Origin of the sequence: Oscillibacter valericigenes, assembly GCF_016902445.1 — a bacterium.
Lineage (GTDB): Bacteria > Bacillota > Clostridia > Oscillospirales > Oscillospiraceae > Oscillibacter > Oscillibacter avistercoris.
The window spans coordinates 1-50,622 of sequence record NZ_JACSNX010000021.1; the positions used below are offsets into that span (position 1 = coordinate 1).

At 63.5% G+C, this 50,622-nt stretch carries 53 protein-coding genes; 24 read left to right on the forward strand and 29 right to left on the reverse strand.

Going from position 1 to position 50,622, the window contains the following annotated elements; genetic code table 11:
- A partial coding sequence (locus tag H9X91_RS11260) for a carbon starvation CstA family protein (protein ID WP_204805142.1) occupies positions 1-1,388 on the forward strand: 1,388 nt, incomplete at its 5' end.
- A gap of 379 nt (positions 1,389-1,767) precedes the next feature.
- Here H9X91_RS11260 and H9X91_RS11265 read toward each other — a convergent pair.
- From H9X91_RS11265 to H9X91_RS11310, 10 genes are read right to left on the reverse strand one after another with little or no spacing between them, the layout of a single operon-like run.
- Complete coding sequence (locus H9X91_RS11265) at positions 1,768-3,711, reverse strand: complex I subunit 5 family protein (protein WP_204805144.1); 1,944 nt, start codon at positions 3,709-3,711, stop codon at positions 1,768-1,770.
- 9 nt (positions 3,712-3,720) lie between these two features.
- Positions 3,721-5,211: a complex I subunit 5 family protein gene (locus H9X91_RS11270; protein WP_295690047.1), complete on the reverse strand. Its 1,491-nt coding sequence runs from the start codon at positions 5,209-5,211 to the stop codon at positions 3,721-3,723.
- Between the two features lie 33 nt (positions 5,212-5,244).
- Positions 5,245-6,693, reverse strand: coding sequence for a complex I subunit 5 family protein (locus H9X91_RS11275; protein ID WP_243414528.1), 1,449 nt, complete (start codon positions 6,691-6,693; stop codon positions 5,245-5,247).
- A 30-nt stretch (positions 6,694-6,723) separates the two neighbouring features.
- Positions 6,724-8,238, reverse strand: a complete 1,515-nt coding sequence (locus tag H9X91_RS11280) for a complex I subunit 5 family protein (protein WP_204805146.1) — start codon at positions 8,236-8,238, stop codon at positions 6,724-6,726.
- The gene (locus H9X91_RS11285) at positions 8,238-8,609 is read right to left on the reverse strand and encodes a sodium:proton antiporter (protein WP_204805148.1); all 372 of its coding nucleotides are present in this window, start codon (positions 8,607-8,609) and stop codon (positions 8,238-8,240) included. The genes H9X91_RS11280 and H9X91_RS11285 overlap by 1 nt, the downstream gene beginning before the upstream one ends.
- A 15-nt stretch (positions 8,610-8,624) precedes the next feature.
- The gene (gene mbhE / locus H9X91_RS11290) at positions 8,625-9,524 is read right to left on the reverse strand and encodes a hydrogen gas-evolving membrane-bound hydrogenase subunit E (protein ID WP_204805150.1); all 900 of its coding nucleotides are present in this window, start codon (positions 9,522-9,524) and stop codon (positions 8,625-8,627) included.
- On the reverse strand, positions 9,517-9,768 hold the full coding sequence (locus H9X91_RS11295) for a hydrogenase subunit MbhD domain-containing protein (protein ID WP_204805152.1): 252 nt from the start codon (positions 9,766-9,768) through the stop codon (positions 9,517-9,519). The genes mbhE and H9X91_RS11295 overlap by 8 nt, the downstream gene beginning before the upstream one ends.
- On the reverse strand, positions 9,765-10,088 hold the full coding sequence (mnhG, locus tag H9X91_RS11300) for a monovalent cation/H(+) antiporter subunit G (RefSeq protein ID WP_204805154.1): 324 nt from the start codon (positions 10,086-10,088) through the stop codon (positions 9,765-9,767). The genes H9X91_RS11295 and mnhG overlap by 4 nt, the downstream gene beginning before the upstream one ends.
- Positions 10,081-10,395, reverse strand: coding sequence for an MrpF/PhaF family protein (locus H9X91_RS11305; RefSeq protein WP_204805156.1), 315 nt, complete (start codon positions 10,393-10,395; stop codon positions 10,081-10,083). Before H9X91_RS11305 ends, mnhG begins: the two co-directional genes overlap by 8 nt.
- Positions 10,383-10,856 (reverse strand): Na+/H+ antiporter subunit E, encoded by a 474-nt coding sequence (locus H9X91_RS11310; protein WP_204805157.1) that lies wholly within the window; start codon positions 10,854-10,856, stop codon positions 10,383-10,385. The genes H9X91_RS11305 and H9X91_RS11310 overlap by 13 nt, the downstream gene beginning before the upstream one ends.
- Before the next feature lie 387 nt (positions 10,857-11,243).
- Here H9X91_RS11310 and H9X91_RS11315 point away from each other — a divergent pair, with 387 nt between their 5' ends.
- From H9X91_RS11315 to H9X91_RS11325, 3 genes are all read left to right on the forward strand, one after another.
- Positions 11,244-12,521, forward strand: a complete 1,278-nt coding sequence (locus H9X91_RS11315) for a LysM peptidoglycan-binding domain-containing protein (protein WP_204805158.1) — start codon at positions 11,244-11,246, stop codon at positions 12,519-12,521.
- A 107-nt stretch (positions 12,522-12,628) separates the two neighbouring features.
- Entirely contained in the window at positions 12,629-13,387 is a 759-nt protein-coding gene (locus H9X91_RS11320) for a carboxymuconolactone decarboxylase family protein (RefSeq protein WP_204805159.1), read from the forward strand.
- A gap of 13 nt (positions 13,388-13,400) precedes the next feature.
- Complete coding sequence (locus H9X91_RS11325; protein ID WP_204805160.1) at positions 13,401-13,802, forward strand: MerR family transcriptional regulator; 402 nt, start codon at positions 13,401-13,403, stop codon at positions 13,800-13,802.
- 75 nt (positions 13,803-13,877) lie between these two features.
- Here the strand turns inward: H9X91_RS11325 and H9X91_RS11330 are convergent, their stop codons facing one another.
- Together H9X91_RS11330 and H9X91_RS11335 are read right to left on the reverse strand one after the other, a co-directional pair.
- Positions 13,878-14,525 (reverse strand): potassium channel family protein, encoded by a 648-nt coding sequence (locus tag H9X91_RS11330; protein ID WP_204805161.1) that lies wholly within the window; start codon positions 14,523-14,525, stop codon positions 13,878-13,880.
- A gap of 45 nt (positions 14,526-14,570) precedes the next feature.
- Positions 14,571-15,896, reverse strand: coding sequence for a TrkH family potassium uptake protein (locus H9X91_RS11335; RefSeq protein WP_243414531.1), 1,326 nt, complete (start codon positions 15,894-15,896; stop codon positions 14,571-14,573).
- A gap of 302 nt (positions 15,897-16,198) precedes the next feature.
- On the opposite strand from H9X91_RS11335, the gene H9X91_RS11340 reads away from it, so the two are divergent.
- The gene (locus H9X91_RS11340) at positions 16,199-16,711 is read left to right on the forward strand and encodes a ferritin (RefSeq protein ID WP_204805163.1); all 513 of its coding nucleotides are present in this window, start codon (positions 16,199-16,201) and stop codon (positions 16,709-16,711) included.
- 90 nt (positions 16,712-16,801) lie between these two features.
- Here the strand turns inward: H9X91_RS11340 and iolG are convergent, their stop codons facing one another.
- Entirely contained in the window at positions 16,802-17,824 is a 1,023-nt protein-coding gene (gene iolG / locus H9X91_RS11345) for an inositol 2-dehydrogenase (RefSeq protein WP_204805165.1), read from the reverse strand.
- Positions 17,825-17,867: 43 nt separating this feature from the next.
- Entirely contained in the window at positions 17,868-18,653 is a 786-nt protein-coding gene (locus H9X91_RS11350) for a hydroxypyruvate isomerase family protein (protein ID WP_204805167.1), read from the reverse strand.
- Between the two features lie 234 nt (positions 18,654-18,887).
- Here H9X91_RS11350 and H9X91_RS11355 point away from each other — a divergent pair, with 234 nt between their 5' ends.
- Entirely contained in the window at positions 18,888-19,925 is a 1,038-nt protein-coding gene (locus H9X91_RS11355) for a substrate-binding domain-containing protein (RefSeq protein WP_204805168.1), read from the forward strand.
- An 81-nt stretch (positions 19,926-20,006) separates the two neighbouring features.
- On the opposite strand, the gene H9X91_RS11360 is transcribed toward H9X91_RS11355, so the two are convergent.
- From H9X91_RS11360 to murI, 11 genes are all read right to left on the reverse strand, one after another.
- Positions 20,007-21,056, reverse strand: a complete 1,050-nt coding sequence (locus H9X91_RS11360) for a TPM domain-containing protein (RefSeq protein ID WP_204805169.1) — start codon at positions 21,054-21,056, stop codon at positions 20,007-20,009.
- 429 nt (positions 21,057-21,485) lie between these two features.
- The gene (locus H9X91_RS11365) at positions 21,486-22,667 is read right to left on the reverse strand and encodes a toxic anion resistance protein (protein WP_204805170.1); all 1,182 of its coding nucleotides are present in this window, start codon (positions 22,665-22,667) and stop codon (positions 21,486-21,488) included.
- 27 nt (positions 22,668-22,694) lie between these two features.
- Positions 22,695-22,967, reverse strand: a complete 273-nt coding sequence (locus tag H9X91_RS11370; protein WP_204805171.1) for a hypothetical protein — start codon at positions 22,965-22,967, stop codon at positions 22,695-22,697.
- Positions 22,968-22,979: 12 nt separating this feature from the next.
- Positions 22,980-23,696 carry a 5-bromo-4-chloroindolyl phosphate hydrolysis family protein gene (locus H9X91_RS11375; protein ID WP_204805172.1) on the reverse strand — a complete coding sequence of 239 codons (717 nt, stop codon included), beginning with the start codon at positions 23,694-23,696 and terminating at the stop codon, positions 22,980-22,982.
- A gap of 134 nt (positions 23,697-23,830) precedes the next feature.
- Positions 23,831-24,367, reverse strand: a complete 537-nt coding sequence (locus H9X91_RS11380) for a DUF6512 family protein (RefSeq protein ID WP_204805174.1) — start codon at positions 24,365-24,367, stop codon at positions 23,831-23,833.
- A 71-nt stretch (positions 24,368-24,438) separates the two neighbouring features.
- Positions 24,439-25,641, reverse strand: coding sequence for a hypothetical protein (locus H9X91_RS11385; protein ID WP_204805176.1), 1,203 nt, complete (start codon positions 25,639-25,641; stop codon positions 24,439-24,441).
- Between the two features lie 185 nt (positions 25,642-25,826).
- Positions 25,827-26,162 (reverse strand): branched-chain amino acid transporter permease, encoded by a 336-nt coding sequence (locus H9X91_RS11390; protein ID WP_204805178.1) that lies wholly within the window; start codon positions 26,160-26,162, stop codon positions 25,827-25,829.
- Positions 26,159-26,881 carry an AzlC family ABC transporter permease gene (locus H9X91_RS11395; RefSeq protein ID WP_204805180.1) on the reverse strand — a complete coding sequence of 241 codons (723 nt, stop codon included), beginning with the start codon at positions 26,879-26,881 and terminating at the stop codon, positions 26,159-26,161. Before H9X91_RS11395 ends, H9X91_RS11390 begins: the two co-directional genes overlap by 4 nt.
- Positions 26,882-26,952: 71 nt before the next feature.
- Positions 26,953-28,695 (reverse strand): arginine--tRNA ligase, encoded by a 1,743-nt coding sequence (argS, locus tag H9X91_RS11400; RefSeq protein ID WP_204805182.1) that lies wholly within the window; start codon positions 28,693-28,695, stop codon positions 26,953-26,955.
- A 122-nt stretch (positions 28,696-28,817) separates the two neighbouring features.
- Positions 28,818-29,267 (reverse strand): YwiB family protein, encoded by a 450-nt coding sequence (locus tag H9X91_RS11405; RefSeq protein ID WP_325193856.1) that lies wholly within the window; start codon positions 29,265-29,267, stop codon positions 28,818-28,820.
- A complete protein-coding gene (gene murI / locus H9X91_RS11410) occupies positions 29,254-30,069 on the reverse strand; it encodes a glutamate racemase (protein WP_204805184.1) in 816 nt (271 codons plus the stop codon). The genes H9X91_RS11405 and murI overlap by 14 nt, the downstream gene beginning before the upstream one ends.
- Before the next feature lie 200 nt (positions 30,070-30,269).
- Between murI and H9X91_RS11415 the strand changes: the two genes are divergently transcribed.
- Together H9X91_RS11415 and H9X91_RS11420 are read left to right on the forward strand one after the other, a co-directional pair.
- Complete coding sequence (locus H9X91_RS11415) at positions 30,270-30,680, forward strand: hypothetical protein (protein ID WP_204805186.1); 411 nt, start codon at positions 30,270-30,272, stop codon at positions 30,678-30,680.
- Positions 30,681-30,761: 81 nt separating this feature from the next.
- Entirely contained in the window at positions 30,762-31,883 is a 1,122-nt protein-coding gene (locus H9X91_RS11420; RefSeq protein WP_204805188.1) for a DUF362 domain-containing protein, read from the forward strand.
- 61 nt (positions 31,884-31,944) lie between these two features.
- On the opposite strand, the gene H9X91_RS11425 is transcribed toward H9X91_RS11420, so the two are convergent.
- A complete protein-coding gene (locus H9X91_RS11425; RefSeq protein ID WP_204805189.1) occupies positions 31,945-32,817 on the reverse strand; it encodes a DUF4358 domain-containing protein in 873 nt (290 codons plus the stop codon).
- Positions 32,818-33,097: 280 nt separating this feature from the next.
- Between H9X91_RS11425 and brnQ the strand changes: the two genes are divergently transcribed.
- From brnQ to H9X91_RS11445, 4 genes are all read left to right on the forward strand, one after another.
- Positions 33,098-34,393 carry a branched-chain amino acid transport system II carrier protein gene (brnQ, locus tag H9X91_RS11430; protein ID WP_204805190.1) on the forward strand — a complete coding sequence of 432 codons (1,296 nt, stop codon included), beginning with the start codon at positions 33,098-33,100 and terminating at the stop codon, positions 34,391-34,393.
- A 34-nt stretch (positions 34,394-34,427) separates the two neighbouring features.
- Positions 34,428-34,823, forward strand: coding sequence for a VOC family protein (locus H9X91_RS11435; RefSeq protein ID WP_204805191.1), 396 nt, complete (start codon positions 34,428-34,430; stop codon positions 34,821-34,823).
- Between the two features lie 185 nt (positions 34,824-35,008).
- Positions 35,009-35,569, forward strand: coding sequence for an RNA polymerase sigma factor (locus H9X91_RS11440; RefSeq protein WP_204805192.1), 561 nt, complete (start codon positions 35,009-35,011; stop codon positions 35,567-35,569).
- Positions 35,566-36,165 carry a hypothetical protein gene (locus H9X91_RS11445; protein WP_204805193.1) on the forward strand — a complete coding sequence of 200 codons (600 nt, stop codon included), beginning with the start codon at positions 35,566-35,568 and terminating at the stop codon, positions 36,163-36,165. The genes H9X91_RS11440 and H9X91_RS11445 overlap by 4 nt, the downstream gene beginning before the upstream one ends.
- Before the next feature lie 103 nt (positions 36,166-36,268).
- Here the strand turns inward: H9X91_RS11445 and H9X91_RS11450 are convergent, their stop codons facing one another.
- Together H9X91_RS11450 and trkA are read right to left on the reverse strand one after the other, a co-directional pair.
- Positions 36,269-37,741, reverse strand: a complete 1,473-nt coding sequence (locus H9X91_RS11450; protein ID WP_204805195.1) for a TrkH family potassium uptake protein — start codon at positions 37,739-37,741, stop codon at positions 36,269-36,271.
- A 15-nt stretch (positions 37,742-37,756) separates the two neighbouring features.
- The gene (gene trkA / locus H9X91_RS11455) at positions 37,757-39,124 is read right to left on the reverse strand and encodes a Trk system potassium transporter TrkA (RefSeq protein WP_204805196.1); all 1,368 of its coding nucleotides are present in this window, start codon (positions 39,122-39,124) and stop codon (positions 37,757-37,759) included.
- A gap of 304 nt (positions 39,125-39,428) precedes the next feature.
- Here trkA and acpP point away from each other — a divergent pair, with 304 nt between their 5' ends.
- From acpP to H9X91_RS11515, 12 genes are all read left to right on the forward strand, one after another.
- On the forward strand, positions 39,429-39,659 hold the full coding sequence (acpP, locus tag H9X91_RS11460; RefSeq protein ID WP_021751426.1) for an acyl carrier protein: 231 nt from the start codon (positions 39,429-39,431) through the stop codon (positions 39,657-39,659).
- Between the two features lie 65 nt (positions 39,660-39,724).
- The gene (locus tag H9X91_RS11465; protein WP_204805197.1) at positions 39,725-40,150 is read left to right on the forward strand and encodes an acetyl-CoA carboxylase biotin carboxyl carrier protein; all 426 of its coding nucleotides are present in this window, start codon (positions 39,725-39,727) and stop codon (positions 40,148-40,150) included.
- Positions 40,144-41,535: an acetyl-CoA carboxylase biotin carboxylase subunit gene (gene accC / locus H9X91_RS11470; RefSeq protein WP_204805198.1), complete on the forward strand. Its 1,392-nt coding sequence runs from the start codon at positions 40,144-40,146 to the stop codon at positions 41,533-41,535. The genes H9X91_RS11465 and accC overlap by 7 nt, the downstream gene beginning before the upstream one ends.
- A 5-nt stretch (positions 41,536-41,540) precedes the next feature.
- Entirely contained in the window at positions 41,541-42,395 is an 855-nt protein-coding gene (gene accD / locus H9X91_RS11475) for an acetyl-CoA carboxylase, carboxyltransferase subunit beta (RefSeq protein ID WP_204805213.1), read from the forward strand.
- Positions 42,392-43,210: an acetyl-CoA carboxylase carboxyltransferase subunit alpha gene (locus H9X91_RS11480; RefSeq protein ID WP_204805199.1), complete on the forward strand. Its 819-nt coding sequence runs from the start codon at positions 42,392-42,394 to the stop codon at positions 43,208-43,210. Before accD ends, H9X91_RS11480 begins: the two co-directional genes overlap by 4 nt.
- Positions 43,207-44,154 (forward strand): beta-ketoacyl-ACP synthase III, encoded by a 948-nt coding sequence (locus tag H9X91_RS11485; RefSeq protein ID WP_204805200.1) that lies wholly within the window; start codon positions 43,207-43,209, stop codon positions 44,152-44,154. Before H9X91_RS11480 ends, H9X91_RS11485 begins: the two co-directional genes overlap by 4 nt.
- Before the next feature lie 92 nt (positions 44,155-44,246).
- Entirely contained in the window at positions 44,247-45,194 is a 948-nt protein-coding gene (locus H9X91_RS11490) for a DUF561 domain-containing protein (protein ID WP_204805201.1), read from the forward strand.
- Positions 45,191-46,135 (forward strand): ACP S-malonyltransferase, encoded by a 945-nt coding sequence (fabD, locus tag H9X91_RS11495; protein ID WP_204805203.1) that lies wholly within the window; start codon positions 45,191-45,193, stop codon positions 46,133-46,135. Before H9X91_RS11490 ends, fabD begins: the two co-directional genes overlap by 4 nt.
- The gene (fabG, locus tag H9X91_RS11500) at positions 46,135-46,878 is read left to right on the forward strand and encodes a 3-oxoacyl-[acyl-carrier-protein] reductase (RefSeq protein ID WP_204805205.1); all 744 of its coding nucleotides are present in this window, start codon (positions 46,135-46,137) and stop codon (positions 46,876-46,878) included. The genes fabD and fabG overlap by 1 nt, the downstream gene beginning before the upstream one ends.
- Before the next feature lie 297 nt (positions 46,879-47,175).
- On the forward strand, positions 47,176-48,417 hold the full coding sequence (gene fabF, locus H9X91_RS11505; protein WP_204805206.1) for a beta-ketoacyl-ACP synthase II: 1,242 nt from the start codon (positions 47,176-47,178) through the stop codon (positions 48,415-48,417).
- A 3-nt stretch (positions 48,418-48,420) separates the two neighbouring features.
- Positions 48,421-48,858, forward strand: a complete 438-nt coding sequence (fabZ, locus tag H9X91_RS11510; RefSeq protein ID WP_204805207.1) for a 3-hydroxyacyl-ACP dehydratase FabZ — start codon at positions 48,421-48,423, stop codon at positions 48,856-48,858.
- A gap of 55 nt (positions 48,859-48,913) precedes the next feature.
- A complete protein-coding gene (locus H9X91_RS11515) occupies positions 48,914-49,369 on the forward strand; it encodes a MarR family winged helix-turn-helix transcriptional regulator (RefSeq protein WP_204805208.1) in 456 nt (151 codons plus the stop codon).
- Positions 49,370-49,407: 38 nt separating this feature from the next.
- Here the strand turns inward: H9X91_RS11515 and gluQRS are convergent, their stop codons facing one another.
- Complete coding sequence (gene gluQRS / locus H9X91_RS11520) at positions 49,408-50,355, reverse strand: tRNA glutamyl-Q(34) synthetase GluQRS (protein WP_204805209.1); 948 nt, start codon at positions 50,353-50,355, stop codon at positions 49,408-49,410.
- Positions 50,356-50,622 lie beyond the last annotated feature (267 nt).

The following is a 50,622-nucleotide window of genomic DNA, read 5'->3' on the forward strand; positions in this document are numbered from 1 at the left end:
CGGACGACCGTGAGACCCCGGCCTACTCCAAGCAGGACGGTGTGGACTATGTGCCCATGCGCTGCTGGAAGAACAGCCTGATCAACCTGCTGAACATCGCAGGCACCGGTCCCATCCTCGGACCTATCCAGGGCATCCTGTTCGGGCCCATCGCGTTCATCACCATCCCCATCGGCAACGTCATCGGCGGCGCCATGCACGACTATTTCTCCGGCATGATCTGCCTGCGTGACGGCGGCACCCAGATGCCCACCATGATCCGCAAGTACTCCAACAAGGGCGTCTTCACCATCTACAACATCTTCCTGTGCGTGCTGCTGCTGCTGGTGGGCGCCGTGTTCGTCTACACCCCCGGCGACATTGCCGCCACGCAGGTCTTCGGCTTCGACGGCCTGCCCACCTCCGTGTCCACCTGGGTCATCTACGGTGTCATCTTCGTCTATTACCTGATCGCCACCGTGTTCCCCATCGATGCCATCATCGGCCGGATTTATCCCGTCTTCGGCGCCATCCTGCTGTTCTCCGCCGTCGGCGTGTTCATCGGCATCTTTGTCAAGGGCTATCCCCTGCTGAACGTGTGGGATTCCTGGACCAGCCAGTATTTTGACTATGGTGCTTATTTTGCTGAGGGCCACTTCCTCCCTGTGTTCTTCGTGACCGTGGCCTGCGGCATTCTGTCCGGCTTCCACTCCACCCAGACCGCCATCATCACCCGTACCATGAAGAGCGAGCGGCAGGGCCGCACCACCTTCTATTGGATGATGATCCTGGAGGGCTTCATCGCCATGGTTTGGGCTGCCGGCGCCATGGGCGTCTACAACCTGGGCCTGCAGGAGGCCAATGCCTCTCTGGCCACCGCCACCATCGGCGTGGTCTGCAAGGACATCCTGGGCCCTGTGGGCGGCATCATCGCTCTGCTGGGCGTCATTATCCTGCCCGTCACCTCCGGCGATACCGCTCTGCGTGCCCTGCGCCTGACCGTTTCTGAGTCCTTCCACATGGATCAGTCCAACAACGGCAAGCGCCTCTCCCTGGCTGTGCCCATCTTCGTGCTGGTGGCTGCCATCATCGTGTGGGCCAAGTTCAACAGCGACGGCTTCAACACCCTGTGGCGCTACTTCGCCTGGTCCAACCAGACGCTGTCCCTGTTTGCCTTCCTGGCCATCTCCGTGTGGATGTTTGAGAACAAGAAGGCCAAGTTTGTCTGGGTGCCGCTGATCCCCGGTGCCTTCTACACCTTCATCTGCGTCACCTACATCGCCAATGCTCAGATCGGTTTCCACATTCCCTGGACGCCCGCTTACATCATCGGTGTCTGCGCCGCCGTCGCTTATGTGGCCATCATCTGCTGGTATGGCAGCAAGCGCGCTTCCCGCCTGAAGGCATAAGCCTTCCGATACGGATCCAAAAAAGACGTCCCGCAGATGCGGGACGTCTTTTTCTCTGCGGACCGGCCGCGGCCAGTGCAAGGGTATTCCCCCGGATCTTTCCCAAGGCGGGTTCGGAGCGATCACCGGGGACCATTCCTCCGCTCCAGTCTCCGGGGCCGGTATGACCGCAAGCTGTGCGGGTGCTGTCCTTTGTGTGACGGAGCGCAGACGCCCGGCCCAAGTCTTCGGCGGGGCGCCGGAGCCCTGCCGTGGGGCCGGTCTTGAGCACCTTCTCAGCACACGGGAAGCAGCCTCCCCATTTCCCGGAAATGCTGCGGGACCCCCGGAAGGCGTTGCCTTTCCGGGGATCCCGGTTTTGTTTTGCGCCGCCGGATCCCTACAGCAGCAGGTACAGCAGCAGGACGATCAGTCCGCCGCCCGCCAGCATCAGGTCAAAGGAGAAGGTCTCCTCCGTCAGGAAGTGCCGGGGCTTGCGGCCGTATGTGCCGAAATTCTCATCGTGCTTGGGTACAAAGATGCCGGGTGCCTTGGTAAAGAGGATCTTCTCCCCCAGCAGCACCAGCCAGTCGCCCACCGATGCCGCCACCCGGGCACACAGTGCTCCCACAAACGTGAGCGCCGAAAGCACCGGCCGATAGACCAGGTTTTCCAGATCCAGCCGCCGGGGCCACCGGTCCAGATAGACCACACCCTCCGGCTCCTGCCGCATCAGCAGGCCCCGCACCACCAGCAGATAGACTGCCGCACCGATCCCCAGGGAGATCAGTGCCCCCTGCAGATTCACCGCCGTGAAGTAGTGGACGCTGTGTCCGGCGTCCGCCCGCAGGAACTGCGCCGCCCATTGGGCGAGCGGCTCCATGGACATCCCCGGCGTCAGGCCCAGGAACAGCAGCAGCGCAGCGCCCGCAGACAGTGCCACCAGCGTCCCCGGGGCCAGATAGCCCCTGACCGGCAGCCGCTGGCCGATGGCCCGGTTGGACAGGAAGATGGCCACGAACAGCTTTGTCATATAAGCAGCCGTCAGTCCGCCGGAGAAGAGGAACAGCCACTCCACTGCCGTGAACCAGCCGGTGGACATCCCGGCGTGCTCCAGCACACGCACATACTCTACGATGCTCTCATGCAGCAGCGTCTTACTGACATATCCGGAAAAGCCCGGCACACCGGCAATGGAGGCCGCCCCGATAAAGAACAGGACCTTCAGCACCGGTTTGTTCCGGCCCCAGCCCCGGATGTCATTGAGATTCAGGGAATGCGTGCCGAGATACACCACGCCGGCCGAAACGAACAGCACCAGCTTGATCAGGCTGTGATTCAGCATGTGCAGCACCGTGCCCCAGGCCGCCAGGGCATTCTCCCCGGTCAGGAATCCCTGCATGGCAACCCCCACCAGAATGAAGCCGATCTGAGACATGGAGGAGCAGGCCAGCGTCCGCTTCAGGTCAATGGAAAACAGGGCCAGCACTGCTCCCAGCACCATCGTCACCACGCCCAGGGCCAGCACCACCGTGTTCCAGGGAAGGTCTGCCCAGAACAAGTACCGGGACAGGATGAGAACCCCGAAGATCCCGCTCTTGGTCAAGATGCCGGACAGCAGCGCCGACGCCGGCGCCGGCGCCACCGGATGGGCCTTTGGCAGCCAGATGTGCAGCGGGAACATACCCGCCTTGGCGCCGAAGCCCGCCAGGGCACAGCCCCCCGCCGCATACAGCGCGCTCATCTTCTCCGGGGGCAGGCTGGCGACGGCGTCCGCCATGGCGTCAAACGCCAGCGTCCCCAGCAGATGCTTCAGCAGGATCAGCCCCGCCAGCAGCGCCATGCCGCCGATCACCGCCACCGCCAGATACGTCTGTCCGGCCCGGAGCGCCTCCTCCGTCTCATTCTGTGCCACCCAGACATAGGAGGTGAAGGACATCATCTCAAAAAACACGAACAGCGTAAACAGATCCGCTGCCAGAAAGACGCCCATCAGGGCCCCCAGCGTCAGGAGCCAGAAGAAGTAAAAGCGATTGCACCCGTCTGCGGATGCAAAATAGCTGGGGCAGTTCAGTCCCGTGCCAGCCCAGAGGAAGGCGCTCACCAGGGCCAGCAGTCCGTGAAGGCTCCCGGCCTGGAACCGCAGGCCGAAGCCGCAGACCCCGGGCAGCTCCAGACTGGCCTCCGGCCACAGCAACAGCAGCAGAGCCGCCGCCAGCTCCACCAGCGGCACGATCTGGATCAGCCGATTCCGGTATTCCCGGCTCCGCCGCCGCAGCGGATACACCCAGGCAGAGGTCAGGAGCGGAAACAGCACCAAGAACAGCAGCAATGCCTTTTCCATGCGTCCTCCTTACCAGACCCGCTGCACCGCGGTCCACAAAAAGCCGATCACACTGTTGGAGCAAAGCGCCAGTGCCACGCCTGCCGCTGTCAGCAGTGCCAGCGGCACCCACATAGAGGGGGCAGGGTCATGCACCCGCTCCAGCGCCGCCCGGTCCAGCTCGCCCACCGGGAAATAGGCCCGCACCACGATGGACAGCATGTACAGCGTCGTCAGCAGCGTAGACAGGATCAGTGCCCCGATGCCCGCATAGGCCAGCGGATTCTGGGATGCCACCGCCGCCTCTGCGATCATCCATTTCCCGGCAAAGCCGCCCAGCGGCGGCACGCCGATCAGCGCAAAGGAGGACACGGTGAAGGTGGCAAAGACGATGGGCATCGCCCGGCCGAAGTCCTCCAGCTCATAGATATACTCCCTGCCGCTCTTGACGATGATGGCACCGGCACAGCAGAACATGGTGATCTTGGTAAAGGCGTGATAGACCATGTGGGTCATCCCGCCCACGATGCCGCCCGGCGTCATCAGCGTCAGGGCAAACAGGATGTAGGACAGATTGCTCACCGTGGAAAATGCCAGCCGCCGCTTCAGATGAGGCGTCCGCAGCGCCCGGGCGGATCCATAGACGATGGTCACGATGGTGGCCGTCATCACCACGGTCTGGGCCCAGCTCCCCCGCAGGAAATCCGCCCCGAAGCCGTAGTAGATCAGCCGCAGCACGGCAAACGCACCGGCCTTCACCACCGCCACCGCATGCAGCAGGGCGGAGACCGGCGTGGGCGCCACAGAGGCGTCCGGCAGCCAGCCGTGGAAGGGGAAGATGGCCGCCTTCACGCCGAAGCCGAAGAAGGCCGCCACAAAGGCCAGCCGCAGCGCCTCCTCGTTTCCGGCCGCCAGGCCCTTGTCCAGGATCCCCCCGTATTGAAAGTTCAGATGACCCACCCCGTAGTTGAGCAGAAAGACCATGCCGATGAAGGCAAAGGCGGCACCGGTGATGGAATATACCAGGTATTTGCGGCCGGCATAGCGGGCCTTTTCATCCATGGCGTGCATCACCAGCGGCAGCGTCGTCAGCGTCAGCGCCTCGTAGAAAAAGTAGAGCGACAGGAAGTCCTCCGAATAGGCGATCCCCAGCACCACGCCGTAGGCCACCAGCCAGAAGGCGAAGAAGCGATTCTCGTGCCCCTCGTGGGACATGTAATCCAGAGAATACGCCGTCACCAGCGGCCACAGGACAGACACGATGCTGCCGTAGACGATGGACGCACCGTCGATCCGCAGGGAGATGGAAAACACCTCGCTGAAGCTCACCAGGATACAGGCCAGAAAATCGCTGTCATGCAGATAGGTCAGGATGACACAGGCCAGAGACAATGCCGACGTCACCAGGGACGATGCCATGACGTAGCGGCTGCGCACCTTGCGGCTCTTCGGCTGCAGGATCAGCAGCCCGATCCCCAGCAGCATGGGCAGCAGAATGGGCAGCGTTAAAAAGCGGTTCACAGGCACACCTCCCCTCTCAGTCGTCACACAGGATCAGAACCATCTGGCAGCCAGCAGGCCCAGCCAGTGGATGGCCGTCCCCGGCAGCAGGCCCAGCAGCACCAGCGCCGCGCAGAAGGCGATCATGGGCCAGGTCATCTCCGGCCCCACCTCCCGCCGCTCCGTGATAAAGTCCCGCCCCGGGAAAAAGCCATTTGTCACAATGGGCAGCAGGTACCCCGCCGTCAGCAGGGCGGATACCACCAGCACCACCAGGCCGGCAATGCCGAATGCCTGCAGCGGCGCCTCCAGCCCCGCGTCCAGCAAATACCATTTGCTGACAAAGCCCGCCAGCGGCGGGATGCCGATCAGAGACAGGGCAGCCAGTGTAAAGCACCACATGGTCACCGGCATCCGCCGGCCGATGCCCCGCAGCTGGTCCACCCGCGTCAGATTGGTGGAGAAAATGACAGCGCCCGCCGCCAGGAAGAGGGTATCCTTTGCCAGCGCGTGAAAGACCAGCTGCAGCAGGGACGCCTGGACGCCCTCCTCCGTCAGCAGCATCAGGCCGAACAGCACATAGGACACCTGGCTCACCGTGGAGTATGCCAGCCGCCGCTTCAGCTGCTTTTCCCGATAGGCCAGCATGGACCCCACAAAAACAGTGACCAGCGCCAGTGTCAGCAGCACATACTGGGGCCAGCTGCCCGCCAGGAACTCCGGCCCGAACATGTAGTAGGTCACCCGGATCACCGCGATGATGCCGCCCTTGGTGATGACGCCGGAGAGCACGGCGGAGGCCGGCGCCGGTGCCACCGGGTGGGCCGCCGGCAGCCAGGACTGCATGGGCATCATGCCCGCCTTGGCGCCGAAGCCCACGATCATCAGGCAGTACACTACCAGCAGCATGGGCCGGTGCTCCGCCGCCCGGGCCAGGTCGATGGCCCCGCCGGGCTGGAAGTCCGGCACGGTCAGGTAATAGGCGATGAAGAAATAGCCCGCCAGTGCCATGCCGGCGCCGAACACCGAGTAGCCCAGGTACTTGAAGCCCGCGCGCCGCGCTGCCGGCGTGGCGTTGTGCAGTACCAGCGGCACCGTGATCAGGGACATCATCTCAAAGAACATGTACATGGTCACGAAATTGGCTGCCTGGGCAAGGCCCATCAGGACACCCAGCGTCATGGTGTAAAAGCCCATGAACTGGTTGCCGCGCCCGGTGTGGCGGATATAGGGCTTGGTGAAGATCACCACCGGTGCCCAGATGCACACCACCAGCACCATGAAGAATTTGGACAGCCAGTCGCTGTTCAGCACCAGGCCCAGCTCCCCCTGGATGGTCAGCAGCCACAGCCGCTGCGTGGGCATCGTGCAGTTTGCCAGCACCAGCACGGCGGTGGTCACGATCAGTGTCACCACCAGCCAGTCTCGGTATATTTCATTTTTCTGCCGGAACACAAAGATCCCGCCGATCAGCGGCACCAGGATAGGCAGCAGCAACAGCATGGGCGTACTCCCTTACAAACACAAACAAACTCAGATCAGCCGGACACCCGCCTCGATCACATCGGTGATGGGGTGGTAGAAAATGCCCAGCACAAAGATCGCAGCGACCAGCAGGATATCCGCCGCCGTGAAGGCCTGGTCAAAGGCCAGTTCCCCTGCGTGGACATCAGCCAGAACTGCCGCCTCGTCCTCCGCCGGCGGCTTCACCCAGATGGCCAGCAGCGCCGGCACGTAGTACAGGGCGTTCAGCACAGTGGACAGGGCGATGGTCAGCAGCGTCATGGCCGTCATGCCGGTGGGCAGGGACGCGTTGGCGAAATACAGCTTGGAGACGAAACCGCCGAACAGCGGGATACCGATCATGGACAGGGCCCCCACCGTAAAGCCGAGACCCGCCCCCACGTCCCGGTAGGCACTGCCCCGCAGATTTTTCAGGCTCTTGTGGTGGCCGCTGACAGCAGAGAGCCTGCCGGCGCACAGGAACAGCAGCGGCTTGCAGCAGGCGTGGACCAGGATGTGGAAGCAGGAGGCCACCAGCCCCTCTACAGTCCCCAGTCCGATCCCCATGAAGATGTACCCGATCTGCGCCACGGAGGAATAGGCCAGCATCCGTTTGATGTGGCTTTCCCGCATGGCGGCCAGGGACCCGAAGATCATTCCCAGCACGCCGAAGGCCAGGATCACATCGGCAGCTCCCAGCTCCACGATCAGCTCCAGGGAGAACACCCGCAGGATCATCAGCAGCAACAGCACGATATATCCCTTCAGCACCAGGCCGGACAGGATCGCGGAGGACGCCGTGGTGGCACCGCCGTGAGCGTCCGGCAGCCACAGATGGAAGGGGAACATGGCGCTTTTGACGCCCAGCCCCGCTGTGATGAGGCCGACCGACACTGTCAGCGGGATCGCATAGTCTCCGGTGACCTTCAGCCCCTCCACCGCCTCCGACAGGGACGGCATCAGCAGATAGCCGGTGATGCTGTTCAGGACCGTCAGCCCGATCAGAAACAGGCCGGACCCCACCAGGCTCATAAAGAGATACCGGATGGTGGCAATCAGGTTGGGGCCGTTGTCCTTGGCCATCACCAGGGCGCAGGCGGCAATCGTGCTGATCTCGATGAACACATACCCGGTGAAGGCGTCATTGGTATAGGTCAGCGCCAGCAAAGACGCCAGGATCATATTGACCATGACGAAATAGAGCCTCTGCTTTTGCGGCAGGATATCCTGAAAGAGATCCCGCCGTCCTCCAGCCAGGGAGGTCCCCATCACCAGGGAAAACACGGTGGTCAGCAGCGCCTGCAGCGGCCCGCACTTGATGGCGTTGCCGTAGGGGGCGAGAAAGCGGCCCATGGTATACGTAAAGCTCAGATCTCCCAGGTAGGTGTACTCCAGCACGAACGCATTCAGCACTGCAGAGGCCGCACAGACTCCGATGGTGACCCAGTATGCGGCCCGGCCGCTGCGGATGGTGGCCGTGAGGATGCCTGCCAAAATGGCCAGGAAGATGGAGAAGAAGGGAAAATTCTCTATAAACGGCCGCATCAGTCGTCCTCCTTCTTCGCCCGGTCCAGCAGTTCCCGCATCTCGATCGTGCCGTAGCGGCGGTAGATCCGCTGGATCAAAGCCAGGGAGAACGCCGTGATGGAGACGGACACCACAATGCCGGTCAGCACCAGGCCGCTGGGAATGGGATTGATGTACAGCGGATCAAAGCCGCGGTCCCCCACGATGGGCGCCACGCCGCCGTCGATATAGCCCAGAGAGGCCAGCAGCATGAAGATGGCGGAGTCCATGATATTGAATCCGATCACCTTCCGCAGGAGGTTCTGCTGCAGCATCAGGTTCGTAAAGCCGATCCCGAACAGGATGACCGCCGTGACTGCGTACCGGTTCTGGATGATATCCGACAGCATCTCTCTCCTCCTCTCTCAGATCTCGCCCCGGGAAAACAGGGCATAAAAGCCATACATGGTGCAGGCCACCACCAGTCCCACCGCCAGGTCGATCAGCAGGATCATGCCGGCCAGATGGTTCGGCAGCCCATTGGCCCCGATGAAGATATAGATCCCGTACAGCACCGCGTACAGCATCAGGCCAAACGTCCGCACCACGCTGTAGGTCCGCCGGTTCATGAACCGCTGTGTGCGCTGCACGCCAAAGGCGGCGGAAAACAGGATCACACCTGCGCCCAGGATCGTCCCGCCGGAAAATCCGCCTCCGGGAGAGGTCTCTCCGTTCAGCAGCACATAGATGGCGAACAGGAAGATGAACGGGGTCAGCACCTTGGCCACCTGCTGCAGGATCAGGTCCGCATGCTCCCGCGCGCCGGCCTCCTCCCGCTCCAGCTGGTGCAGCTCCCGGCCGGTGGTGTTCTTTTCATCCCGCAGCAGCAGGATCATCACCGCAGCCACGGCCAGAAACAGCACACAGCTCTCTCCCAGGGTGTCAAAGCCTCGGTAGCCGATGATCATGGCCGTCACGACGTTCTCTGAGCCGGTCTCCTCCGCGCCGTGCTCCAGATACCGCTCGGACACCTCGTTGTTGATGGGGTTGTCCTCGTCACCAAAGCCGGGCATGTTCATGACCGTCGTCAGCAGGATCGCCGCCATGACCACACAGATCACGGTGGCCGCGATGGGATACCAGTTGAAGAATTTCCGCAGCCGGTCCTTTTCCCGCCGCTCGAACTCCTCCTCTGTCGGGCGGAAGTCCCGGTGGGGCCTCCGCTCCATCACCAGCAGCGTCCGGTCCGGCGGCTCCCGGTCACCGTCCACCCAGGCCGCAAAGCGCTGCAGCCAGCCGGATGTCTCGTCGATCTTCTTACTCATCGTGCGTCCCCTTCAGTGCATGCACCTTTTTCAGAGTCAGGAAGAAGAGGATGCTGGTGACGCCGGCGCCCACAGCCGCCTCCGTGATGGCCAGATCCGGACTCTGCAGCAGGCTCCACAGCACGGCCATCATCAGGGAAAAGGCCATGTAGACGATCACCGCCGCCAGCAGCCGCTTGCACAGCGGCGCCGCAATGGCGCAGACGATCAGTCCGATCAGCAGGATGTATTCCAGTACGATCATCGCTCCTCCACCTCACATTCCTTATGGATATCCGGGACCGTCGCCACTTCCATCTCCGCCACCAGGTGGCTGGCCACAGGGCTGGTCAGCCACAGGAACACGAAGATCAGCAGCGTCTTTGCCGCAGACAGGGACCAGCCGTGCAGCAGCATCAGACCGATCAGCACGCAGAAGATCCCAAGGGAATCCCCCACTGCGGCGGCGTGCATCCGGTTGAGCACATAGTCAAACCGGAACAGCCCCAGGACAGCAGAGAAAAACACGAACAGGCCGAACAGGAAGAAGGCCAGCCCCGCTCCCGTCGCAAGATGCTCAATCATGGGCAGTTCCCTCCTGCTTCTCCTCCCGGCGCTTGTTTTTCTGGCGGCTCATCACCAGCTGGAACGCCACCACCACGGACAAAAAGCTCAGCAGGGCGAACACCAGGGCGATGTCCACCAGATAGTCCGCCCGCAGCCGGACGGACAGCACCATCAGCTCCGCGATCACCAGCGTGCCGATCACGTTCACCGCCACGATGCGGTCTGTGAACCGGGGCCCCAGGACCGCGCGCACCAGCGTGGCCAGGATCAGCAGGGCCAGCACCACAGCGCCGATATTCAAGATCCAGGTCGTCACCGTCTCCATTGGGTGCCCTCCATCTTCTCCAGCTGCTGCTGGAACGCGGTGTCCTCGATCCCCTCCGCCAGCGGCGCATCCAAGGCATGCACCAGCAGCCGTCCGTCCTGGGACCGCACGGTGATGGTCCCCGCCGTCAGTGTGATGGAATCCGACAGCATCGCCTTGTGCCGGTCCGTCTGCAGGGGCGTCCGGAACCACACCAGCTTGGGCGTGATCTTCTTCGGATGGACGTAGATGATCTTCATGACCATCAGGCCCGCCTTCAGCATCTCTGCCACCAGATGGGCAAAATAGCGGATCAGTGCCCAGATCCGCGCCGGGTGGCCGCAGAAGATCCGCCAGTCATATCCCAGCACCCGCCGGCAGAACCAGGTGAGCAGAGCCGAGACCGCCAGCCCCCACAGGCAGGCGTGCAGGCTCACGCCCCCGGAGAGCAGCAGCCACAGCAGAAAAAACAGCAGGAACACCTCATTGCCCCCTTTGCCGCATACAAAAAAATCGGCCGAACAAGTTGATGGGATTCCGCCCTCCGGTGGATCGCGCACGCTTGTTCAGCACATCCGTTTCCCCTTGATCGTTAAAAACCACACAATCACTGAGAATATTTTAACGGGATATTGGCGGGCTGTCAACTGTCCAGCGGCTTGGATCCCTGCAAACCGGAAGAAAATAATTCACAAATCTGACGGTCCATTTTGTGGCAATCTGTTCAAATATGGAACTTTTCCCTAAATTTCAGTTATCGAAAAAAGCTGACGTCCGTCATATCGCCAAGTGATATCCGACTTGGCTGCGGGTCGTATAGTATATTCATGCACCTTTCCGAATAGGCTCTTCCGGAGGTGATGTCCAGCATGACGATCCATGTGGTCCAAGCCGGCGAGACCGTCGGCTCCATCGCAGCATCCTACGGCGTCGACCCCGCCCGCCTGGCCGCGGACAACGCCGTGCCCCCCAGCGGTGCCCTGGCGGTGGGGCAGACCCTTGTGGTCCGCTTTCCCCGCCAGGTCCACGCCGTCCGGGCCGGAGAGACCCTGGCCTCCATCGCGGAAGCCTACGGCACCACGGTCCGCCGTCTCTGGCAGAACAACTGGCCCCTCGGCGGCCAGACTGCGCTTCGGCCCGGACAGGTCCTGGTGATCTCCTATTTCGGCACCCCCACGTCCTCCGCCGCCTTCAACGGTTACGCCTATCCCTACATCGACCAGTCCCTGCTGGATGCGGAGCTCCCCTATCTCACCTACCTGGCGCCCTTCACCTACGGCATCACCGCCGAAGGCGACCTGCTCCAGCTGGAGGATGATGCACTGCTCTCCGCCGCGCGGCAGCGGGGCGTCCGGCCGGTGATGCACCTTTCCACCCTGACAGAGACCGGTCAGTTCGACACCCAGCGGGCCACTCTGGTGCTGACGGATACCGCCGTGCAGGACAGCTTGATCGCTCAGGTCCAGCAGACGCTCCGCCGCCGGGGCTACGCCGGCCTGGACGTGGACTTCGAGTTCCTCCCCGGCCAGCTGGCGGCGGCCTATGCCGCCTTCCTGTCCCGGCTGCGGCGGCTTCTCAACTCTCAGGGATTCTTCCTCTGGGCCGCCCTGGCGCCCAAGACCTCCGCCGGACAGGCAGGGCTCCTGTACGAGGGCCACGACTACGCCGCCGTGGGTGCCGCTGTAGACGGCGTGCTCCTGATGACCTATGAGTGGGGCTACACCGCGGGTCCGCCCATGGCGGTGTCCCCCCTGCCAAATGTGCGGGCCGTGCTGGACTACGCGGTGACGGAGATCCCGCCGGAGAAGATCTTTCTGGGCCTCTCCAACTACGGCTATGACTGGCCCCTGCCCTTTGTTCAGGGCGTTACCCGGGCGCCCTCCATCTCCAACCAGCGGGCCATCGAGCTGGCCATCGAGCACGATGTCGCCATTCAGTACGACGAAACGGCCCAGGCCCCCTTCTTCCACTACACCGCCGTGGACGGCACGGTCCACGAGGTCTGGTTCGAAGATGCCCGCAGCCTCTCCGCCCGCCTGGCCCTGATCACGGAGTACGGCTTCCAGGGCGCCGGCATCTGGAACTTGATGCGGCCCTTCTCCCAGCTGTGGTCAGTGATATCCTCTTTGTATAATATCATTGATTAATTCCTGATTGTATCATTTCAAAAAGAGCTTGACTTGGAGTCGGCTCCAAGTGTTAAAGTAGAGTTATCAAAAGACATCGCCGCACCGGCGCAAAGGAGGCTTTCAGCATGGCACTTTCCGCATCTGCCAAAGAAAATCTGTCCCGTCTGTTCCCGGGGGACCCGTCCCCCCTGTGGGATTCGGACCCGGAATTCATGGAGCTCTTCACCAACTTCGCTCTGGGCGAAGTTGTGGACCAAGGCAGCCTGGATGAGCAGACCCGGATGATGGCCGTTCTCGCCGCACTGCTGGGCTGTCAGGGCGTGTCGGAATACCGGGAACAGCTGCCTGCCGCGCTGCGGGCCGGCGTGACTCCCGCCCAGGCGAAGGAGGTTTTGTACCAGGCTGTGGCTTATCTGGGGCTGGGCCGGGTGCGCCCCTTCTTTGATGCGGCGAATCAGGTCCTGCAGGAACAGGGCGTCTCCCTGCCGCTGGCCCCCGGATCCACTACCACGGCGGAGACCCGGCTCACCGCCGGCAACCAGGCCCAGGTGGACATCTTCGGCGAGGGGATGCGGGGCTTCCAGGACAGCGGCCCGGAAGAGAGCCGCCACATCAACCGCTGGCTGGCGGACAACTGCTTCGGTGACTACTACACCCGCAAAGGGCTGGACTACCGGCAGCGGGAGATGATCACCTTCTGCTTCCTGGCCGCCCAGGGCGGCTGTGAGCCTCAGCTCGTCAGCCACGCCGGCGCCAATCTGAAGATCGGCAACGACAAGGCCTTCCTGATCCAGATCATCTCCCAGTGCCTGCCCTACATCGGCTATCCCCGCAGCCTGAACGCCCTGCGGTGTGTCAACGAAGCGGCCCAGGCCGCCCAGTGAGGAGTCTCCGGCCATGACCATTGCGGAAGTGAGCAGAGCATACGGCATTTCAGCCGACACGCTCCGCTACTATGAGCGGATCGGACTGATCCCCCCGGTGCCCCGCACCAAGGGCGGCGTCCGGAACTACGGCGAGGAGTCCTGCGGCTGGATCCAGCTGATGAAGTGCATGCGTGCCGCCGGGGTCCAGATCGAGGCGCTGATCGAATATGTGGATCTGTTCCGGCAGGGAGACGCCACCATCGGCGCCCGCAAGGCCCTGCTGATGGAGCAGCGGGACCAGCTGGTGGCCCGGATGAAAGAGATGCAGGCCTCCCTGGATCTGCTGAACCAGAAGATCGACCGCTACGAGCAGAGCATGGTCTCCGCAGAGCGGAAGCTCCGCCTGCTCCATACAGAGCAGACGGAGCCCTGAAAAAAAGACAAGATACCGGTCATATCAGCCGGTATCTTGTCTTTTTCCGCATAATGCAGCGTATCCCCGCCAGGGTCAAAAGTGCAGGAACTTCTGGACGTCCCGGTTGTCTCCCAGGATCAGGATGGTCTCATCTCCCCGGAAGCAGTATTCACCGCCGGGGATCGGCGTCAGCTCCTCCCCCTGCTTGGTGGCCAGGATGTTGATGTTGTGCCGCTGCCGCACGCCGAGCTGACCGATGGTCTTTCCGATCCAGGCAGGCGGCACCGCCGTCTCATAGATAGAGTGGTCCGGCGTCAGCTGGACATAGTCGAAAATATGGTCAGAGCTGTAGCGCACCGCTGCCCAGCTGGCAGATTCCCGCTCCGGATAGACGACATCATCCGCCCCGTTCCGCAGCAGGAACTTGGCGTGGACATCCCGGGCGGCCCGGGACAGGACATACCGCGCCCCCTGCTCCTTCAGCAGCGCCGTCGTCTCCAGAGAGCTCTGGAAATCATCACCGATCGCCACCACGCACATGTCAAAATTCCGCACCCCCAGGGAGGCGATAAACGCCTCGCTGGTGCTGTCCCCGATCTGGGCATGGGTCACCAGCGGCAATGCGTCATTGACCCGCTCCTCATCCTTGTCCACGGCAAGCACCTCATGGTGCAGCTCCTGCAGCTTGGCTGCCATGTGGCGGCCAAAGCGCCCCAATCCGATCAGCAATACTGATTTCACCGTTCTCATCCTTTCCTTGTGCAGGCTTTGTGTCAGTCGTCCTGCTCATCCCACATTGATCCGTTCCTGGGGCATCTGCGCCGGAACGGCCGCGCTGTCCGGCAGGACTGCGTAGATCAGCGTCAGTCCGCCCACCCGTCCAAAATACATCAAAAAGATCAGGATCATCCGGGAGATGCCCTCCAGCTCCGGCGTCAGGCCCAGGGTCAGGCCCACCGTACCGATGGCTGAGGCCGTCTCAAACAGTGCCGCCAGCAGGGGCACGCCCTCCACGCAGGAGATCGCCATCCCGCCCAGCAGGAACAGCCCCACGTACATCAGGAGGATGGCAGACGCGCTGCGCAGCGTCTCCACCGGCAGACGGCGCCCGAAGGACTGCAGATCCTCCCGCCGGCGGAACACCGCCCGGGCAGCCAGGAAAAACACCGCGGCCGTGGTCACCTTGAAGCCGCCGGCAGTGGATCCCGGCGCCCCGCCGATCAGCATCAGCAGGATCATGACCAGCTGAGAGGACTCTGTCAGCTGAGTCAGGTCCACCGTGTTGTACCCTGCCGTTCTGGGGGTCACAGACTGAAACAGGGATGCTAGGACCTTTTCTCCCAGCGTCATCCCCTCCCACTGGGGCAGCCGGAACTCATAGCACAGGAAGAACAGGGCCGGCAGCAGGATCAGCAGCGCCGTCGTCACCAGCACCAGCTTGCTCTGCAGGCAGTAGGACCGCAGATGCCACTTGTGTTCCCGCACATCGCCCCAGGTGAGAAAGCCGATGCCGCCCACCACGATCAGCCCCATCACCGTGAGGTTCACCAGAGGATCGCCCACATGCCCGGTGAGAGAGACATAGGGCGCTCCGGCCTCTGCGCCCATCAGGTCGAATCCGGCGTTGCAGAAGGAGGAGATGGCGTGGAACACGGCGTACCAGATGCCCCGCAGCCCCATCTCCGGGCAGAACCGCAGGGCCAGCAGCACGGCACCGGCTCCCTCCAGCAGCAGCATGGCCGTCAGGATGAACCGGGTCCGCCGGACGATCCCGCCCACCTGGGGCGCAGAGATGGACTCCTGCATCACCCAGCGCTCCTTCAGGCCGATCCGTCGGCCTGCCAGCATGGAAATGGCCACAGCCACCGTCACCACGCCCATGCCGCCGATCTGGATCAGCAGAATGATCACCGCCTGGCCGAATCCGGACCAGTACAGCGACGTGTCCTGCACCACCAGGCCGGTGACACAGGTGGCGGAGGTTGCGGTGAACAGCGCGTCAAAAAAGGAAGCCCCCTGCCCGTCCCGGGTGGAGATGGGCAGCGTCAGCAGCAGCGCTCCGGCCAGGATCAGCAGGGCAAATCCGATCAGGATGATCCGGGCCGGCGTCATTTGATGTTTTCTGCGAAAAAACACAGTGATCCCTCTTCTAACTTCAATCGTTCCCTCTGCCCTTTTCGGCAGCAGGCCCATTATAGCATGGATGCCGCTATGGTTCTGTCAAGGGCCGCACCCATTCGTTTGGATTTTGCTAAGCTTTTTTGTCCGCTCTGCGGCACGCCCATTGTAGCACACCCCCCTCGCCGCGTCTACCTGTTTTTTGCTTCTCCCGTTGCTTTTCAGCAGGACCGTGCTATAATCGTTAGGCAGGACAGCTCCTGTCTGAAACTGTGTATGGAAAGGACGCCTCTGTTATGCTGAAGGAACAAGTCTCACAACTGATCAACGACCAGATCAACAAGGAATTTTACTCCGCCTACCTGTATCTCCAGTTTTCAAATTTCTATGTGGAGCAGGGCCTCGCCGGCTTTGCCAACTGGTACAAGGTCCAGGCCCAGGAGGAGCGGGACCACGCCATGCTCATGCTCCAGTATCTGCAGAACAACGATGTGCCTGTAACGCTGGAGGCCATTGCAAAGCCGGATGCCCGGCTGAAGAGCAATATGGACCCCCTGGAGGCCGGCCTGGCCCACGAGCAGTATGTCACCTCTCTGATCCATACCATCTATGAGGCTGCCTATGCGGACCGGGATTTCCGCACCATGCAGTTTTTGGACTGGTTCGTGAAAGAGCAGGGGGAGGAGGAGACCAATGCCTCCGACCTGATCAAGAAGATGCAGCTCTTCGGCTCCGATCCCAAGGGCCTGTATATGCTGGATCAGGAGCTGGCCGGCCGGACCTATGCCGCCCCTTCTCTGACGCTGTGAGGCCCGTCCCTCTGTCCAAGGCCCGCGCCGCAGATCCAAAAAAATGCGCCCCACAGGCATCTGCCTGTGGGGCGCATCCTGTTCCGGCATTCAAATCGCTTCGATCTCGCTGAGCTTGACCGGCCGGCCCTCTTTCAGCGACTTGGTGGCCGCCGCGGCGATCAGGATGGGATAGAGCCCGTCCTCTCCGGTGACCAGAGGCTCCGTGCCGTTCAGGACCGCCTCGGCGAAGGCCTGCTGCTCTGCGGCAAAGGCCCCGGTGTACCGGTCCCACATGATCTTGTAGCAGGGGCTGGCGATGGAGCCGTCCGCCCCGTAGTACACAGCGTTGGTGGGCGTGTCGTTGACGTCCATCACCGCGCCCTCGGAGCCGAAGACCTCCACCCGCTGGTCGTAGCCGTACACCGCCCTGCGGCTGTTGTCGATGACGCCCATGGCGCCGTTGGCGAACTTCAGCGTCACCACGGCGGTGTCCACATCCCCGGCCTCGCCGATGGCCGGATCCACCAGCACGGCGCCGTAGGCGAAGACCTCCGTCACCTCGGACCCGGCCAGGAAGCGGGCCATGTCAAAGTCGTGGACCATCATGTCGTAGAAGATGCCGCCGGAGACCTTCACATAGTCGATGGCGGGGGGCTCCGGGTCCCGGGAACTGATCTTCACCAGGTTCACCTTGCCGACCCTGCCGGAGCGAACGGCCTCATAGACGGCGTGGTGATGCCGGTCAAAGCGGCGGTTGAAGCCCACCTGCAGCTTGACGCCGGCGGCCCTGGCCGCGTCGATGGCCTCGTGCACCCGCTCCAGCCGGTAGTCGATGGGCTTTTCCACAAAAACGTGCTTGCCGGCCTTTGCCGCCTGGATGACGTATTCCGCGTGCCAGTCGGTGGGAGAGCAGACGATGACGGCCCGGATCTCCGGGTCCTGGAGGATGTCCTCCGCGTCCCGGCTCAGGTTGGGGATCCGCAGGCCCCTGAGGAATTCCTCGGCCTCCGGGCTCATATAGGGGTCCGCCACCGTTTTGATCTCCATCTGGGGCACGAATTTGGCGATGTTTTCCGCGTGGACCCGGCCGATGCGGCCGGCGCCGATGATGCCGATCTGAAAGCGTTCCATGCGTTTCCTTCCTTTCGATTGTATCTGCGGCTGCCGGACGATCTTACAGCAGCCCAATGGCCTTTACCGCCTGGGCGGTGGAGACGGCGGGGATCAGCTCGAACCCCACAAGCCCCTGATACCCGATCTCTTCCAGGCACTGGAGGATCCGGGGATAGCGGATCTCCCCGGTGCCGGGCTCGTGGCGGCCGGGCGCATCGGCCACGTGGATGTGGCCGAACTGGTCGCCGTAGGTGCGGATGTTGTCGCAGAGGCTCCCCTCATTGAGCTGCATGTGGTAGACGTCGTACAGGACCTTCAGCATGGGGGAGCCGATGAGCCGGGTCATCTCCGCGGCCATCCGGGTTGTGGTGAGAAAGTTGCCCGCGTGATCCGTGGTGATGTTCAGGGGCTCCAGGTTCATGCGGATGCCGGAGGACTCGGCCAGCTCCGCACAGGCGTGGAGCGTATCGAACATGGTGCAGAGCTTCACGGTGTCCGAAAGCTCCGGGTAGCTGTTCAGGACCACTCCGCCGTCCCCCAGTCCGTTGGAGTGGATGGTGACAGAGCGGGCGCCCACCTGCAGAGCGGCGTCGACAGAACGCTTCAGGAAATCCAGATAGGCCTGCTTCTGACCGGGATCGATCAGCGACAGCTCCGCATCCCCGTTGAACCCGGAGATCCCGATCCCCGCATCCTCCGCCGCGGCTCTCACCGCACGGAGATCCTTGTCCGTCCAGCTCCAGAACTCCACATAGTCGAAGCCGTCTGCTCTGGCAGCCTGAAACCGCTCCAGAAACGGCAGTTCCCCATACATGGGCTCGATACACGCCGATTTTTGAAACTTCATGGTGACGCATCCTTTCCAGTCAAAAAGGCAGTGCACAGATTATGTGCTTTGCACATATTCTGCCGCATGTTCCTCAAAAAGTCAAGACCCCTTCCGCCATTTGCGCAAAAATCGTCACTTTGCCGGAAATCAAAGGCTGTTTTTTCCAGATTGACAAAGCCTTCCCCCTCCGATACAATAGAGACATCCTGTGCAATGCACAGAGATCCTGTTGCAAAAGGAGGACGCATCAGCATGGGGAAACGGGTGACCATCCAGCAGATCGCCGAGATGGCGGGGGTATCCCGGGGGACCGTTGACCGGGTCCTGAACCACCGCTCCTATGTCAGCGAGGCTGTGCGGGCCCGGGTGGAGGCCGCCGTGGCCGAGACCGGCTATATCTCCCCCCGGGAGGCATACCGCCGGGAGCAGGACGGCGCTGTCCGCCCGCTGACACTGGGGATCCTGCTGCCCAACTGGACCGGCCAGTTTCAGGAAGAGGTCCAGGAGGGCATCCGGCAGGCGGAGCAGGAGCTGGCGCCGCAGCATGTGCGGATCCTCCAGCGCCGCTGCCGGACGGAGCTGCCCCAGGAGTCTGTGGAGCTGCTGGATGAGATGGTCCGGGAGGGGGCGGAAGGGCTCTCCATCTGCGCCCTCAACGACCCTTCCATCTGCAGGCGGGTGGAGGAACTGGCGGATGCCGGTATCCCCTGCGTCACCTTCAACTCCGATCTGCCGAAAAGCCGGCGGCTCTGCTTTGTGGGGCAGGATCTCTATCGGGCAGGGCGGATGGCCGGTGAGCTGATGAGCCGCTGTGTCCGGCCCGGCGGCCTGGTCCTGGCCACCGTTGGCAACCGCCGTTTCGACGGGCACTGTCAGCGGCTGAACGGCTTTCTGGCGCGGATGGCAGAGCGGGGTTTCCCGGCAGAACAGATCCTGACTGCCGAGACCTTCAACGACTATCAGACCACGTATCGCGTGGTGGCAGAAACGCTGGAGCGCCATCCCGACCTGGCCGGCATTTACCTGGCCAACCTCCATGTTTCAGGCTGTGTGGAGGCCGTGCGGGCCGCCGGACGGCAGGGCCAGCTGCGGGTGATCTGCCACGACATCAACGAAAGCGTCCGCAGGCTTCTGCTGGAGGGAAGCGTGGATTTCACCATTCCCCAGGATTTCCGGCAGCAGGGCTATCTGCCGCCCTTCCTGCTGCGGGACGCTCTCCGCCGCGGACAGCTCCCGCCGGCCAGCCGCCAGGACGGTCAAATGTCCATCCTCTGTGCAGAAAATGTGTAAGGCGTCTGTTCGGCAGGCAGCGGACTGCCGGACAGGCACAAAAAACCACGTCCCGATCTGAGACGTGGTTTTTTGTCGTTTTTATCTGCGGCCGCCCCGGAAGGAACCGCCCCGCCGACCGCCGCCTCCCCGGAAACTGCCGCCGCTGAAGCCGCCCCGCCGGCCGCCGCCTCCCCGGAAGCTGCCGCCGCCGAAGCTTCCCCGCCGGCCGCCAGCGCCGCCAAAGGAGCCTCCGCCAAACATTCCGCCCCGGCTGCCGCCGAAGGAGCCGCCGCCAGTGGGCGGACGGCGCGGGGGTCGCGGAGGGCGCGGTGCTCTGGGCCGCCGGGGCCGTCCCCAGAAGATGGGGTAGTACAGCACTGTGGGCCGCCCCATGCCGGGCCGCAGGTACCGCCGGCGGTAGCGTCTGTACCGGATGCCGTCCAGGATCACCCACAGTGCAAATAACACCACCAGCAGCACCACCACGCCGCTCACCAGGGAACCGACAGCCGGGGCCACATAGCCGCGGGTCTCCGTATAGTACCCGCTGCCGCTGGAGTAGGTCTCCCGCACTGCGGGGATATATCCCTCCCGGATGGTGACACCGTAGTGATCCGCGAACCAGTCGATGAATGCGTCAAAGGCCGCACGCACGCCCGCATCGTAGTCTCCGGCGGCAAAATCGCTCTCCAGATAATAGGACTGCAGGCTGACAAAATCGTCCGCATACGCCTCCAGCCCGGTCCCCACCACCACGCAGTAGTCGCCCATCAGGCCGCTTTGGGAGACGTTGTCCAGGGCCAGTAGCATCACCACACCATTGTTCCGCTCCGCGGAGCCCACGCCGTAGGTATTCCCCAGGTCCGCGGCGTATTCCATGATGTCCGCGCCGCCGGTGGAATTCACCACATCCACCAGGATCTGGGCCCCGGTCTGTGCAAACAGGGAGGCGTTCATGGCGTCGATATGCTCCATGGTCTCATCCGTCAGCACCCCGGCATAGTCGTATACATACGTATAGGACCCCACGATGGCGGTGGACGCCTCAGCGCCGGTGTCCGGCTTTTTTGCCTGCCCGATGGCCGCCCCAGCCACGATGGCCAGGATCAGCACCACCACCGCCACGGCCCGTTTCTGAAAGAATTTCATAAGCGTATGTCCTCTCTCCCCCTTTCCCCAGTCGGGGAAAGGGGCCAGGGAAAACCCTACGGGTTTTCCCGGTTGATCTGCCCCCGGCAGATCAAAAAAATGAAATCATTTTCGGCAGGGCATGTACCTGCCGAAAATTCCCCGACCCGTGCGCCCCTGGGGCGCACACACCAGTGACCGACGTCACTGGTGGTGGGGGAGGTCGAGGGGGAGCGGGCTCCCCCTCGAAGTCATCCCCGCAATTCCAGCAGCTTCTGCTTCAGCTCCCCCTCGATGCGGCCCGCGGCGTCGCAAAGTCCGCTCTGCTCGTTTCCGCCTAACGGCGAAAACTGCGCCCGCTCCCTTGCTCCGCCTTTCCCCATCGGACCCGCTGCGCTGGGCTCCGACGGGGGCCCCTGGAGCTGGGCCGTCGGAGTCGTCTGCCGCTGTTCAGCCCCGCAATTCCAGCAGCTTCTGCTTCAGCTCTCCCTCGATGCGGCCCAGCTCCTGTTCAGCGGCCTTGCGCTTCTGGGCGCCCTCCCGCTGGATGTTCATCACCTCATCCAGGGTGGAAATCAGCTGCTGGTTGGTGTGCTGCAGCGTCTCGATGTCCACGATGCTCCGCTCCGCCTCCCGAGCGGTCTCCACCGTGCCCATTTTCAGCATGTCGGCGTTCTTCTTCAGCAGGTCATTGGTCACCTCGGTGACGGCGCTCTGGGCGGCAGTGGCCTGACGGCTGTGCTCCAGGCCCAGGGCCAGCACCATCTGGCTCTTCCACAGGGGGATGGTGTTCACCAGGGAGGACTGGATCTTCTCCACCATCAGGGTGTCGTTGTTCTGCAGCAGCCGGGTCTGGGGGCCCATCTGCACGGAGATCATCCTCGTCAGCTCCAGGTCGTGGAGCTTCTTCTCGAACCGCTCGCACATCTGGACCTTGTCGTTGTAGGCCTGGGCGTCCTCCTGGGCGCCGGACTGCTCCGCCTTGGCCTTCAGGGCGGGCAGCTCATTGGCCCGCACATCCTCCAGCTTCTTCTTGCCCGCCAGGATATACATGGTGAGCTCCTTGTAATACTTCAGGTTCAGCTCGTACATCTGGTCCAGCATGGCCACGTCCTTCAGCAGCGTCACCTGGTGCTGCTCCAGCTCCCGGGCGATCTTGTCCACGTTGGTCTCCACCTTGGCGTACTGGGCCTTCATGGCCTCCAGCTTGCTGCCGGCCTTCTTGAAGAGGCCGAAGAAGCCCTTCTTCTCCTCTTCCTCGCCGAAGCCCTTCAGCTCCACCACCAGGTCGGAGAGGGACTTGCCCACTTCTCCCAGGTCCTTGGTGCGCACGGAGTTCAGGGCATTCTCCGAAAAGCTGGCCACATTCTTCTGGGCCGCCGCGCCGTACTGGAGGATCAGGTTGGAGTCTGTCAGGTCGATCTTCCTGGAAAACGCCTCCACTGCCTGCTTCTCCGCCTCGTTCAGCAGGTTCTCGTCCATCTGCACCGGCGTCACCTCCGGCTTGGCCGGCTCCGGAGCGGGCGTGGCCGGGGTGGCGGGGGCCACCGGGTCCAGGGTCAGCTGGGGGATGTCGTCCGTCTGGTCAGGATTCAGGGTCAGCTCGGGCATCATGCTCTTCTCGTCAGCCATTGTATGTTCCTCCGTTTATTCAAGTTCTCAGTCTTTTTCCTTCGGAGCCCCGGCGGCGCCGGGATCCTCCCGGCACTGTCTCCGGCCTTTGATCCAGTAGACACACCACGCGGCGGCCAGGCACACCGAGAGGGCAGCCAGCCCCCACCGGAGCCAGACGCCGGATGCCTCCACCAGTCCCAGGCGGAAGGCGTTCTGCCACACCATGGCTTCCCGGCCCCATACCACAGCCATCAACGCCCATACCACGGCGGAAAACAGGCAGAACCCCGGCTTTGGCTGTCTCTTTTCTCTCTTCATGGCAGTCCCTCCTCACAGCTCCAGCTGGATGCCATTCCCGTCCTCTTCCGTCTTTTTGGTCTCCGCCTTCAGCGGGTCCTCCGTCAGACCTTCCCGGGCCATCATATTCTCCAGCACGGTGATGTCCGTGGAGATGTCCAGGGCCTCGGCGCCGTACAGGCTGTCCAGCTGCTTTTCAAAGGCCGCCGTGATGATCCGCATCATCCCCTCCACCTTGGCAAGGGTCGTGTCGATGTTCTCCCCGGAGATGCCGGTGCCGCTCATCCGGTCATAGGCATTCAGCAGCTTCAGGGTGGTGGGCAGATAGTAGTCCAGGAACCGCCGGATCTGGGGCAGCTTCTCCGGGTGCGCCTTCACCTCTTCAAAAATTTTGGCGCTGACCTGCTCCAGCCGCACGATATCGGCGGAGATGCCCGGGTCGGCGATGTTCTCGTCCAGCCGCTTCATCTCCCGGATGGCCAGCGTCCCGTCCCGGATCATCCTGTCCAGCTCCGGGTTTCCGGTGGAGATCTGCTCCTTCACAGGCTCCTTCTTCTCCTCCGCGCCGGCCGCCTCACCTGCGGCGCCGGCCCGGCACAGGGCGGCCGCCGCAAGAAACGCCAGGATGGCCGCGCCGGCCGCCAGGGCATAGTGCAGCGGCTCATACAGGGGGAATACCAGCGCATAGGCCAGCCACACCACCGCGGCGGCGTAAAAAGGCGCTGTGCTCTTTCGCTTTGTGGTCTCCATCTGCGCGGCCTCCTGTTCTGATCCATCGAATCGATGAAGATATTATACCCCTCCCGGAGACCCCGGTCAACGGTACGGTTGTAAAATCCCCATCAACAAACAGGCACCTCTTCCCAGGAAGAGGTGCCTGCTTCTCACCGGAGAGGACCGTATCCCAATGTCACCGGGTCCTGCCACAGTGCCAGCCCCGGCGGATGGAACGTGCAGAACACAAAGAGGAAGGCCAGGCCCCACAGGATCACCAGCCCCAGAAGCTGCTGCCAGAGCGAGGTGAACCGCCCCCGCCGCAGCAGCCGGAAGTCCAGGGCAAAGGCCCCCAGGACGGACAGATAGAACACCGCGATGTCCGCCCACATCACGTGACGTCCCACAACTCCGGTGTAGGTATAGAACAGCACCGGGATCAGCGCGGTCCCCGCCAGCGTGCTGACGCCCCGCACCGCCAGGAAGTTGGGATACGTCCGTCCCAGGCAGCACAGCTGGACCACAGAGGTCAGAAACATGGGAAAAAACAGCAGCTTCATATGTTCCCATGTGGACTCGTTGACAGCGGAAAAGGCTGCTGCCGGGGTCCATCCGCCGCTCCAGCCATACGTAAAATGCAGCAGTGTCCCAAGGGCCGCTGTAAACAGGGCCCCTGCCAACTCCCAGTAGAACAGCCTCTTTCCCATGTCCGCCTCCCAAAGCGCAAAAAGGACTGCGGCAAAAGCCGCAGTCCCAGTTTATGCCGCAATTGGCAGATCTATGCGTTCAGATACGCCCCATAGCTTCCAAGGGCCGCCGCCAGCGTCTCCGGAGTCCAGTCCCAGTAATCGGCGGTCCGCAGGCAGTCTCCCAGGACGCCGCACAGCGCCCGGGCCTCTTCCTCTGTCCGCTGGTCCAGCAGGGCGGGCAGGACCGCCATGTCCTCCGCCGGGTGTTCCAGGATGTAGCAGGGCACCAGCCAGTCGTGGCTGAATCCCTCCGTCAGGAAGAATGCGTCCACCAGCTCCGGAAGGGGCGCTTCCTCCCCAGAGGCGGACAGGGGCAGATCCACAGAGCTTCCCCCGGTGGCCAGGCCGTCGCAGAACCAGTCGCCGTCTGCATTCTTCCGGATGGCGGCCTCTCTGCCATAGCCGTAATATCCATCCGCGTCCGGCTCGCCCAGGCCGGAGCCCGCCTGCCAGCTGTTGGCCATCGCTCCCTCCGGGTCGTCCACCAGCAGCCGGAAGCCCAGTCCGGCGCAGAAGTTCTCCGGCTCCCCGTAGTAGGCGTCAAACACACTGGCGCCGCTGGCCTGGAAGTCCAGGGGTTTCCAGGTGACCCAGTCCGGTACGCTGCGGACGTTCTCCGCCATGGCCTCGTTCAGCTGCCGGGCGATGGCCTCGTAGTCCGTCTCTGCCCCGTCCACCGTGGGGGCGGAAAACGCCATCTCCCGCAGGGCGTCCTCAGCGATCCCCCGCAGCAGGTCCCCCAGGCCGGGGCCCACGTCCTCCACGGCCGTCACCTGGGCGTAGTGGGCCTCCCCGTCCACGTTCCACATCACCGCGTCTCCGCCGGTACAGCACCGCAGGGTGGTCTCCCCGTCCGGGGCGGTCATGGTGAAGCACAGTCCTCTGTTCTCCATATCGGTCCACTGCACGCCAAAGGTGCTGGCCGAGGACGGCTCCCACTGGTAGCTGTAGGAGAACAGGTTCTCCTGCCCCGCCACGTTCCAGGCGCTCTCCGGGGTGATGGAGAGGGTGAGGGGCTCGGCGTCCTCCGCCGTCACATCCAGGGTGAAGGTCAGGTCCTTTGTGATCGCGGCATACGCCTCCATGGCGGAGGATACCAACTCCTCACCGGAGAGGGCCTCTGTCTCTCCTTCCAGGACCTCTTCCGGGACTTCCTCCGGCGTCTGTTCCCCGGCTGTGCCGCAGCCGGCCAGCAGTATCATCAGCACCCCGCAGAGAAGAAATCGCCTCATGTTTGGCACCTCGCTTTCCAGATCCTGGTCATACCGTTCTGCTCTCCGTACTGTAAGTCCAGCATATTCGGATGTTTTCCAAAAATCCCCTCAATTTCGCAACAAATCGTTACGATTCAGAAACAGCGAGGCTCCCACGGCGCGGAAAAATGCCGGCCGGGCTTCCGCCTGGCCGGCATCATTTCTCAGACGAACACCGCCTGCACCAGCACCATATACAGCACAGTGCCCCCGGCGATGGACAGCAGCACGTTCCGCTTCCAGGTGTGCAGCGCCGTCACCGCCGCGATGGCGATCAGCTCCGGCGCTCCGTGGGGGGCGGACAGCCAGGAGACGTTCCGCAGGCAGTACACCACCAGCAGTCCCATCATGGCCGGCGGCAGGACCCTGCCCAGATACGTCACCACGGCAGGGGGCTGCTTCTTCTCCGGGAACAGCCAGAAGGGCAGCCAGCGGGTCAGCTGGGTCCCGGCGGCCACCGCCAGGATGATGCCCAGGGTCTCCACAGGCGTCAGCGTCATCGGCCTCCCTCCTCTCCGCTTCGATCCAGGCGCCGCCGGGTGCCCAGCAGCACCGCCAGCACCAGCGCCATGGCGGGGATCACCATGTTGTCCGCCTGGAACACCGCCAGGCTCACAGCGGCGCAGAGGATGCCGATGATCCCGGCGGGCCGGTTCTCCGGCTTTTTCCACTGCTCCAGAAACAGCACCACGAACAGCGCCGTCAGGGCGAAGTCCAGTCCCGTGGTGTCAAAGGTGATCAGATTCCCCGCCAGGCCCCCCAGGGCCGTGCCTGTGATCCAGTAGAGGTAGTCCAGCAGGGAGATCCAAAAGTAGAAGTCCTTTCCGGCCACGCCCTCCGGCGGCTCCAGGGTGGACACCAGGGAGAAGGTCTCGTCGCACAGCACATAGATCAGAAACGGCCGCACCTTCCCCAGCCCCTTGTACTTGTCCAGCAAACTCAGCCCGTAGAACATATGCCGGGCGTTGACCATGACGGACAGCAGAAAGGCCTGGATGGGGTCAAAGGCCGTGGTCAGCAGGGTGATGGCCACGAACTGCATGCTGCCGCCGAAGGCGATGGCGCTCATCAGCACGGACCACCCCGGCCCGTACCCCTTGGACTGCATCAGCACGCCGTAGGCGATGCCCAGGCACAGAAACCCCGTCATCACCGGGATGGTGGCTGGAAACGCCGCCCGCAGGGCCGCCCGGCGCTGATGCCGCTGTGTCTCTTCCATTTCAGACCTCCTTGGTATATCAGACTCCCAAAAAACAGGGCCCACACCTTCCGTGCGGGCCCTGCCATGCCTTACATCTTCTCCGGTGCCTCCACGCCGATGAGCTTCAGACCGTTCCGCAGGACGATCCGGGTGTCGTCCGCCAGCTTCAGCCGGGCGTCCCGGACCGCCGCCTCCTCGCCCCGGATGCGGCAGGCGGTGTAGAACCGGTGGAAGCAGCCCGCCAGCTCCTGGAGATAGCGGTTGATATAGCTGGGATCGTAGTCCCGGGCCGCCAGCTTGATGACCTCGCTGAACTGGGCGATCTGCTTCAGCAGGGCCCGCTCCGCCTCGCCGGTCAGCAGGGACATGTCCACATCCGCCTGGGCCGGCACGGAGACATTCTCCTCCCCCAGGGTCCGCAGCAGGGAGCAGATGCGGGCGTGGGCGTACTCCACATAGTAGATGGGGTTCTCGCTGTCCTCCCGGACCGCCAGCCCCAGGTCGAATTCCATCTGGGTGTCCGGCTTGGCGTTGAAGTACCACCGGGCGGCGTCCACGCTGACCTCGTCCAGCAGGTCGGAGAGGCTGATGGCCTTGCCGGTGCGCTTGCTCATCCGCACCACCTCACCGTCCCGCAGCAGCTTCACCAGCTGCATCAGAACGATGTCCAGCTTGTCTCCATCCAGGCCGATGGCGTCCAGGGCCCCCTTCAGCCGGGCCACGTGGCCGTGGTGGTCGGCGCCCCAGATGTTGATGACCCGGTCAAAGCCCCGGACGGCGAACTTGTTCCGGTGATAGGCGATGTCGGCGGCGAAGTAGGTGTAGAAGCCGTTGGCCCGGCGCAGCACGTCGTCCTTCAGGTCCAGCTTCTCGATATCCGCCTCCTTCTTTCCCTGCTTGCGGAAGTGGTCCCGGAGGATGTCGGCGGTGCGGAGCCACAGGGCCCCGTCCTTCTCATAGGTCCAGCCCCGCTCCGTCAGCAGGTCCACGGTCTCCTTCACATAGCCGCTCTCGTGGAGGGCGGACTCATAGAACCAGTTGTCGTAGTGGATCTTGTACCGCTCCAGGTCGGTCTTCATCTTGGGCAGGTTGACGGACAGGCCGAACTGGGCCAGGGTGTCCAGCCGCTCCTGCTCCGGCACATCCACCAGCTTGTCCCCGTTCTCCTCGTAGTAAGCCCGGGCCAGGTCCTTGATATCCTCCCCCTGGTACCCGTCCTCCGGGAAGGGCACGTTCTCCTCTCCCTGGATGATCTGGAGATACCGGGCCTCGATGGAGTGGGCGAACTTGTCGATCTGGTGGCCGGCGTCGTTCACATAGAACTCTCTCGTCACGTCCGCGCCGCAGGCGGTGAGGACGGAGGCCAGGGTGTCTCCCAGCACGCCGCCCCGGGCGTTGCCCATGTGCATGGGGCCCGTGGGGTTGGCGGAGACGAACTCCACCATGATCTTCTGTCCCTTGAGGCCGTCATTGGTGCCGTAGGCGGTGCCCTCCGCCTCCACCGCTTCACAGACGGCGGCATACCAGCTGTCGTTCAGGCGGAAGTTCAGGAAGCCCGGCCCGGCGATCTCCGCGGAGGCGAAGTAGCTCCCCGTCAGGTCCATGTGGTCCAGCAGGGCCTGGGCGATGTTCCGGGGCGGCTGGCGCAGAGCCTTGGATGCCGCCAGGGCAAAGGTGGTGGTGAAGTCGCCGTTGGCGGTGTCCTTGGGGATCTCCACCGGAGCGGTCTTGACCTCCGCCGCCGGCAGCGTGCCGTCCGCCACCGCCGCCTGATAGGCCGCCATTGCCAGGGCCGCCGCCTGGTCCTTCGCGTTTTGTACCATGTTGATCATATCGTTCCCTCTTTCGTCAATGAGGAATTAGGGATGAGGAAGTTTGGTGTCCGGCAGAGCCGGACAGATTTTGATTGCCGCCTGCGGCGGCCCCGCAATTCCTAATTCCTAACTCCTAATTCCTAATTTTTCCGTTTCACCCGGATCTTAAAGCTGTTTCTCCCCGTCACCGTATGCTCCACCGCGATGGAGTATCGGATCTCCAGCAGTCCCCCCCGGTCACTGAGATTATGCCGCAGGGCGCTGGTCTGGATATCCACGGACAGCTCCCCATAGGGGGTCTCATACAGGGACGTGTGCTGCCGTCCCTCTTCAAACACCATCTGGGAATTCACCGTTCCCGCCCGACGCAGGGTGACCTGGGGCCCGGTGATCTCAAACGTGGTCGTGGTCCCCTCCATGCCGGTGAGGGATGTCTCCTGATAGGTCAGGCGCAGCCCCTCCTCCATCAGCTCCAGCGTCCCTTCGGTCACCAGCTCCGTGGCGTCCGGGTCCACATCGTCGAAATACTGCTCGCCCCGGATAAACAGTGTCACCGGCAGCTTTTCCCTCCGCATCTCAATACCGTTCAATGTCGATCCTCCGTGCCATATGATACAGATCCTCCTGCAGGAACAGGGAAGCCGTCTGCTCAAAATCCTCCACCCGGTCGCTGACATAGAACTCCGTCTCGCCCCGGCGTTCCTCATCCGCCCGCAGGTCCCGGGCCTTCAGCATCCGCTTCAGCTCAAAGGCGGACTCCTCTCCGGCGGACACCAGCTCCACGCCGGGTCCCATCACATCGCCGATCACATCCGCCAGCAGGGGATAGTGGGTGCAGCCCAGGATCAGGGTGTCCACCCCCGCCTCCTGCAGCGGTGCCAGATACTCCCGGGCCACGGTCTCGATCACCACGTCGCCCCGCCGGATGCGCCCGGCTTCCGCCAGGGGCACGAACAGGGGGCATGCCCGGCAGAAGACCTGCACCTCCGGATCCAGCCGCCGCAGGACGGCCTCGTAGGCACCGGACCGGACGGAGGCCGCCGTGGCGATCATGCCGACCCGCTTGTTTTTCGTCACCAGCACCGCCCGGCGGCAGGTGGGCTCCACCACGCCCACCATGGGCAGGTCGTTCTCCGCCTGCAGCGTGGTCAGGGAAGTGGTGGTGACCGTCCCGCAGGCGATGAGGATGGCCTTCAGGTCAAAGGATCGCAGAAAGCGCACATCCTGCCGGGCATATTTCAGAATGGTCTCCCGGGACCGGCCGCCGTAGGGCACCCGGGCGGTATCGCCGAAGTAGATCAGGTCCTCCTCCGGCAGGATCTTCCAAAGGGCATGCACTGCCGTCAGCCCTCCCAGTCCTGAGTCGAATACCCCGATGGGGCGCTGATCCATTCCGTTCCGCCTCCTTCTCCGGCCGCAGGGCCGGCCGGGTCCCGCGGTGCGCATTTTACATCCGAGTTACATATTATACTATGCGGCGCCTTCCGCCGCAAGACAGATTTTAGTCTTTTTGCCCTGTTTTTTATATGGAATTTTGCAGGGTCGTCTGATATAATTGGAACAGTATTCTCTATTTGGGAGGTGTCTGCCCCATGAAGATCGAACTGTCGGAACAGCAGTTCCGGTATCTGCTGGACCTGGTGTACATAGGAAACTGGGTCATCAACTCCACCCGGGAAAACGACCGGATCCAGGAATATGATCAGGTGGAAAGTCTGGTCTTCTCTCACTGCCTGCGCCATAAAATGAGCAAGCTGGTGGAGCTGTACCGGGGAGAGCTGATCCCCTCCCGGGCCTTTGCCGACGGCGGCATCCACGAGGCCATCGAGCAGTATGAGGATGTGGTCTTCTATGAGATCCTGGCAGAGGAGCTGGCCATGCGGGACATGGATGGAGAGCCTCTGACCCGAGAAAACTACGGAGAACTGATGGACCGGATCGACGCCTATCTCTCCGAATTCGACGAACACGGCACCGACAACATCTCCGTGGATCTGCCCTGAGGCGGCAGGCACGCCGCCGCGGCCCCCAGGTCCCCGGATCTGCCGGAAACTTCAGAAAGAGAAAAAAGGAGCAACGAGAACATGGCAGAAAAATCAAAGGTCTACTTTGCGGACTTCCGCTGCCCCAGCTGGCGGGAGAACCTGCCCCAGAAGCTGGCCCGCCTGATGGAGACCGCCGGCTTCGGCGACATCGACATGGACGGCAAGTATGTGGCCATCAAGATGCACTTCGGCGAGCCGGGCAACCTTGCCTACCTCCGGCCCAACTGGGCCCGGGCCGTGGCGGACCTGGTGAAGTCCCACGGCGGCAAGCCCTTCCTGACGGACTGCAACACGCTGTACGTGGGCGGCCGGAAGAACGCCCTGGACCACATTGAGTCCGCCTATGTCAACGGCTTCACCCCCTATTCCACCGGCTGCCACATCCTGATCGCCGACGGCCTGAAGGGCAACGACGAGGTGGAGGTCCCGGTGGAGGGCGGAGAGTACGTGAAGGCCGCCAAGATCGGCCGGGCGGTGATGGACGCGGACGTGTTCATCTCCCTGACCCACTTCAAGGGCCATGAGCAGGCGGGCATGGGCGGCGCCCTGAAGAACATCGGCATGGGCTGCGGCTCCCGGGCCGGTAAGATGGAGCAGCACAACTCCGGCAAGCCCTTCGTCAAGCAGAAGAAGTGCATCGGCTGCCGGGCCTGCGCCAAGATCTGCGCCCACGGCGCCCCCCAGTTCGGCGAAGACGGCAAGGCCACCATCGACACAGACAAGTGCGTGGGCTGCGCCCGGTGCATCGCCGTGTGCCCCAAGGATGCCATCGAGTGCCTGTATGACGAGGCGCCGGCCATCCTGAACAAGAAGATCGCCGAGTACACCAAGGCGGTGGTGGACGGCCGCCCCTGCTTCCACGTGTCCCTGGTGGTGGACGTGTCCCCCAACTGCGACTGCCACGGGGAGAACGACGTGCCCATCGTCCCGGACGTGGGCATGTTCGCCTCCTTCGACCCGGTGGCGCTGGACCAGGCCTGCGCCGACGCGGTGCTGGCCCAGACGCCCGCCTCCAACTCCGCCCTGTTCGACAAGGGCTGCGACTGCACGGACAAGGACTACTTCCACGCCGCCCACCCGGACACCGACTGGGCCGTCTGTCTGGAGCACGCGGAGAAGATCGGCATCGGCACCCGGGATTACGAGCTCATCAAGATCTGAATCCAAAAAGAAGCAGGACTTTTGCAAGTCCTGCTTCTTTTTCTGCGCTGTGGAAGGCCGCTCATGCGAACAGGGCGTTGAACTGCTCCACCACGCTGTCGGCTCCGGTGTGGGCCACCAGCATCACGAAATTGCCGTTGGAGACGATGCGGGACTCATTCTTCCACATCTCTGTGGGCGCCGGATACCAGGCGCCGCCGGGGGCCGTGCCGTCGCCCACCTGATAGTCGATCCGGGCCTGGAAGATGTCCTTCACCGCCTGGACGTCGCCGCTGTTCTCCACTTCCACCAGGGCGATCTCATCGCCGGAGGCGGAGATCATGGCCATCTGCACCAGGCACTGCTTGGTGGCGATGGCGGAGAGGCCGGCATAGAAGGAATCCAGGGCCTCTCCCTCCATGGGCATCATACCGGGCCAGGTCTCTTGGTCGCTGGTGACAGAGGCCGCAAAGGCAGTCAGGTCCACCTGGGAGGAGGTGCCCCCCGCCGGAGTCTCCGGTGCGGAGCCGGACGTCTCCTCAGCCGGGGGCTGGGTGGGCTGGGATGCCGCTCCATTGTCTGCCGCAGGCTTCTGGAGCTCCTGCGCGGGCTTTTCAGGTGTCTCCTGGGCCGGCTTCTGGGAGGAGGTCCCCTGTCCGCCGGAGGGCTTTGCGCTGCCGGTGGTATTGCCGGAAGTCCCGGTGCCGGGACTGGACGTGCTGCTGCCGGACTCACCGGCATCTGTGTTCGGAGTCTCCTCCGCCGCAGCCTCCGGATCCTCCGCAGGCGCTTCTTCCTCCTGGGTCTCCTCGGACTCGCCGGCGGGGTCCTCCGTCTGGGTGGTCTCCTGGGTGGTGTCGCTGGTCTCGTCGGCGGGATCCTCCGTGCCGCCGCAGGCGGCCAGAGAAAGCGTCAACGCCAGAGCCAGCAGTCCTGCCAATACTTTCTTCTTCATGTCTCTCTCCTGTTTTGATGGGATTTGCGGCACACCGCCGCGCTTTGTTCTCTTAGACGGCCCCCCTTCCGAAAAAGTTCCCGCTCCGCAGACATTTTTTGCACAGCCGCGGCGCTCCGGCCCAAATGGCGGTTTTCCGGCAGACAACATTGACTTTTCCCGAAATTTCACATATAATCGATTCGCTCAACTGATCAAATACACAGGCCGCGCGGAAAACGCGCGGCTGCTTTGCCCCCGGGCGGCAGATATCCGCCTGCCGCAAAGCAAGGAGGTCTACATGAAAAAACATCTGCAGGACAGCCTGGTCATCGGCTTTGCTCTGTTCTCCATGTTTTTCGGTGCCGGAAATGTGATCTTCCCGCCCTATCTGGGGCTGGAGTCCGGGCCGGATTGGCTGCTGGGATTCTTCAGCTACTATGTGGCGGACATCGGCCTGGCCCTGCTGGCCATGTTTGCGATCCTCCGTCAGGGCAGCCCCGACGGGATCACCGACCGGATCGGCAGGATCCCCTCCACTGCGCTGATGTGCGCCATCGTGCTTTGCATCGGCCCCATGCTGGCCATCCCCAGGACCGCGGCCACCACCTATGAGACATCTCTGGCGCCGCTGGTATCCGGGTTCAGCCCGGTCCTCTTCTCCATCCTCTTCTTCCTGCTGATCCTGCTGCTGTGCGTGCGGGAAACGGCTGTGGTGGACATTGTGGGCAAGATCCTGACTCCCGCCCTGCTGATCGGCCTGCTGGTGCTGATCGCGGTGGGTGTGGCGGATCCCATCGGTCCGGTGGGCCGGGTCCCCCTGGTGGAGGATGTGGCTGCCACCGGCGTGGAAGCCGGCTATCAGACCATGGACGTCTTGGCCGCCATCGTGTTCGGCTATATCATCCTGAAAAGCGCCCGGGAAAAAGGCCACACAGAGCCCCGGGCCCAGATCCGGGTGGTCTCCGGGGCCAGCCTGGTGGCCGGCACGGGTCTGCTGGTGGTGTACCTGGGGCTGACCTATCTGGGCGCCACCACGGCCCGGTTCTTTGACATCACCGTGGACCGCACCTACCTGGTGGTGGCCATCGTCCGGAATCTGCTGGGCGATGCGGGCATCATCCTCTTTGCGGTGGTCGTGGCCCTGGCCTGCATCACCACCGCCGTGGGTCTGGTCAGCGCCTGCGCCAACTATTTCTCCGACCTCTCCCGCGGGCGGCTGTCCTATCAGCTGCTGGTCTGCATCATCTGTGTCTTCAGTGCCGTGGTGTCCAATTTCGGCCTCAACGAGATCATCGCCATCGCCTCCCCCATCCTCAGCGTGGTCTACCCTCCCACCCTGGTGCTGATCGTCCTGGCTCTGACCGGCCGCCGCATCCGCCGGGACTGGGTGTTCCGCCTGGCGGCCCTGGGCGCTCTGGCCGTGAGCCTGCTGGAGGTCATCCGCACTTACACCGGCGCGGAGCTGGCGTTTCTGGATCTGCTGCCCCTGTCCTCGCTGGGCTTCGGCTGGGTCCTGCCCGCTCTGGCCTGCGGCATTGCGGGGGCGCTGATCCCCGGCCGCTCGGACGCAGCAGGCGCTTCAGGCCGCGCCTGACCGCGCGGCAACCCATTTTTCAGGAGGTATCGTTATGCTGAAAGAACATTATCAGGGTCTTGGCCACATCGCCGTCTACACGGCGGACATGGACCGGAGCATCGCCTTTTATGAGAGGATCGGCGGCGCGCTGCATCTGCGGGCCCCCGCCTGCCCGCCGGAGCAGCAGAAAGAGCTGGCCCTGGTGGAATTCGGCGGCTTTCTGGTGGAGCTGATCGCCGCCCCGGTGCCCGCCGGCGAGGGCTGCATCCCCCACTTCGCCGTGTATGTGGATGACGTGGACCGGACTGCGGCGGAACTCCGTGCCGCCGGTGTCGAAACATTCCGCACCGATGCCAAGTGCGTCATGCCCAACACCTTCGGCGGGCTGGAGAACTGGTTCTTCACCGGCCCCTCCGGCGAGCAGATCGAGCTGCTCAAAATGCTCTGATGCCGTCATTTGAAAACGGACCGCGGAGCCATGGCTCCGCGGTCCGTTTTCCTCTGCGCTTCCGATCCGGCCCCATGCGGCAGCGGGGAGGAAGGCACCGCCCCCGGCAGATCCGCTGTAAGATTCACAGGCAGAACTTGTGTATATCAGTGAACGGATACCGCACAAAAGGGAGGGAATGTCAGATGGATGACGCAGCGATCGTTCGGCTGTACTGGGATCGGAACGAGCAGGCCATCCCCGCCACGGCTGAAAAATACGGGAGCTACTGCACCGCCATCGCCAGAAACATCCTGGGCAGTCCGGAGGATGCCGAGGAATGTGTCAACGACGCCTATATGCTGGCGTGGAACGCCATGCCGCCCCACCGGCCGAGCATCCTGTCCGCCTTTCTGGGAAAGCTCACAAGGAACGTATCCCTCAACCGGTACAAATACAACACCGCCGGCAAGCGGGGCGGCGGGACGGCCCCGGCCGTTCTGGACGAGCTCGCAGAGCTGGTGTCCGATGCCGACCCCGTGGAGCAGGAGATCGACCGCAGGGAGCTGCTGAAGGCCATCGATGGGTTCCTGGCGCAGCTCCCCGCCGAAAAGCGCGGCATGTTCGTCCGCCGATACTGGTACTTTGACAGCGTTTCCCAGATCGCATCCCGATTCGGGACAACAGAGAACCGGGTGTCCGTGACGCTGCACCGCCTGCGCTCAAAACTGCACGACCATCTTCTGAAAGGGGGCTTTGCGCTGTGAGAAGAGAGACTTTCTGCGAGATCCTGGGCGATCTCGACGCCCGCTATGTGCAGGAGGCCGGCGGCGCCCACGGTGCCGGGCGGTCCCGCCGTCTCAAATGGGGCGCCGCAGCGGCCTGTCTCTGCCTGCTGCTGGTGCTGCCGCTGACCGCATTTGCAGTCGATACGCTGCAATACAACGCAGCCGTGGAGTATCTGACGTCTCTTGGGATCCCGGCCGCGGATCTGCGTGGATACTCCCGCAGCGAGGTCAAGGAGGCCGCAAGGACCATCGACGCCGGAGAGCACACTCCGCTGACCGAATCGCTTCTGGACTGCTCTTCAGGCAGCGGCGGCACCGCTGCGGCGCCTGCACAGGTGACCTCTGACCAGGTCCGGGCCCTGACGCCCGCCATGACGCGGGAGGAGGTCCTCTCCCTTCTGGGGGACACACAGGATCTCGGCTCCGGCATCTATGTGTATGTCTATGAGGTGGATCAGCAATATCTGCTGCGCATCCCCTTTGCCGGCGATGACGCACAGCTGGGTGTTACGGGGGAGGACCTGCTGCGGGCGCTGACCCCCATCTCTGAAGATCCGGCCTCCGGGTGCGGATGACCTGTCTGCGCAGACAAAGGAGGGCAGTCGATCAGATCGACTGCCCTCCCGGCATTCACAAGCACCGGCGGACGGCTGCGCAGGGTCGCATTGTCCGGTCCGCTCAAAAGTCCGCCTGTCTCTGGGGCGCCGCCAGCCGCCGCTTCCAGATGGAGGGAGCGAACAGCAGCAGCATGGGGAAGATCTCCAGCCGCCCCACCAGCATGTCAAAGGACAGCAGCAGCTTGGAGAAGGGAGAAAAGCTGGAGAAGTTGCCCATGGGGCCCACGATCTCCAGGCCGGGCCCCACATTGTTGATGCAGGTGGCCACAGCAGTGAACACGGTCACCAGGTCCATCTGCTCCAGAGAGACCAGCAGACAGGACAGCACGAAGATGGCCATATACACCGCCAGAAACAGATAGACGCCCCGGATGTTCCGCTCGCTGAGGGGCTTCCCCTCAAAGCGGATGGCCGGCACCGCATTGGGGTGGAGCATCCGCCGCATCTCCCCGACGGACGCCTTCTCCAGGATCACCACCCGGGCCACCTTGAGGCCGCCGGCCGTGGAGCCGGCACAGCCGCCGATGAACATCAGTGCCACCAGAATGGCCTTGGAGAAGGTGGGCCAGGTGTTGAAGTCTACCGTGGCATAGCCGGTGGTGGTCATGATGGAGGACACCTGGAAAAACGCGTGGCGCAGGCTGGTGCCCACAGAGTCGTAAAGCTCGACGATATCCACCGTGATGGCCCCCACCGCCACCGCCGCAATGATGAAGTAGGCCCACAGCTCCTCAGACCGGAACACGTCCCGGAACCGCTTCACCAGCAGGAAGTAGTACATATTGAAGTTGACGCCGAAGAGCATCATGAAGATGCCGATGACGATGTCGAAATAGGGGTTGTTATAGGCGCCCACGCTGAGGTTGCGGCAGCTGAAGCCGCCGGTGCCCGCGCTGCCGAAGGAGTGGATGCAGGCATCATACAGCGGCATCCCTCCGGCCGCCAGCAGGACGATCTCGATGATGGTCATCACCAGATAGATCCCATAGAGGATCTTGGCGGTGTCGCTCATGCGGCTCACCAGCTTGCCCGGGGCAGGGCCGGGCATCTCGGCCCGCAGCATGTGCATGCCGTGTCCATCCCCGCCCATCGGCAGGATGGCCATCACGAACACCAGCACGCCCATGCCGCCCACCCAGTGGGTGAAGCTGCGCCAGAACAGGCCGCCGCGGGTCAGGGGCTCCACCTCCGTGAGGATGGTGGCTCCGGTGGTGGTAAAGCCGGAGACGGTCTCAAAAATGCAGTCCACGAATCGGGGGATATCCCCGGAGATATAGAAGGGCAGTCCTCCGAAGATGGACATGAAGATCCACGCCAGGGCCACCACCGCCAGGCCGTCTCTGGCATACAGCGCCGAATGCGCGGGCTTCCGAAAGCTCAGCAGACCCCCGATGACCGCCAGCAGCGCCATGGGGATCAGAAAGGGGACCGGAGACTCCCCGTATCCGAGGCCCACCGCCATGGGCAGCAGGAGCAGCGCCGCTTCCACCAGGAGGATCCGGCCGATGACAAATCCAATGATTCGATAATTCACAGAAGATACCTGCCTTTACTCCTCGAGAATGTCCCGGAGGTCATCCAGCTGCGTGTCTGTGGTCACCACGATGACGTCGTCATGCGGATGCAGCATGTCATCGCCCGCGGGGATGACGATCTGCCCATTCTGCCGCACGATGCCCGCCAGCAGCAGCCCCCGCTTCAGGTTCAGATCCTTCAGCGGCACATTGACAAAGGGGATGTCCGGCGTCACGCTGAACTCCAGCGCCTCCACCTTCTCGTCCACGATGCGGTGCAGTGTCTTGACCTTGGAGGCAGATGCATTCTTCATGGCCCGGATGTACTGCAGGATCAGCTCGGTGGTCACCGCGCCGGTGGACACCACGCTGTCGATCATGCTCTCGTTGGAGACCAGGTCCAGCAGGGACTTGCGGTTGATCTTCGCCACCACCTTGCAGCAGTCGCCGGACTGCTTGGCGGCGCTGAGCGCCATCAGGATATTGGCCTCATCCAGGCCGGTGATGGCCACAAAGGCGTCCGTCTGGCCGATGCCCTCCTCGCTGAGCAGCTCGCTGTCCGTGCCGTCTCCCACGATCACCAGCGCCTTCGGCAGCTTTTCGCTCATGGTCTCGCACCGCTGCTCGTTCTGGTCGATGATCTTGACGGACATGCCCATGTCCAGCAGCTCGGACGCCAGATAGTAACACATCTTGCTGGCGCCCACGATCATTGCGGAGGACGCCCTGGCCCGGAACACGCCCAGGTTTCGGAAGAACTTCTCCAGCTCCCGGGGCGCGGCGGTCAGGTAGATCTTGTCCCCCGCCCGCAGGGTGAAGTCGCCGGAGGGGATGATGGTCTCCCCCTGCCGGGCCACGGCGCAGATCAGCACCCGCACCTTGATGCTCCGGTACAGCTCCGACAGCCGGATCCCATCCAGCGCCGTGTGCTCCGCCACCCGGTACTCCACCAGCTCCAGGCGGCCCTTGGAGAAGGACTCCAGCTTCATGGCGGCCGGGAAGCGCAGCACCCGGGCGATCTCCCGGGCGGTGGCCGCCTCCGGATTGATGGCCATGGACAGCCCCAGCTCGCTGCGCATGAACCGCAGCTGCCGGCTGTACTCCGGATTCCGGATCCGGGCGATGGTGTGCTGCACGCCCAGCTTCTTGGCCACCAGGCAGGTGAGGATGTTGATCTCATCGCTGGAGGTGGTCGCGATCAGCAGCTCCGTGTGCTCCACGTCCGCTTCCTTCTGCACGTCATAGCTGGCGCCGTTTCCGCAGACTCCCATCACGTCATAGATGTTGATGATATTTTCAACCAGGTGTGGGTTCTGGTCGATGACGGTGACCTTGTTGTCCACGGACAAATGCCGCGTCAATGCCACGCCCACCTTTCCCGCGCCCACGATCACGATCTTCATAATGTTCGTCCTTTCTCCTGCAGAGAAATCCCGATCTCTGCACAATCCCAACACATTATAACGGATATGCCGGCAAATGCAATATCCTTTTTCGTCAATTTTTTGAGAGTCTGTCCGCCGGGCGCTGTCACTTCTCTAAATAATGTAAGATGTGCCTGCGGCTGTTTTCTCCCGGCGCCTCCAGACTCTCCCAAAATTTTACTTGACAAACCGGCGCAAACCGCATAAAATCAACCTGAAATATTTTAGTTAAATAATTTTAATTAAAATAATTTCATCATTTTTCGACATAAGGAGTACCAATATGGAATTCGAGCAAGTACGTGATATCATCGTGGAGACTCTGGGCTGCGACGCGGAGCAGGTCACAATGGACGCCTCCCTGGCTGACGATCTGGGTGCTGATTCCCTGGCTTCCGTGGAGCTGGTGATGGCTCTGGAAGAGGCCACCGGCATCTCCATTGAGGACAGCGCGCTGGCGGAGATGAAGACCGTCGGCGATGTCATGAATTACCTGAACGCCCACAAGCAGTGATCCCTGCCCGCCGGCGGGCTCATGCCCTCCGGCGGGTTCACTTTCTGTAGAGAAAGGAATGCGCTATGACCAACCAAGAGATTTTTGATCTTGTCGCCTGCTTCGACCGCAGCACCGCCCAGACGATGAAGCTGTCCACGCAGGAGTTTACTATAGAACTGACCCGGGGCGGCGCGGCCGCTCCCCAGGCCGCGGCACCTGCCGCCGCGCCCGCCGCGGCTCCCGTCGCGCCCAGCGTGCCCGTGGCCGCCGGCCCCTCCATCGACGCACCTCTGGTGGGCACGTTTTACACCTCTCCCGCTCCTGACCAGGCCCCCTTCGTCCTGCCCGGCGACCGGGTGTCCAAGGGCCAGACCGTCTGCCTGATCGAGGCCATGAAGATGATGAGCGAGGTCCCCGCCCCCTGTGACTGCGTCATCGAGAGCGTGTGCAAGAGCAACGGCGAGCTGGTGGCTTTCGGCGAGCCGCTGTTCCGTTATAAGCCATGCTGAGGCGGGTATTGATCGCCAACCGGGGGGAGATCGCCCTGCGGGTCCTGCGGGCCTGCCGGGAGCTGGGGATCGAGACGGTGGCCGTATACTCCCAGGCGGACGCGGACGCCCTCCATGTCCAGCTGGCGGGGCAGGCGGTGTGTATCGGCCCTGCCCGGGCGGCGGACAGCTATCTGAATCAGGACGCCCTGCTGACGGTGGCCAAGGCCACCGGGTGCGACGGCGTCCACCCCGGCTATGGCTTCCTCTCTGAAAATGCCGACTTTGCGGACGCCTGCGCCGCTGCCGGTCTGACCTTCATCGGTCCCTCCGGCGACGCCATCCGCAAGGCCGGCTCCAAATCTGCCGCACGGGACCTGATGCGCGCCGCCGGTGTGCCTGTGACCCCCGGCTCCGACGGCCCCGTGGCCTCTGTGGAGGAGGCCCTGGCCGCGGCGGAGTCCGTGGGCTATCCCGTGCTGCTGAAGGCCTCCGCCGGCGGCGGCGGGCGGGGCATCCGCCGGTGCGACAAGCCCGAGGACCTCTCCGCAGCCTTTGCAGAGGCCAAGGCAGAGGCCCAGGCCTGTTTCGGCAACGACGAGATGTATCTGGAAAAGCTGGTGCTCCGGCCCCGGCACATCGAGTTTCAGGTGCTGGCGGACCGGTACGGCAACGTCATCCACCTGGGAGACCGGGACTGCTCTGTCCAGCGCCGGAACCAGAAGCTCATCGAGGAGGCCCCTGCCCGGTGCCTGATACCGGAGCTGCGGGAGCGGATGGGCGCCGCCGCCGTAAAGGCGGCCAAAGCCGTTGGCTATGAGAATGCCGGCACGGTGGAGTTCCTGCTGGACCCGGACCGTGAGCACTTCTATTTTATGGAGATGAACACCCGCATCCAGGTGGAGCACGGCGTGACGGAGCTGGTCACCGGCGTGGATCTGGTGCGCCAGCAGCTGCGCATTGCCTCCGGCCTGGCCCTGCGCCTACGCCAGGAGGACGTGAAGCTCCAGGGCCACGCCATCGAGTGCCGCATCAACGCCGAGGACCCTGTCCAGGGATTCCGTCCCTGCCCGGGCCGGGTGGATTTCCTCCACTTCCCCGGCGGCCCCGGCGTGCGGGTGGACTCCTGCCTGTACAGCGGCTGTGAACTGTCGCCCTATTACGACTCCATGGCGGCCAAGATCCTGGCCTATGCCCCCACCCGGATGGAGTCCATCCGGCGGATGCGGCGCTGCCTGGAGGAGTTCACTCTGGAGGGCTTCCCCACCAACGCGGAGCTCTCCTATCAGATCCTGTATCATCCGGAGTTCATCCTGGGGGAGTGCACCACTGCCTTCCTGGATGAGCACCTGTCCGAGCTGCTGGAGTTCAGCCGCAAGCTCAGTGAAAGCGGGGTGGATGCATGAGCGGAATGAACGGCGTCTTTGCCAAGCGCCGGGCGCGCCTTTTGGCCATGAAGGCCATCCGGGACAACCACATCCCCGGCGACAAGGCCATCACCTGTCCCAAGTGCGGGCAGGACAGCGACCGCAAGTCGGTGGCCCAGAACCTGTCGGTCTGCCCCAAATGCGGCTACCACTTCCCCATCGGCGCCTACTACCGGCTCAGCACGATCCTGGACCCCGGCTCCTTCCGGGAGCTGTTTGAAAAGCTCTCCCCCGCCGACCCCCTCTCCTTCCCCGGCTATCGGGAAAAGGTGCAGGCCGCCCAGCGCAAGACCGGCCTCACGGAGGCCGCCGTCACTGCCACCGGCACCATCGGCGGCCACAAATGTGTGGTGGGGGTGCTGGACAGCCGCTTCTTCATGGGCTCCATGAGCTCTGCGGTGGGAGAGAAGATCACCCTGGCCATCGAATACGCCGCCAAGAACCGCCTGCCCCTGATCCTCTTTGCCGCCAGCGGCGGCGCCCGGATGCAGGAGGGCATCCTCTCCCTGATGCAGATGGCCAAGACCAGCGCGGCGCTGGCCCGCTTCTCGGAAAAGGGCCTGCTGTATATCTCGGTCCTGACAGACCCCACCACCGGCGGGGTCACGGCCAGCTTTGCCTCCCTGGGGGACATCATTCTGGCGGAGCCCGGTGCCCTGATCGGCTTTGCCGGTCCCCGGGTCATCCAGCAGACCATCGGCCAGACCCTGCCGGAGGGCTTCCAGCGGGCGGAGTTCCAGGAAGAACACGGCTTTGTGGACGCGGTGGTGCCCCGGCTGCAGATGCGGGACACCCTGGCCCAGCTGCTGCGGCTCCATGAGAAAGGGGGACGCACATGAGCGAATCTCTGACCGCCGCGGCGCGGGTGGCCATTGCCCGCCACCCCCAGCGGCCCAATATCACAGACTATATCGAGGCGCTGTTCACCGACTTCTTTGAGCAGAAGGGCGACCGCCTCTGCGGCGAGGACGCCGCGATCCTGGGCGGCGTGGCCCTGTACCACGGCCGGCCCGTCACCGTCATCGGCACCCGGAAGGGCAAGACGCTGGAGGAGAACCTCAAGTGCAACTTCGGCATGCCCAACCCGGAGGGATACCGCAAGGCCCTGCGGCTGATGCGGCAGGCGGAGAAGTTCCGCCGCCCCATCCTGACATTCATCGACACCTCCGGCGCCTATCCCGGCCTGGAGGCGGAGGCCCGGGGCCAGGGCGAGGCCATCGCCCGGAACCTGATGGAAATGAGCCGCCTGACGGTCCCCGTCATCGCCCTCATCACCGGCGAGGGCAACAGCGGCGGCGCCCTGGCGCTGGGCGTTGCCAACCGGGTGCTGATGCTGGAGAACTCCGTGTACGCCATCCTCTCGTCGGAGGGGTTCGCCTCCATTTTGTGGAAGGACTCCCAGCGGCACGAGGAGGCCTGCGAGCTGATGAAGCTGACGGCCACGGATCTGCTGGCGCTGGGCGTCATCGACGACATCATCCCTGAGCCGGAGGGCGGCGCCCATCTGTCCCCCGCCGCCCACATGCGGCAGGTGGACCGGTACCTCAGCCGCCATCTGTCCGAGCTGGCAAAGGAGTCCGGGGCATCCCTGGCTGCCGGCCGGTATCAGAAATTCAGGCGCATGGGCACAGCATCCCAGAAGGAGGAAGCATGAGCGGAATCAAAATCAGAGGCACCGGGCGCTTCGCCCCCGCGAAGATCGTCACCAACGACGATCTGGCCAAGATCGTAGACACCAACGACGAGTGGATCACCACCCGCACCGGCATCAAGACCCGCCATCACTGCACCACGGAGACCCACACGGATATGTGTGTGAATGCCGCCCGGCAGGCGCTGGAAAACGCCGGGATCTCCCCGGAGGACATCGGCGCCTGCGTGGTGGCAACCTTCTCCTCCGACTACCTGTCCCCCTCCGCCGCCTGCATGGTCCAGCGGGGACTGGGGCTGCCCTATGACGCGGTGTGCTTTGACCTGAACGCCGCCTGCAGCGGCTTCCTGTTCGCCATCCACACCATGGAGTGCCTGCTGGCCCAGGCTCCCCGGAAATACGGCCTGGTGATCGGGGCGGAGATGCTCTCCCGGTTCATCAACTGGGAGGACCGTGGCACCTGCGTCCTCTTCGGGGACGGTGCCGGCGCCGCAGTGGTGGAGTGGCGGGAGGACTATCCCTCCATCCACGCTGTGCTGGGCTGCCACGGCGACCCGGACATGCTGGGCGTCACCGGCTCGGCCCATCCGGAGCCCGCCCATGTGTTCATGAACGGGCAGGCCACCTTCAAGTTCGCCGTCAAGGCGGTTCCCTACTGCATCGACCAGGTGCTGGAAAAGGCCGCCATGTCCATTGAGGATGTGGACTTCTTCGTCTTCCACCAGGCCAACGCCCGGATCATCGACCTGGCGGCCAAGAAGTATCACATCCCGCCAGAGAAATACTACAAGAACATCCAGAAATACGGCAACACCTCCGCCGCCAGCATCCCCCTGGTCATCAGTGAGCTCCACGACCTGGGGAAGGTGGGGCCCGGTTCCCGGGTCCTGGTGGTGGGCTTCGGCGGCGGCCTCACCTGGGGCGGCGCCCTGGTGGAGTTCGCCTGAGCCCCCTGCGTGGGAAGCAGGCGTCCTGACGCCTGCCTTGAAGATCCTTCAGTCTGATTTGGGCCGCTCGCAGCGGCGAATGGGAGATCGATATGAAAAAACTCAATGAGATCCTGGGGACCAAGTACCCCTTTATCCAGGGCGGCATGGCCAACATCGCCACCGGTGAGTTCGCCGCCGCCTGCTCCAATGCCGGTGCGCTGGGCATGATCGCCACCGGCGGCTGGGACGGCGACCGTCTCCGTAAGGAGATCCGCCGGGCCAAGGAATTGACGGACAAGCCCTTCGGCGTCAACCTGATGCTGATGAGCCCCTATGCCGACGACATCGCCCAGGTCATCCTGGAGGAAGATGTGAAGGTGGTCACCACCGGCGCCGGCAATCCGGGCAAGTACATTCCCGCCTGGAAGGAGAAGGGCATCAAGGTGATCCCCGTGGTTGCCGCCGCGGTCCTGGCCAAGCGTCTGGAGCGGTACGGCGTGGACGCCATCATCGCCGAGGGCACGGAGTCCGGCGGCCATGTGGGCGAGATGACCACCATGGCCCTGGTGCCCCAGGTCATCGATGCGGTCAGTGTCCCCGTGGTGGCTGCCGGCGGCATCGCCGACGGCCGTCAGGCCGCCGCCGCCTTCGCCCTGGGCGCCTGCGGCATCCAGGTGGGCACCTGTTTGCTTGCCAGCGTCGAGTGCCCCATCCACGACAACTACAAGCAGGCCATTCTCAAGGCCAAGGACACCGACACGGTGGTCACCGGCCGTTCCATCGGCGGCCCGGTCCGGATCCTGAAGAACAAGATGGCCCGGGAGTACCTGGCCCTGGAGAAGCGGGGCGCCACTCTGGAGGAGCTGGAGCAGCTGACCCTGGGCGGCCTGCGCCGGGCGGTGCTGGAGGGCGACGTGGAGACCGGCAGCGTCATGAGCGGCCAGGTGGCCGGCATGCTCCACGAGATCAAGCCCGTGGCCGAGATCTTCCGGGAGCTGTATGAGAGCGGTATCGCCCGGGCCAAGGCCACCGCCGCAGAATGGAGCGACGCGGAATGAAGCTGGGCTTTTTATACGCCGGCCAGGGCAGCCAGCACGCCGGCATGGGCGCCGACCTGTACGAGCAGTATCCCGCTTTCCGCGCTGTCATTGACAGCGCGGAGGTGGATTTCGACCTGAAGAAGGTCTCCTTTGAGGACCCGGACGGCATCATCAACCAGACCCGCTACACCCAGCCCTGCATGGTGGCCTTTGCCGCCGGCCTGACGGCGGTGCTGCGGGAGAAGGGCATCGTCCCCGCTGTGGCGGCGGGCCTGTCCCTGGGCGAGTACTCCGCCCTCCACGCCGCCGGCGTGTTCGACGCCGCCACCGCCATCCGGCTGGTGGCCTTCCGTGGCCGTGCCATGGAAGAGGCGGCCGCCGGCCGGGAGAGCGCCATGATGGCGGTCCTGAACCTGGACCGCGCCCCCCTGCAGGCATGCTGCGACGCAGCCGCTGACCTGGGATGCGTGGTGATCGCCAACTACAACTGCCCCGGCCAGCTGGTGATCGGCGGCGAGAAGGCCGCCGTGGAGAAGGCCGCCGCTCTGGCCAAGGAGAAGGGCGCCCGCCGGTGCCTGCCCCTGAAGGTCAGCGGCCCCTTCCACACGCCCCTGATGGCCCCCGCCGGGGATGCCCTGCGGGAATACTTCCAGGGCGTGGAGTTTGCGGAGCCCCAGATCCCCGTGATCTTCAACTGCCTAGGGGATGTAAAGGATGACAGCACTGCCATCCAGGACCTGCTGGTGAAGCAGGTGCAGAGCAGCGTGTTCATGGAGGATTCCATCCGGAAGATGGCGGACATGGGCGTGGATGCCATCGTGGAGATCGGTCCGGGCAAGGCCCTCAGCGGCTTTGTGAAGAAGACCGTCCCCGGCATGCCCGTCTGCGCTGTTGAGACGGTGGCGGACGTGGAGGATCTGCCCCAGACTCTGGAAGAACTGATGAAGGAGAAAGCGTGATGAACTTTTCTGGAAAGACCGCCGTGGTCACCGGCGGCAGCCGGGGCATCGGCCGGGCCATCTGCGAGGAGCTGGCCCGGGGCGGCGCCAATGTGGTGCTGTGCTACGCCGGGCGGGAAGAGGCCGCCCGGGAGACCGTAGCCGCCTGTGAGGCCCTTGGCGCCAAGGCCCTGGCCGTGCAGTGCAACGTGGCGGACGAGGCCCAGGTGAAGGCCCTGATGGATGCCGCCGTCAAGGAATTCGGCCGCATCGACATCCTGGTGAACAACGCCGGCGTCACCCGGGACGGCCTGGTGATGATGATGAAGGAAGCCGACTTCGACACGGTGATCGACACCAACCTGAAGGGCACGTTTTTGTGCATGAAGGCTGTGTCCCGGATCATGATGAAGCAGCGGTACGGCCGGATCGTGAACCTCTCCAGCGTGGTGGGGCTCCGGGGCAACGCCGGCCAGGTGAACTACGCCGCCAGCAAGGCCGGCGTGGTTGGCATGACCAAGTCTCTGGCCAAGGAGCTGGCCTCCCGGGGCGTGACGGTCAACGCCGTGGCCCCCGGCTTCATCGAGACGGATATGACCGCCGCCATGCCCCAGGCCGCCAAGGATGCCATGATGCCCACCATCCCCATGCAGCGGCTGGGCAAGCCGGAGGACGTGGCCCGTGCCGTGGCCTTCCTGGCCAGCGACGAGGCCGCCTATGTGACGGGCCAGGTCCTGGCCGTGGACGGGGGCATGGCGATGTAATGCGAAGGGGAGCGGGCTCCCCCTCGCCCTCCCCCATCCCCAGTGACGTCGGTCACTGGGGACGCCGCCCAAGGCGGCTGAATCAAAGTATTTTCGGCAGGTACAGAAGGTGAATTGCCCCGTAGGGGCAAGAGAGGCCGCCCTGGGGCGCGCCCTGCCGAAAATGATCAAATTTTCTTCTCCCGCCTTTGGCGGAAGAACCGGGGGCTGCGCCCCCTGGCCCCCTGCTTTGGGATTCGGGGGCCCTTGGGAACACCTTCTCTGGATGCTCCCAACACTATCTATAGGAGGTACACTATGGAACGACGGAGAGTCGTCATTACCGGCCTGGGGGCCGTGACCCCCATTGGCCTTACCGCAATGGAGAGCTGGCAGGCCGTGAAGGACGGTGTCTGCGGCGTCGCTCCCATCACCCAGTTCGATCCAACCGGCATGAAGGTCCAGCTGGCCGCCGAGGTCAAAGGCTTTGTGCCGGAAAATTACATGAGCAAGCCGGAGGCCAAGCGGATGGCCCGCTTCACCCAGCTGGCTGTTGTCTCTGCCAAGGAGGCCCTGGAGAATGCCGGCTTCACTTTGGACGAGGCGGAAGCAGACCGCTGCGGCGTCATCGTCTCCAGCGGCATCGGCGGGCTGTTTCTCACGGAGGCGGAGCATGACAAGGGCAAGGAAAAGGGCTGGGACCGGGTCTCTCCCTTCTATATCCCCATGGGGATCTGCAACATGGCCGCCGGCCAGATCGCCATCCACACCGGCTTCCGGGGCATGTGCTCCTGCCCGGTGACCGCCTGCACCGGCGGCACCAACGCCGTGGGCGACGCCTTCCACTATATCCGGGACGGCTACGCCGACGTGATGCTCTGCGGCGGCGCAGAGTCTGCCGTGACCCCGCTGGCCATCGGCGCCTTCACCTCCATGAAGGCCCTGACCCAGAACCCGGATCCCGACCGTGCCTCCATCCCCTTTGACGCAGAGCGCAGCGGCTTCGTGCTGGGCGAAGGTGCCGCCATCCTCCTGCTGGAGGAGCTGGAGCACGCCAAGGCCCGTGGCGCCCGGATCTACGCAGAGGTCGTGGGCTATGGCGCCACCTGCGATGCCTATCACATGACAGCCCCCCGGCCCGACGGCAGCGGCGGCGCCAAGGCCATGGAAATGGCTATTGCCGACGCCGGGGCCAAGCCGGAGGATGTGGACTACATCAATGCCCACGGCACCTCCACCCCCCTGAACGACGCCGGTGAGACCGCCGCTGTCAAAACAGTGTTCGGCGATCACGCCTACCAGCTGGCTATCAGCTCCACCAAGTCCATGACCGGCCACATGCTGGGCGCCGCCGGCGCAGTGGAGGCCCTGTTCTGCGCCCTGGCGCTGCAGGAGGGCTTCCTCCCCGCCACCATCCACTACCAGGTGCCGGACCCTGCCTGCGACCTGGACGTGGTGCCCAATCAGGGCCGCAGCGCAGACTTGCGGTATGCTCTGTCCAATTCCCTGGGCTTCGGCGGCCACAACGGCAGCCTGCTGTTTAAGAAGTGGGAGGCGTAAACCATGGCAAATGAACTGAATTCCAATCAGATCGCCCAGATCCTGCCCCACCGGTTCCCCTTCGCCCTGGTGGACCGGATCACGGACTATGAGCCCGGCCAGTGGGCCAAGGGCATCAAGTGCGTCAGCGTCAACGAGCAGTTCTTCTGCGGCCACTTCCCCCAGGAGCACGTCATGCCCGGCGTGCTGATCCTGGAGGCCATGGCCCAGGTGGGCGCGGTGGCCATCCTGTCCCTGCCGGAGAACCAGGGCAAGATCGCCCTGTTCGGCGGCGTGAAAAACGCCCGCTTCCGCCGGAAGGTGATCCCCGGCGATGTGCTGGAGATGGAGTGCACCCTCACCAAGCGCCGGGGCCCGGTGGGAATCGGTGAGTGCAAGGCCACCGTGGGCGGCGAACTGGCCTGCACGGCGGAGCTGACCTTTGCCATCGGTGCAGAATAACGCCTGGCACTTGCCCGCCGGGCAGCCGGTCCTGCCGGAAAGAGGGACTTTTGATATGCTGAAAGATGCCTTTTTTAACGTGTATACCAAGTTCAAGCTGCACTTCTATCAGGAGATCTTCAGCCGATTCCAGGACCGGGAGGCCAGTCTGACCACGGTGGAGACCTTCTGCATGGAGGCGATCCAGGCCCTGGGCAGCCCCACAGTCAACGAGTTCGCCACCTTCATGCGGATCTCCCCGCCCAATGCGGCCTACAAAGTCAACAGCCTCATCAAAAAGGGCTATATCCGCAAGGTCCAGTCTCCGGACGACCGGCGGGAATACCATCTGGAGATCACCCAGAAGTACATCGACTACTACAACATCAGTACCGCCTACATGACAGCGGTGATGAATCGCATCTCCCAGCGGTTCTCCCCGGAGGAGTGCGCAAAACTGGAGGACATGCTCACCATCATCAGCCGGGATCTGATGAGTGAGGTAGAGATCCCCGATCCTCCCCCATCCTGAAAAAACGGCACAGGCCTTTGGCCTGTGCCGTTTTTCTTTCAAAAAAGTCCCTCCGGGATGCGGATATCTGTCTTGGGGACCTTCTCCCAGTCAAAATCCGCCAGCAGGCTCTCTCCGGTCCTGGCCTCTGCCGAGGGGTTGAATCCAGCCAGAAATGCCAGCTTTCCCAGGATCTCCGGCGCCGTATACCGCTCCCCCAGGGTGTCCAGCCCTGCGTCGGCGTTCCGCTTGCTGAGCCGCCGTCCATCGCTGTCAAGCAGCAGGGGCAGGTGATAAAACGCCGGCTCCTGCAGTCCCAGCAGGCGGTACAGCAGCAGCTGCCGTGGCGTGGAGCTCAGCAGGTCTGCTCCCCGCACCACCTCTGTGACGCCCATGGCGGCGTCATCCACCACCACCGCCAGCTGATAGGCGAACATGCCGTCGGATCGCCGCAGCAAAAAATCCCCGCAGTCCCGGGCCAGAAATTCCCGGTATTCCCCCATATGTCCGTCTGTAAAGGCGATCTCCTCCTCCGGTACCCGCAGCCGCAGAGCGGGCGACCGGCCCGTGCGCCGCGCCTTCTCCGCAGCCTCTTCCGCCGTCAGGTGCCGGCAGGTACCGGGATAGATCACCTGCCCGTCCTCCCGATGGGGGGCGCTGGCTGCGTGGAGCTCCGCCCGGGTGCAGAAGCAGGGATAGACCAGCCCCTGGCCCTCCAGCCGCTCCAGCGCCGCCTGGTACAGCGCCGTCCGGTCACTCTGCGTGTAGGGTGCGTGGGGGCCGCCGACGTCAGGTCCCTCATCCCAGTTCAGCCCCAGCCACCGGATGTCGCGGCACATCTGCTCTCCGTACTGGCGGGGGCATCGGGCCGTGTCCAGGTCCTCGATCCGCAGGATCACCCGCCCGCCCTTCTTCCGCGCGCTGAGCCACGCCAGCAGACAGCACAGAATGTTCCCCAGATGGATCCGTCCGCTTGGGGACGGTGCGAACCGCCCTGTTGCCGTCATCCGTTTTCCTCCCTCTTTTCCTGTCGTCAGTTAGGATTATACCGGCATTTTTGTGCCTCATCAAGCCCATTTTTGCCTCTGCTACCAGAGCTGCTACCAGAAAATTTCCCGCATTTTCTTGCGTTTTTTTCGCTTTTTCAAATCTGGTAGCATCGCTATCCTGATTTGCTACCAATTTTCCCGAAAAAATCAAATGATTTCAATGGTTTTGCGTTTTCCTGTTTGGGGATACGTACTCTTCTGGCGAAAAAGTTGGAAAGACGACGG

Excerpts from the sequence above, each read along its gene's own strand:
- H9X91_RS11385 (WP_204805176.1), bottom strand. The coding sequence starts at position 25,641 with ATGAGGCGATTTCTTCTCTGCGGGGTGCTGATGATACTGCTGGCCGGC.
- H9X91_RS11395 (WP_204805180.1), bottom strand. The coding sequence starts at position 26,881 with ATGGAAGAGACACAGCGGCATCAGCGCCGGGCGGCCCTGCGGGCGGCG.
- H9X91_RS11295 (WP_204805152.1), bottom strand. The coding sequence starts at position 9,768 with ATGATCGTACTGGAATACATCCTGCTGATCGGACTGATCGTCTGCGCC.
- H9X91_RS11360 (WP_204805169.1), bottom strand. The coding sequence starts at position 21,056 with ATGAAATTCTTTCAGAAACGGGCCGTGGCGGTGGTGGTGCTGATCCTG.
- H9X91_RS11440 (WP_204805192.1), top strand. The coding sequence starts at position 35,009 with ATGGATGACGCAGCGATCGTTCGGCTGTACTGGGATCGGAACGAGCAG.
- murI (WP_204805184.1), bottom strand. The coding sequence starts at position 30,069 with ATGGATCAGCGCCCCATCGGGGTATTCGACTCAGGACTGGGAGGGCTG.
- fabD (WP_204805203.1), top strand. The coding sequence starts at position 45,191 with ATGAAGCTGGGCTTTTTATACGCCGGCCAGGGCAGCCAGCACGCCGGC.
- fabZ (WP_204805207.1), top strand. The coding sequence starts at position 48,421 with ATGGCAAATGAACTGAATTCCAATCAGATCGCCCAGATCCTGCCCCAC.
- H9X91_RS11305 (WP_204805156.1), bottom strand. The coding sequence starts at position 10,395 with ATGGAGACGGTGACGACCTGGATCTTGAATATCGGCGCTGTGGTGCTG.
- gluQRS (WP_204805209.1), bottom strand. The coding sequence starts at position 50,355 with ATGACGGCAACAGGGCGGTTCGCACCGTCCCCAAGCGGACGGATCCAT.
- H9X91_RS11355 (WP_204805168.1), top strand. The coding sequence starts at position 18,888 with ATGGGGAAACGGGTGACCATCCAGCAGATCGCCGAGATGGCGGGGGTA.
- H9X91_RS11485 (WP_204805200.1), top strand. The coding sequence starts at position 43,207 with ATGAGCGGAATCAAAATCAGAGGCACCGGGCGCTTCGCCCCCGCGAAG.
- H9X91_RS11275 (WP_243414528.1), bottom strand. The coding sequence starts at position 6,693 with ATGCTGTTGCTGCTGCCTATCCTGGTGCCGCTGATCGGCGGGATCTTT.
- brnQ (WP_204805190.1), top strand. The coding sequence starts at position 33,098 with ATGAAAAAACATCTGCAGGACAGCCTGGTCATCGGCTTTGCTCTGTTC.
- H9X91_RS11370 (WP_204805171.1), bottom strand. The coding sequence starts at position 22,967 with ATGAAGAGAGAAAAGAGACAGCCAAAGCCGGGGTTCTGCCTGTTTTCC.
- accC (WP_204805198.1), top strand. The coding sequence starts at position 40,144 with ATGCTGAGGCGGGTATTGATCGCCAACCGGGGGGAGATCGCCCTGCGG.
- mnhG (WP_204805154.1), bottom strand. The coding sequence starts at position 10,088 with ATGATTGAGCATCTTGCGACGGGAGCGGGGCTGGCCTTCTTCCTGTTC.
- H9X91_RS11265 (WP_204805144.1), bottom strand. The coding sequence starts at position 3,711 with ATGGAAAAGGCATTGCTGCTGTTCTTGGTGCTGTTTCCGCTCCTGACC.
- argS (WP_204805182.1), bottom strand. The coding sequence starts at position 28,695 with ATGATCAACATGGTACAAAACGCGAAGGACCAGGCGGCGGCCCTGGCA.
- H9X91_RS11340 (WP_204805163.1), top strand. The coding sequence starts at position 16,199 with ATGCTGAAGGAACAAGTCTCACAACTGATCAACGACCAGATCAACAAG.
- H9X91_RS11420 (WP_204805188.1), top strand. The coding sequence starts at position 30,762 with ATGGCAGAAAAATCAAAGGTCTACTTTGCGGACTTCCGCTGCCCCAGC.
- H9X91_RS11365 (WP_204805170.1), bottom strand. The coding sequence starts at position 22,667 with ATGGCTGACGAGAAGAGCATGATGCCCGAGCTGACCCTGAATCCTGAC.
- H9X91_RS11335 (WP_243414531.1), bottom strand. The coding sequence starts at position 15,896 with ATGACGCCGGCCCGGATCATCCTGATCGGATTTGCCCTGCTGATCCTG.
- H9X91_RS11435 (WP_204805191.1), top strand. The coding sequence starts at position 34,428 with ATGCTGAAAGAACATTATCAGGGTCTTGGCCACATCGCCGTCTACACG.
- H9X91_RS11350 (WP_204805167.1), bottom strand. The coding sequence starts at position 18,653 with ATGAAGTTTCAAAAATCGGCGTGTATCGAGCCCATGTATGGGGAACTG.
- H9X91_RS11390 (WP_204805178.1), bottom strand. The coding sequence starts at position 26,162 with ATGACGCTGACGCCTGTGGAGACCCTGGGCATCATCCTGGCGGTGGCC.
- iolG (WP_204805165.1), bottom strand. The coding sequence starts at position 17,824 with ATGGAACGCTTTCAGATCGGCATCATCGGCGCCGGCCGCATCGGCCGG.
- H9X91_RS11285 (WP_204805148.1), bottom strand. The coding sequence starts at position 8,609 with ATGCTGTCGGATATCATCCAGAACCGGTACGCAGTCACGGCGGTCATC.
- trkA (WP_204805196.1), bottom strand. The coding sequence starts at position 39,124 with ATGAAGATCGTGATCGTGGGCGCGGGAAAGGTGGGCGTGGCATTGACG.
- fabF (WP_204805206.1), top strand. The coding sequence starts at position 47,176 with ATGGAACGACGGAGAGTCGTCATTACCGGCCTGGGGGCCGTGACCCCC.
- H9X91_RS11490 (WP_204805201.1), top strand. The coding sequence starts at position 44,247 with ATGAAAAAACTCAATGAGATCCTGGGGACCAAGTACCCCTTTATCCAG.
- mbhE (WP_204805150.1), bottom strand. The coding sequence starts at position 9,524 with ATGAGTAAGAAGATCGACGAGACATCCGGCTGGCTGCAGCGCTTTGCG.
- H9X91_RS11280 (WP_204805146.1), bottom strand. The coding sequence starts at position 8,238 with ATGCGGCCGTTTATAGAGAATTTTCCCTTCTTCTCCATCTTCCTGGCC.
- H9X91_RS11425 (WP_204805189.1), bottom strand. The coding sequence starts at position 32,817 with ATGAAGAAGAAAGTATTGGCAGGACTGCTGGCTCTGGCGTTGACGCTT.
- H9X91_RS11375 (WP_204805172.1), bottom strand. The coding sequence starts at position 23,696 with ATGGAGACCACAAAGCGAAAGAGCACAGCGCCTTTTTACGCCGCCGCG.
- H9X91_RS11320 (WP_204805159.1), top strand. The coding sequence starts at position 12,629 with ATGGCACTTTCCGCATCTGCCAAAGAAAATCTGTCCCGTCTGTTCCCG.
- H9X91_RS11415 (WP_204805186.1), top strand. The coding sequence starts at position 30,270 with ATGAAGATCGAACTGTCGGAACAGCAGTTCCGGTATCTGCTGGACCTG.
- H9X91_RS11465 (WP_204805197.1), top strand. The coding sequence starts at position 39,725 with ATGACCAACCAAGAGATTTTTGATCTTGTCGCCTGCTTCGACCGCAGC.
- H9X91_RS11380 (WP_204805174.1), bottom strand. The coding sequence starts at position 24,367 with ATGGGAAAGAGGCTGTTCTACTGGGAGTTGGCAGGGGCCCTGTTTACA.
- H9X91_RS11480 (WP_204805199.1), top strand. The coding sequence starts at position 42,392 with ATGAGCGAATCTCTGACCGCCGCGGCGCGGGTGGCCATTGCCCGCCAC.
- acpP (WP_021751426.1), top strand. The coding sequence starts at position 39,429 with ATGGAATTCGAGCAAGTACGTGATATCATCGTGGAGACTCTGGGCTGC.
- H9X91_RS11515 (WP_204805208.1), top strand. The coding sequence starts at position 48,914 with ATGCTGAAAGATGCCTTTTTTAACGTGTATACCAAGTTCAAGCTGCAC.
- fabG (WP_204805205.1), top strand. The coding sequence starts at position 46,135 with ATGAACTTTTCTGGAAAGACCGCCGTGGTCACCGGCGGCAGCCGGGGC.
- accD (WP_204805213.1), top strand. The coding sequence starts at position 41,541 with ATGAACGGCGTCTTTGCCAAGCGCCGGGCGCGCCTTTTGGCCATGAAG.
- H9X91_RS11315 (WP_204805158.1), top strand. The coding sequence starts at position 11,244 with ATGACGATCCATGTGGTCCAAGCCGGCGAGACCGTCGGCTCCATCGCA.
- H9X91_RS11325 (WP_204805160.1), top strand. The coding sequence starts at position 13,401 with ATGACCATTGCGGAAGTGAGCAGAGCATACGGCATTTCAGCCGACACG.